This window comes from Anaerostipes sp. Marseille-Q3525 (assembly GCF_018223505.1).
Taxonomy (GTDB): Bacteria; Bacillota; Clostridia; order Lachnospirales; family Lachnospiraceae; genus Anaerostipes; species Anaerostipes amylophilus.
The window spans coordinates 1-57,671 of sequence record NZ_JAGTTT010000013.1 but is presented as its reverse complement, the minus strand read 5'-3'; the positions used below and the strand labels follow the sequence as shown (position 1 = coordinate 57,671).

Annotated in this window: 70 protein-coding genes, 1 tRNA gene and 2 pseudogenes (1 of these 73 running past the window's edge); 3 read left to right on the top strand and 70 right to left on the bottom strand. The window is 34.5% G+C overall.

Going from position 1 to position 57,671, the window contains the following annotated elements:
• Both KE503_RS07870 and KE503_RS07865 read left to right on the top strand, forming a co-directional pair.
• Positions 1-128: the end of a DUF6056 family protein gene (locus KE503_RS07870; RefSeq protein WP_212384935.1), read on the top strand. Its footprint begins 1,222 nt before the window's first position; only the last 128 of its 1,350 coding nucleotides appear in the window; its start codon lies off the left edge, out of view; it ends in the stop codon at positions 126-128.
• Positions 129-278: 150 nt separating this feature from the next.
• Positions 279-1,217, top strand: coding sequence for a helix-turn-helix transcriptional regulator (locus tag KE503_RS07865; RefSeq protein WP_022375752.1), 939 nt, complete (start codon positions 279-281; stop codon positions 1,215-1,217).
• Here KE503_RS07865 and KE503_RS07860 read toward each other — a convergent pair.
• From KE503_RS07860 to KE503_RS07785, 16 genes are all read right to left on the bottom strand, one after another.
• On the bottom strand, positions 1,186-1,575 hold the full coding sequence (locus KE503_RS07860; RefSeq protein ID WP_022375753.1) for a hypothetical protein: 390 nt from the start codon (positions 1,573-1,575) through the stop codon (positions 1,186-1,188). The genes KE503_RS07865 and KE503_RS07860 overlap by 32 nt on opposite strands.
• A gap of 25 nt (positions 1,576-1,600) precedes the next feature.
• Entirely contained in the window at positions 1,601-3,091 is a 1,491-nt protein-coding gene (locus KE503_RS07855) for a L,D-transpeptidase family protein (protein WP_055197042.1), read from the bottom strand.
• Positions 3,092-3,127: 36 nt separating this feature from the next.
• Positions 3,128-4,363: a serine hydroxymethyltransferase gene (gene glyA / locus KE503_RS07850; RefSeq protein WP_055197040.1), complete on the bottom strand. Its 1,236-nt coding sequence runs from the start codon at positions 4,361-4,363 to the stop codon at positions 3,128-3,130.
• 94 nt (positions 4,364-4,457) lie between these two features.
• A complete protein-coding gene (locus KE503_RS07845; RefSeq protein WP_055197038.1) occupies positions 4,458-4,928 on the bottom strand; it encodes an ACT domain-containing protein in 471 nt (156 codons plus the stop codon).
• Positions 4,929-4,932: 4 nt separating this feature from the next.
• Positions 4,933-6,726, bottom strand: coding sequence for an aspartate--tRNA ligase (gene aspS / locus KE503_RS07840; protein ID WP_055197036.1), 1,794 nt, complete (start codon positions 6,724-6,726; stop codon positions 4,933-4,935).
• A 78-nt stretch (positions 6,727-6,804) separates the two neighbouring features.
• A complete protein-coding gene (locus tag KE503_RS07835; protein WP_022375488.1) occupies positions 6,805-7,323 on the bottom strand; it encodes a flavin reductase family protein in 519 nt (172 codons plus the stop codon).
• A gap of 86 nt (positions 7,324-7,409) precedes the next feature.
• Entirely contained in the window at positions 7,410-8,654 is a 1,245-nt protein-coding gene (gene hisS, locus KE503_RS07830) for a histidine--tRNA ligase (protein ID WP_022375487.1), read from the bottom strand.
• Positions 8,651-9,274, bottom strand: a complete 624-nt coding sequence (locus tag KE503_RS07825; protein ID WP_022375486.1) for an HD-GYP domain-containing protein — start codon at positions 9,272-9,274, stop codon at positions 8,651-8,653. The genes hisS and KE503_RS07825 overlap by 4 nt, the downstream gene beginning before the upstream one ends.
• A gap of 14 nt (positions 9,275-9,288) precedes the next feature.
• On the bottom strand, positions 9,289-10,719 hold the full coding sequence (gene hemZ / locus KE503_RS07820; RefSeq protein WP_212384934.1) for a coproporphyrinogen dehydrogenase HemZ: 1,431 nt from the start codon (positions 10,717-10,719) through the stop codon (positions 9,289-9,291).
• Positions 10,720-10,722: 3 nt separating this feature from the next.
• Entirely contained in the window at positions 10,723-11,382 is a 660-nt protein-coding gene (locus tag KE503_RS07815) for an MBL fold metallo-hydrolase (RefSeq protein WP_055197032.1), read from the bottom strand.
• Between the two features lie 8 nt (positions 11,383-11,390).
• Positions 11,391-13,688, bottom strand: coding sequence for a RelA/SpoT family protein (locus tag KE503_RS07810; RefSeq protein ID WP_055197030.1), 2,298 nt, complete (start codon positions 13,686-13,688; stop codon positions 11,391-11,393).
• Positions 13,689-13,715: 27 nt separating this feature from the next.
• The gene (locus KE503_RS07805; protein WP_022375482.1) at positions 13,716-14,135 is read right to left on the bottom strand and encodes an aspartate carbamoyltransferase regulatory subunit; all 420 of its coding nucleotides are present in this window, start codon (positions 14,133-14,135) and stop codon (positions 13,716-13,718) included.
• The gene (gene pyrB / locus KE503_RS07800; protein WP_055197028.1) at positions 14,125-15,051 is read right to left on the bottom strand and encodes an aspartate carbamoyltransferase; all 927 of its coding nucleotides are present in this window, start codon (positions 15,049-15,051) and stop codon (positions 14,125-14,127) included. The genes KE503_RS07805 and pyrB overlap by 11 nt, the downstream gene beginning before the upstream one ends.
• Positions 15,052-15,110: 59 nt before the next feature.
• Entirely contained in the window at positions 15,111-16,025 is a 915-nt protein-coding gene (locus KE503_RS07795; protein WP_212384933.1) for a DUF2156 domain-containing protein, read from the bottom strand.
• A gap of 17 nt (positions 16,026-16,042) precedes the next feature.
• On the bottom strand, positions 16,043-16,453 hold the full coding sequence (locus KE503_RS07790) for a 23S rRNA (pseudouridine(1915)-N(3))-methyltransferase RlmH (protein WP_212384932.1): 411 nt from the start codon (positions 16,451-16,453) through the stop codon (positions 16,043-16,045).
• A 5-nt stretch (positions 16,454-16,458) separates the two neighbouring features.
• A complete protein-coding gene (locus tag KE503_RS07785; protein ID WP_117945268.1) occupies positions 16,459-17,133 on the bottom strand; it encodes a hypothetical protein in 675 nt (224 codons plus the stop codon).
• A gap of 122 nt (positions 17,134-17,255) precedes the next feature.
• On the opposite strand from KE503_RS07785, the gene KE503_RS07780 reads away from it, so the two are divergent.
• A tRNA-Arg gene (locus KE503_RS07780) sits at positions 17,256-17,328 on the top strand.
• A gap of 99 nt (positions 17,329-17,427) precedes the next feature.
• On the opposite strand, the gene KE503_RS07775 is transcribed toward KE503_RS07780, so the two are convergent.
• The 54 genes and pseudogenes from KE503_RS07775 to KE503_RS07515 all read right to left on the bottom strand — a co-directional run.
• Positions 17,428-18,636, bottom strand: coding sequence for a tyrosine-type recombinase/integrase (locus KE503_RS07775; RefSeq protein ID WP_212384931.1), 1,209 nt, complete (start codon positions 18,634-18,636; stop codon positions 17,428-17,430).
• A gap of 91 nt (positions 18,637-18,727) precedes the next feature.
• The gene (locus tag KE503_RS07770) at positions 18,728-19,489 is read right to left on the bottom strand and encodes a hypothetical protein (RefSeq protein WP_212384930.1); all 762 of its coding nucleotides are present in this window, start codon (positions 19,487-19,489) and stop codon (positions 18,728-18,730) included.
• Positions 19,490-19,501: 12 nt separating this feature from the next.
• Positions 19,502-19,909, bottom strand: a complete 408-nt coding sequence (locus tag KE503_RS07765; RefSeq protein WP_212384929.1) for a hypothetical protein — start codon at positions 19,907-19,909, stop codon at positions 19,502-19,504.
• A complete protein-coding gene (locus KE503_RS07760) occupies positions 19,910-20,431 on the bottom strand; it encodes a deoxyuridine 5'-triphosphate nucleotidohydrolase (protein ID WP_212384928.1) in 522 nt (173 codons plus the stop codon).
• 146 nt (positions 20,432-20,577) lie between these two features.
• Positions 20,578-20,985 carry a hypothetical protein gene (locus tag KE503_RS07755; protein WP_212384927.1) on the bottom strand — a complete coding sequence of 136 codons (408 nt, stop codon included), beginning with the start codon at positions 20,983-20,985 and terminating at the stop codon, positions 20,578-20,580.
• The gene (locus KE503_RS07750) at positions 20,982-21,614 is read right to left on the bottom strand and encodes a hypothetical protein (protein ID WP_212384926.1); all 633 of its coding nucleotides are present in this window, start codon (positions 21,612-21,614) and stop codon (positions 20,982-20,984) included. The genes KE503_RS07755 and KE503_RS07750 overlap by 4 nt, the downstream gene beginning before the upstream one ends.
• A gap of 76 nt (positions 21,615-21,690) precedes the next feature.
• Positions 21,691-21,849: a hypothetical protein gene (locus tag KE503_RS07745; RefSeq protein ID WP_212384925.1), complete on the bottom strand. Its 159-nt coding sequence runs from the start codon at positions 21,847-21,849 to the stop codon at positions 21,691-21,693.
• Complete coding sequence (locus KE503_RS07740; protein ID WP_212384924.1) at positions 21,849-22,145, bottom strand: hypothetical protein; 297 nt, start codon at positions 22,143-22,145, stop codon at positions 21,849-21,851. The genes KE503_RS07745 and KE503_RS07740 overlap by 1 nt, the downstream gene beginning before the upstream one ends.
• Positions 22,138-22,278: a hypothetical protein gene (locus tag KE503_RS07735; protein WP_212384923.1), complete on the bottom strand. Its 141-nt coding sequence runs from the start codon at positions 22,276-22,278 to the stop codon at positions 22,138-22,140. The genes KE503_RS07740 and KE503_RS07735 overlap by 8 nt, the downstream gene beginning before the upstream one ends.
• Positions 22,259-22,510 carry a hypothetical protein gene (locus tag KE503_RS07730; protein ID WP_212384922.1) on the bottom strand — a complete coding sequence of 84 codons (252 nt, stop codon included), beginning with the start codon at positions 22,508-22,510 and terminating at the stop codon, positions 22,259-22,261. Before KE503_RS07730 ends, KE503_RS07735 begins: the two co-directional genes overlap by 20 nt.
• A gap of 11 nt (positions 22,511-22,521) precedes the next feature.
• On the bottom strand, positions 22,522-22,986 hold the full coding sequence (locus tag KE503_RS07725; protein WP_212384921.1) for a hypothetical protein: 465 nt from the start codon (positions 22,984-22,986) through the stop codon (positions 22,522-22,524).
• A 146-nt stretch (positions 22,987-23,132) separates the two neighbouring features.
• Positions 23,133-23,462 (bottom strand): hypothetical protein, encoded by a 330-nt coding sequence (locus KE503_RS07720; protein WP_212384920.1) that lies wholly within the window; start codon positions 23,460-23,462, stop codon positions 23,133-23,135.
• The gene (locus KE503_RS07715; protein WP_212384919.1) at positions 23,463-23,828 is read right to left on the bottom strand and encodes a hypothetical protein; all 366 of its coding nucleotides are present in this window, start codon (positions 23,826-23,828) and stop codon (positions 23,463-23,465) included.
• Positions 23,829-23,831: 3 nt separating this feature from the next.
• A complete protein-coding gene (locus KE503_RS07710; RefSeq protein WP_212384918.1) occupies positions 23,832-24,278 on the bottom strand; it encodes a hypothetical protein in 447 nt (148 codons plus the stop codon).
• Positions 24,279-24,405: 127 nt separating this feature from the next.
• Complete coding sequence (locus KE503_RS07705; protein ID WP_212384917.1) at positions 24,406-24,741, bottom strand: hypothetical protein; 336 nt, start codon at positions 24,739-24,741, stop codon at positions 24,406-24,408.
• A complete protein-coding gene (locus KE503_RS07700; RefSeq protein WP_212384916.1) occupies positions 24,742-25,383 on the bottom strand; it encodes a hypothetical protein in 642 nt (213 codons plus the stop codon).
• Between the two features lie 12 nt (positions 25,384-25,395).
• Entirely contained in the window at positions 25,396-25,569 is a 174-nt protein-coding gene (locus KE503_RS07695; RefSeq protein ID WP_212384915.1) for a hypothetical protein, read from the bottom strand.
• The gene (locus tag KE503_RS07690) at positions 25,562-25,765 is read right to left on the bottom strand and encodes a hypothetical protein (RefSeq protein ID WP_212384914.1); all 204 of its coding nucleotides are present in this window, start codon (positions 25,763-25,765) and stop codon (positions 25,562-25,564) included. Before KE503_RS07690 ends, KE503_RS07695 begins: the two co-directional genes overlap by 8 nt.
• Positions 25,766-25,894: 129 nt before the next feature.
• Complete coding sequence (locus tag KE503_RS07685) at positions 25,895-26,629, bottom strand: DNA adenine methylase (protein ID WP_212384943.1); 735 nt, start codon at positions 26,627-26,629, stop codon at positions 25,895-25,897.
• A 296-nt stretch (positions 26,630-26,925) separates the two neighbouring features.
• The gene (locus KE503_RS07680) at positions 26,926-27,102 is read right to left on the bottom strand and encodes a hypothetical protein (RefSeq protein WP_212384913.1); all 177 of its coding nucleotides are present in this window, start codon (positions 27,100-27,102) and stop codon (positions 26,926-26,928) included.
• 12 nt (positions 27,103-27,114) lie between these two features.
• Positions 27,115-28,395, bottom strand: a complete 1,281-nt coding sequence (locus KE503_RS07675; RefSeq protein WP_212384912.1) for a phosphoadenosine phosphosulfate reductase domain-containing protein — start codon at positions 28,393-28,395, stop codon at positions 27,115-27,117.
• Between the two features lie 197 nt (positions 28,396-28,592).
• Positions 28,593-28,916: a hypothetical protein gene (locus KE503_RS07670; protein WP_212384911.1), complete on the bottom strand. Its 324-nt coding sequence runs from the start codon at positions 28,914-28,916 to the stop codon at positions 28,593-28,595.
• Positions 28,913-29,269: a hypothetical protein gene (locus KE503_RS07665; RefSeq protein ID WP_212384910.1), complete on the bottom strand. Its 357-nt coding sequence runs from the start codon at positions 29,267-29,269 to the stop codon at positions 28,913-28,915. The genes KE503_RS07670 and KE503_RS07665 overlap by 4 nt, the downstream gene beginning before the upstream one ends.
• A 13-nt stretch (positions 29,270-29,282) precedes the next feature.
• Complete coding sequence (locus tag KE503_RS07660; RefSeq protein WP_212384909.1) at positions 29,283-29,693, bottom strand: hypothetical protein; 411 nt, start codon at positions 29,691-29,693, stop codon at positions 29,283-29,285.
• A gap of 12 nt (positions 29,694-29,705) precedes the next feature.
• Entirely contained in the window at positions 29,706-29,906 is a 201-nt protein-coding gene (locus KE503_RS07655) for a hypothetical protein (RefSeq protein WP_212384908.1), read from the bottom strand.
• A complete protein-coding gene (locus KE503_RS07650; RefSeq protein ID WP_212384907.1) occupies positions 29,899-30,201 on the bottom strand; it encodes a hypothetical protein in 303 nt (100 codons plus the stop codon). The genes KE503_RS07655 and KE503_RS07650 overlap by 8 nt, the downstream gene beginning before the upstream one ends.
• 459 nt (positions 30,202-30,660) lie before the next feature.
• Positions 30,661-30,876, bottom strand: a complete 216-nt coding sequence (locus tag KE503_RS07645; protein ID WP_212384906.1) for a hypothetical protein — start codon at positions 30,874-30,876, stop codon at positions 30,661-30,663.
• Between the two features lie 11 nt (positions 30,877-30,887).
• Positions 30,888-31,118 (bottom strand): annotated as a pseudogene (locus KE503_RS07640) (DUF1653 domain-containing protein); the annotation flags it as partial.
• The gene (locus KE503_RS07635; RefSeq protein WP_212384904.1) at positions 31,111-31,506 is read right to left on the bottom strand and encodes a hypothetical protein; all 396 of its coding nucleotides are present in this window, start codon (positions 31,504-31,506) and stop codon (positions 31,111-31,113) included. The gene KE503_RS07635 and the pseudogene KE503_RS07640, both read right to left, overlap by 8 nt.
• Before the next feature lie 2 nt (positions 31,507-31,508).
• On the bottom strand, positions 31,509-31,838 hold the full coding sequence (locus KE503_RS07630; RefSeq protein ID WP_212384903.1) for a hypothetical protein: 330 nt from the start codon (positions 31,836-31,838) through the stop codon (positions 31,509-31,511).
• A gap of 13 nt (positions 31,839-31,851) precedes the next feature.
• The gene (locus KE503_RS07625) at positions 31,852-32,217 is read right to left on the bottom strand and encodes a hypothetical protein (protein WP_212384902.1); all 366 of its coding nucleotides are present in this window, start codon (positions 32,215-32,217) and stop codon (positions 31,852-31,854) included.
• Between the two features lie 41 nt (positions 32,218-32,258).
• Positions 32,259-32,840 carry an anaerobic ribonucleoside-triphosphate reductase activating protein gene (nrdG, locus tag KE503_RS07620; protein WP_212384901.1) on the bottom strand — a complete coding sequence of 194 codons (582 nt, stop codon included), beginning with the start codon at positions 32,838-32,840 and terminating at the stop codon, positions 32,259-32,261.
• Positions 32,837-35,074: an anaerobic ribonucleoside-triphosphate reductase gene (gene nrdD, locus KE503_RS07615; protein ID WP_212384900.1), complete on the bottom strand. Its 2,238-nt coding sequence runs from the start codon at positions 35,072-35,074 to the stop codon at positions 32,837-32,839. The genes nrdG and nrdD overlap by 4 nt, the downstream gene beginning before the upstream one ends.
• Positions 35,075-35,292: 218 nt before the next feature.
• Entirely contained in the window at positions 35,293-35,883 is a 591-nt protein-coding gene (locus tag KE503_RS07610; protein WP_212384899.1) for a hypothetical protein, read from the bottom strand.
• A gap of 2 nt (positions 35,884-35,885) precedes the next feature.
• On the bottom strand, positions 35,886-36,014 hold the full coding sequence (locus KE503_RS14700; protein WP_283093052.1) for a hypothetical protein: 129 nt from the start codon (positions 36,012-36,014) through the stop codon (positions 35,886-35,888).
• A gap of 27 nt (positions 36,015-36,041) precedes the next feature.
• The gene (locus KE503_RS07605; protein WP_212384898.1) at positions 36,042-36,602 is read right to left on the bottom strand and encodes a hypothetical protein; all 561 of its coding nucleotides are present in this window, start codon (positions 36,600-36,602) and stop codon (positions 36,042-36,044) included.
• Between the two features lie 241 nt (positions 36,603-36,843).
• Complete coding sequence (locus KE503_RS07600) at positions 36,844-37,668, bottom strand: ADP-ribosylglycohydrolase family protein (RefSeq protein ID WP_212384897.1); 825 nt, start codon at positions 37,666-37,668, stop codon at positions 36,844-36,846.
• 4 nt (positions 37,669-37,672) lie between these two features.
• The gene (locus KE503_RS07595; RefSeq protein ID WP_212384896.1) at positions 37,673-38,035 is read right to left on the bottom strand and encodes a hypothetical protein; all 363 of its coding nucleotides are present in this window, start codon (positions 38,033-38,035) and stop codon (positions 37,673-37,675) included.
• Between the two features lie 208 nt (positions 38,036-38,243).
• Positions 38,244-38,507, bottom strand: a complete 264-nt coding sequence (locus KE503_RS07590) for a DUF2829 domain-containing protein (protein WP_173774583.1) — start codon at positions 38,505-38,507, stop codon at positions 38,244-38,246.
• 11 nt (positions 38,508-38,518) lie between these two features.
• A complete protein-coding gene (locus tag KE503_RS07585) occupies positions 38,519-38,659 on the bottom strand; it encodes a hypothetical protein (RefSeq protein WP_212384895.1) in 141 nt (46 codons plus the stop codon).
• Positions 38,660-38,674: 15 nt separating this feature from the next.
• Positions 38,675-39,427, bottom strand: a complete 753-nt coding sequence (locus KE503_RS07580) for a hypothetical protein (RefSeq protein WP_212384894.1) — start codon at positions 39,425-39,427, stop codon at positions 38,675-38,677.
• 3 nt (positions 39,428-39,430) lie between these two features.
• Positions 39,431-39,991: a LemA family protein gene (locus KE503_RS07575; protein ID WP_212384893.1), complete on the bottom strand. Its 561-nt coding sequence runs from the start codon at positions 39,989-39,991 to the stop codon at positions 39,431-39,433.
• Positions 39,992-39,993: 2 nt separating this feature from the next.
• Positions 39,994-41,979: an NAD-dependent DNA ligase LigA gene (ligA, locus tag KE503_RS07570; protein ID WP_212384892.1), complete on the bottom strand. Its 1,986-nt coding sequence runs from the start codon at positions 41,977-41,979 to the stop codon at positions 39,994-39,996.
• Between the two features lie 84 nt (positions 41,980-42,063).
• On the bottom strand, positions 42,064-42,702 hold the full coding sequence (locus tag KE503_RS07565; RefSeq protein WP_212384891.1) for a 3D domain-containing protein: 639 nt from the start codon (positions 42,700-42,702) through the stop codon (positions 42,064-42,066).
• A 76-nt stretch (positions 42,703-42,778) separates the two neighbouring features.
• Positions 42,779-45,040, bottom strand: coding sequence for an AAA family ATPase (locus KE503_RS07560; RefSeq protein ID WP_212384890.1), 2,262 nt, complete (start codon positions 45,038-45,040; stop codon positions 42,779-42,781).
• Position 45,041: 1 nt separating this feature from the next.
• Entirely contained in the window at positions 45,042-48,275 is a 3,234-nt protein-coding gene (gene dnaE / locus KE503_RS07555) for a DNA polymerase III subunit alpha (RefSeq protein ID WP_212384889.1), read from the bottom strand.
• Positions 48,276-48,285: 10 nt separating this feature from the next.
• The gene (locus tag KE503_RS07550; RefSeq protein WP_212384888.1) at positions 48,286-49,986 is read right to left on the bottom strand and encodes a DHH family phosphoesterase; all 1,701 of its coding nucleotides are present in this window, start codon (positions 49,984-49,986) and stop codon (positions 48,286-48,288) included.
• A gap of 115 nt (positions 49,987-50,101) precedes the next feature.
• Entirely contained in the window at positions 50,102-51,130 is a 1,029-nt protein-coding gene (locus tag KE503_RS07545; RefSeq protein WP_212384887.1) for a toprim domain-containing protein, read from the bottom strand.
• A gap of 3 nt (positions 51,131-51,133) precedes the next feature.
• Complete coding sequence (locus tag KE503_RS07540) at positions 51,134-52,687, bottom strand: hypothetical protein (RefSeq protein ID WP_212384886.1); 1,554 nt, start codon at positions 52,685-52,687, stop codon at positions 51,134-51,136.
• Complete coding sequence (locus tag KE503_RS07535; RefSeq protein ID WP_212384885.1) at positions 52,684-53,379, bottom strand: hypothetical protein; 696 nt, start codon at positions 53,377-53,379, stop codon at positions 52,684-52,686. Before KE503_RS07535 ends, KE503_RS07540 begins: the two co-directional genes overlap by 4 nt.
• A 67-nt stretch (positions 53,380-53,446) precedes the next feature.
• Positions 53,447-54,634: a hypothetical protein gene (locus KE503_RS07530; RefSeq protein ID WP_212384884.1), complete on the bottom strand. Its 1,188-nt coding sequence runs from the start codon at positions 54,632-54,634 to the stop codon at positions 53,447-53,449.
• Between the two features lie 65 nt (positions 54,635-54,699).
• Complete coding sequence (locus KE503_RS07525) at positions 54,700-55,812, bottom strand: hypothetical protein (RefSeq protein WP_212384883.1); 1,113 nt, start codon at positions 55,810-55,812, stop codon at positions 54,700-54,702.
• Between the two features lie 207 nt (positions 55,813-56,019).
• Positions 56,020-56,553, bottom strand: coding sequence for a sigma-70 family RNA polymerase sigma factor (locus KE503_RS07520; RefSeq protein ID WP_212384882.1), 534 nt, complete (start codon positions 56,551-56,553; stop codon positions 56,020-56,022).
• A 197-nt stretch (positions 56,554-56,750) separates the two neighbouring features.
• Positions 56,751-57,542: pseudogene (locus KE503_RS07515) on the bottom strand (RNA-guided endonuclease InsQ/TnpB family protein); the annotation flags it as partial.
• Between the last annotated feature and the right edge of the window lie 129 nt (positions 57,543-57,671).

Below are 57,671 nucleotides of genomic sequence, written 5' to 3'. Positions count from 1 at the left end.
GGATCTTATCAAAATTATTTGAAAAAATAAAAAGTCAGCCACTTCGTATTTTATGCTATATCATATGCATTGCAGGAATCATAGTCAATCTTATTATGCTTTATATGTTACAGCGAAAATACGTCTGATGCTTTAGATTCTGAATAAAAAGTAAGCACTGATATGGTATATATTACCTGTCAGTGCTTGTTTTTTTATAACAATCATAGTAAAATCAAACTAGATTATGACATATTTCGACATTTATTATAACAATTTTGATTTTATGAGGTTTTTCTATGATTTATGATATTTATGATGCATCCATACATTCTTATCCTGCCGGCAGACTTAGTGATGGTGTTTCTTTTGATCGAAAGATTCTTGAAATCCGACAGATTCCTGGTGGATTTTTATTTCCGCGTATAAGTTGTCATTTTGAATTTATCTATCTTCTCTCTGGCACTATGGAATTTCGTATCCGCCAAAAGGCTTTCTTGGTATCTTCCGGTGAGGGATTTTTTATCAACATGAATGAGATTTATTCGGCTTGTACTTATCAATCTTATGACTGCCACTTTGTCATTTATCGTGTTTCACCATCCGTCTTATTTCAGACCGAAAACAATCCTTTGTATCAGAAATATATCCGACCCCTGATCGATCAGCCTTCTTTTGGATACCAGACACTTGTACCAAAAATTCCTTGGCAGAAATATATTCTTGAAATGATTCGTAAAATGAATGATATCTGTGACCGTCCTGTTGATGGTTATGAATTGAAGATCAACCATTTTGTAAACGAGATCTTTTATTATATCTTTCATAATGTGAATCTCTCCAAAGAACTGTCCTTAAAAGAATCCAGAGATTTGGAACGTATGAAAGATGTGATGATATATCTCAATAAAACGATCGACCAAAAGCATACACTCGCTGATATTGCTTCTTACTGCCATCTAAGCAATAGTGAATGCTGCCGACTCTTTCAAAGAAATGTTCATCTAAGTCCTGTGGATTATCTGAATCAGCTTCGTATTCATATGAGCTTGTCTGAGATCATCAAACATGAGAAAAAGATAACAGATATCGCTAAGATGTATGGTTTCTCTGGCAGCAGTTATTTCTCTGAAATGTTTAAAAAGACCCTCGGCATAACGCCAAGAGCCTTTTATAAATCTGTTCTTCAGCAACAAACTCTTTCTTCTAACGCTGATCCCATTCACGGAAGGCGATGAATTTCGTCTTCCAAAGAAGGCTCAATGCTGGTGTTAATGCCCAGATCATCTTTGTCTCTTCTTGCATGATCAGATCGATCTTTAATATCCCCGCATACTGAATTACCAGTAGTAACGTAAAGATCACTAGTAATCCATATGCAACAGAATAAGAATTATGCACTTTCTGCCCGATCTTCTCACTAAAGTAAAAGCGATCCAGCGTCAGAGAAATGATCGAGATCACTGATAAAATGATATTGATCGTATAAAATGTATGCATATCCATATGATTAAACCAAGTTGCCAAAACTCCTAGAAAGATTATGATCTGTGCATACCATAATACTTTTTCCTGTTTTTCATATTGATTTCTCATCGATTGAAACCTCTTTTTCTTTCTTTTAATAATGAATAAATACAGGATCTCCGATCTTCGTCAGGTTATATACAGATCTTGCATCTGATAATGTTAAGTTAACACATCCATGAGATCCATTCGTCTTATAATACGTTGGTGACCAGCTTCCCCAGTCTCCTCTGCTGCTGTAATGATATCCTGTTCCTGTCCACATGATCCTTGTCCAGTATCTTGTTGGAACACTGTAATCCGCACCTGTTAATGTCTTTGTAAGTTTCTTCTCTTTGATGTCATAAACACCAGTTCTTGTGATACGATCTGGTGTTGCTTTTCCAGTGATACAGGTTGTGCTGAATACAAGTTTTCCTTTCTTGTAGACGAAAACTTCCTGTGCTGACAGATCAACTTCACTGTAGTTTTGTGTATCCCAGTCATTTTGCTTGTTCGTATAATCCATACGATATCCTTTGTGGCTGTAGACTGGTTTTAAGCTTGTAAGTAAAGCCTGTTCATTCTCCTTGGAAGGGTCTTTCTCATAGGCTTTGATCGCAGATTCTTCTGGTGCTTTCTTTAACGCTTTCATTGTCTGTGCGATAACTTTATCATAATCAATACGCCATCCATAGTCTCCACCACTGACTTTGATTTTCTTACCTGAATGTGTCTTAAATGTTCTGGCAATTCCCTGTGTCTTATATTTTAAGCAAAAACTTTCCAGCCATTTTTCAACTTTTGCTTGGCTTAATTTTACTGTTCGTTTCTTTGTGTTCACTGTGATACAATCTTTTAATGCATCTGGTCCTAATGTTTCCTTTACACCATTTCCCATATCCCACTGGATAAAATGAAAAAGGTATTCGTTATAAGTTGTCTGCATTTGTTTTAACTGCTCATCATCATGATATAAACCTGGTTTCACATAGACATCTGGATTGTTTTTCTCATCTGTTAAATTCAATGTTTTACTTAAGGATTCTACAGATCTCTTTGTTGCATTATAGAATTCTTTTCGATTGAGATAGTTTCCTTTGTCTTCTTTCTGAATCACACCATACTTCTTATTGGTATCATATGTAATTGTTGCATCAACCGGTTTTGTAATCTTATAAGAATCATTGCCTTTTACTAATACAGACTGTTTTAATTTTTTATTTAATTTCTTCTCTGATAATGTTACTGCTGTAACATTTGTCTTTGATCCACCAAAGAATGCTGAGAATACACTTTTCTTGTGCTGCGCATCATATGCTTCTTTGACTTTTTCTTCAGAAGTAAAAGCAAGATCAATCTCTTTTCCTGAAATCATTTCCTGCCCTTTATTTCTTCCCTTGATCTTTAACTTGTAAGAATCAATGGATTTCTTTACTTTCTTCACTGATTCTTCGTATGTCATTCCTGACACATCAACCTTGTTAAATGTACTCCCCGGATACCAACGGTTCTGATAATGGGCATGGACACCGATAGCGGCTGCTATTAAAACAACCGCTACGACACCTCCTATGATTCCCCCTTGTTTCTTTGTAATCCTCATTTTAATTTTTGCCTCCAAATCCAACACTATGATGGATTATTCATAGATTGGATATTTTTTTGTTAATCCTAATACTAATTCGTTTGCTTCATCAAGCTTCTTATCTAATAATGTCAGACGGATAGCTTTTGCGATCACTTTCATATCGTCTTCTTTCAGTCCACGTGTTGTAACAGCTGGTGTTCCAAGACGTAATCCTGATGTTACAAATGGAGATTTTGGATCGTTTGGTACTGTGTTCTTGTTACATGTGATATGTACAGAATCAAGTACTTTTTCAGCTTCTTTTCCTGTCAGACCATATTTCTTAAGGTCTACTAACATTAAGTGGTTGTCTGTTCCTCCAGATACGATATCGAATCCTTCTTCGATCAGTGCATTTGCAAGAGTATCTGCATTCTTCACAACCTGTTTCATATAATCTTTAAATGATGGATCTAATGCTTCTTTAAATGCTACAGCTTTACCAGCAATTACGTGCATTAATGGTCCACCCTGGATTCCTGGGAAGATTGCTTTGTTGAAGTTATATTTTTCGTTCACTTCGTTGCTGCACATGATCATTCCACCACGAGGTCCTCTTAATGTCTTATGTGTAGTAGTTGTTGTTACATGAGCATAAGGGATTGGACTCTGGTGTAATCCTGTTGCAACTAATCCTGCGATATGAGCCATATCTACCATTAAAACAGCTCCAACTTTGTCAGCGATCTCACGGAAACGTTTGAAGTTGATCTCCCTTGCATATGCGCTTGCACCAGCGATGATCATCTTTGGTTTGCATTCTAATGCAATTCTTTCTACTTCATCATAATCGATGAATCCTTCTTCGTTTACTCCGTATGGTACGCAGTGATAGTTTTTACCAGACATGTTGACTGGGCTTCCGTGTGTTAAATGTCCACCATGGTCTAAGCTCATTCCCATGTATGTATCTCCGACATTTAATACTGCGAAAAATACTGCCATGTTAGCCTGTGCTCCAGAATGGGGCTGTACATTTACATATTCACATCCAAATAATTCTTTGGCACGTTCTCTTGCAAGATCTTCTACAACGTCTACATACTGGCATCCACCATAGTAACGTTTTCCTGGATATCCTTCTGCATATTTGTTTGTTAAATGACTTCCCATTGCAGCCATAACAGCTTTTGAAACAAGGTTTTCAGATGCAATCAACTCAAGATTTGTTCTCTGTCTTGTTAATTCGTTTTCCATTGCTTCTGCTAATTCTGGATCGTAGTTTTTTACTTCGCTAAAATCAAACATAGTTTTCTCCTTTATATGTTATGTAAAATAATATTATGTCTCGTATGTTATGTCTATCTGTCTGATCTTTTTATTGATCGTTTGATTTATCTGATTATTCCTGGAACTGTTCTTTTAACGCTTCCACTGCACGTTCTACGCGGCTTTGTTTGATCAAAACTGTGATCTTGATCTCTGATGTATAGATTAAGTGGATGTTGATTCCACGGTTATATAATGCTTCAAACATCTTAGATGCTGCTCCACTATTAGACATCATTCCTGCTCCGACGATGGATACGATTCCAACTTCTTTGTCACTAATGATCTCATCATAATCTGCTTCATCAAATGCTTTCTTTAATGTTTCAACGGCATGATCTGCTTCATCCTGTGCTACAACAAAAGAGATGTCTTTGTTCTCTCCTCGTCCGATAGACTGAAGAATCAGTTCCACGTTGATTTTTTCTTCTGCAATGGCACCAAAAACTTTGGCTGCGATTCCAGGCTGGTTTTTGATTCCTTTGATTGCGATCAGTGCAACTTCAGAGTTAGACTGAACACCGCTAAATAACATTTTCTCCATCTGATTATTCCTCCTCTGGTGTTGAAAGTTCAATTCCAAGTTCTTCTAACTGTAATGTATCAACCGGTCCTGGAGCCTGTGTCATCAGACAAGATGCATCTTTAACTTTCGGGAAGGCGATGACATCACGAATACTGTCTTCTCCTGTTAACCACATAACAAGACGGTCAAGACCATAAGCTAAACCAGCATGTGGTGGTACTCCATATTTAAATGCATCTAATAAGAATCCGAAGCGGTTGTGTGCATCTTCTTTTGTAAATCCAAGAGCTTCAAACATCTTCTCCTGAATATCATCCTGATGGATACGGATAGATCCACCACCAAGTTCTGTACCATTTAATACGATATCGTATGCTTTCGCACGGACATCTCCTGGTCTTTCATCGATGAATTCAAGATCTTCTTCAAATGGCATTGTAAATGGATGATGCATTGCTGTGTAACGGTTCTGTTCGTCGCTCCACTCAAGTAATGGGAATTCTGTTACCCATAAGAACTTGTACTGGGATTTATCGATCATATCGTACTGTTTTGCAATGTGAAGTCTTAAATTACCAAGAACATCAAAGACAACTTTATCTTTGTCTGCAGCAAATAATAATAAGTCTCCTGCTTCTCCATCCATTGCTTTGATCAGTGCATCCATCTCTTCTTCTTTCATGAATTTGGCGAAGGATGATTTCACTGTTCCATCACTCTTTAACTGAATGTATGCCAGACCTTTGGCTCCGAAGTCTTTTGCGTAATCAACGAATCCGTCGATCTTCTTACGTCCAAGATCTCCTAAACCTTTGGCATTTAATCCTCTGACTGATCCACCATTTTCTAATGCTCCTTTAAATACCATAAAGTCGCATCCAGCTACTGTCTCGGATACATTTGTAAGTTCCATTCCGAAACGCATATCTGGTTTGTCAGATCCAAAGCGGTCCATTGCTTCTTTGTATGTCATGCGAAGCATAGGAAGCTGTACATCAATATCTAATACTTCTTTAAAAATCTTCTTTAACAGACGTTCGTTTACATCGATGACATCATCAACGTCAACAAATGAAAGTTCCATATCGATCTGTGTAAACTCTGGCTGACGGTCTGCACGTAAATCTTCATCACGGAAACATTTCGCGATCTGGTAGTAACGATCAAATCCAGAGCACATTAACAGCTGTTTAAATAACTGTGGTGACTGTGGAAGTCCATAAAATTCTCCTGGATGTACACGACTTGGTACAAGGTAATCTCTTGCCCCTTCTGGTGTACTCTTTCCTAAGATTGGTGTCTCGATCTCTAAGAATCCTTCATCACCTAAGAAATTACGCACCATTCTTGTTACATCATTACGAATGCGTAAGTTTCTCTGAAGATTTGGTCTTCTAAGATCAAGATAACGATATTTTAAACGAAGTTCATCTTTGACTGTCTGATTCTCGTCAATTGGAAATGGAGGAGTTTCTGATTCTGATAAGATACGCAGTGTATGTACCTTGATCTCGATATCTCCTGTCTTTAAATTCTCGTTGATCGCTGCACTTCTCTTCTCTACAGTACCTACTGCTGCAACGACATACTCACTTCTTAGAGAGTTTGCCTTATTATAGTCTTCCTCGGATAATACTTCCTGATCAAAGACTAACTGTAAGATTCCTGAACGGTCTCTTAAGTCTACAAAAATAAGACTTCCTAAATTTCTTCGTTTCTGTACCCATCCCATGACAGTGACTTCTGTTCCGATAAGTTTGTTGCTTACCTCTGTACATCGGTGGGATCTGGCTAAACCTGACATTGATTCTGCCATGATATAATTTCCTCCTTCATCCTTTTCACTTTGTACGAAAGGCAGAGCCCAATCTCTGGTTCTGCCTTGTATATTCTTTTATGAATCTTTTCTTACAAGGATCTGTTCGATCTCTGCAGCGTAAAGTACATGATAATCCTCATTAGGATACCACTGTTCATCTAAAGATTTATCAACAAATCCTGCTGGATCCATTGGCTGAGAATATAATTTTTTACAGATCAGTACGATCTTTGCTTCCTCAAAAAATGGAATCCCATTCGCATCTGTTGGGGTCAGACGTGTCTTTGCGATCTTGTCTTCATCTCTTCCTGATACGCTTCCAAGATAGCTTAAATCCTTCTTGAATGTATCATCATAGAAAGATAATGTAAATGATTCTGACTGGTCAATGAATTCTTTTGTATATCTTTGTGGTCTTAGAACTGTCACAGCAACATTCTTTCCCCACATAACACCGAAACCACCCCATGAGGCAGTCATTGTGTTTACTTTTCCTTCTTGATTCTTTGCAGTAACAAGCATCCATTCCTTACCGATCAGACGAAATACGCTCTGGTCGAAGTCTTCTGGTGCCACGATTGCATATTCACTCATGCATTGTTACCTCCTTTCCTGTAATCATTACTCATTATATATGATTTTGTCAAAAATGTCACGAACTAGTACAAGAAAGCATAATTTTATTTTAAACAATCTGCAATCTTATCAAGAGAAACTGTTGTAATCTCTCTTGTTTCCATATTTTTAACATTTCCTTCATTCTTGGCAATCTCATCATCACCAATAATAATTGTATTCTTGGCATTCAGCTTATTTGCATATTTCATCTGAGCTTTTACGCTTCTTCCAAGATAATCTGTTTCTACAACAAATCCCTGATTGCGAAGATCTACAACGATCTGGTAAGCTTTCGCTTTTGCTTCCTGTCCAAGAATTCCTACATAAAGATCAATATCTCTTGTGCATGGGAGATCAACACCTTCTTCTTCTAAGAAATATAGAATTCTTTCTACACCCATACCAAATCCAACAGATGGCATAGATATTTTTCCATCAATCTCATGAACAAGATTATCGTAACGTCCACCACCACATAATGTAAATCCATCTTCATTTACAAATTCAAAGACTGTCTTTGTATAGTAGTCAAGTCCACGAACGATCTCTGTGTCAACTTCATATGGAATATTCAGTGCTTCTAACAAGCTCTTTAATTCTTCAAAGTGTGCCTTACATTCATCGTCTAAGTAGTCGATCGTTCTTGGCGCATCTTTAACAATTTCCTTACATTCTGGTACTTTACAGTCGATAACACGTAATGGATTCTTTTCCATACGTTCTCTACATGTAGGACATAAATGTTCTTCATGCTCTTTTAAATAAGATAATAAGGCTTTATTGTACTCCTTACGGCAGTGTTCGCAGCCAATGCTGTTGATGTGTAATTTTGCATCTTTTAATCCAATCTTTTTAATGAAAGTAGATACTAATGTGATCAGTTCTACTTCAGCTAATGGGCTTTCTGCTCCAACGAACTCAACTCCAAACTGATGGTGCTGTCTTAATCTCCCGCTCTGTGGTTTTTCATAACGGAAAGCTGGTGTGATATAAAACATCTTGATTGGCTGTGGTTCATTTGCAAGTCCATTCTGTAAATATGCACGGATCGCTCCTGCGGTTCCTTCTGGTTTTAAGGAAATACTTCTGTGTCCTTTATCTTCAAATGTATACATCTCTTTCTGAACCACATCCGTTGTTTCTCCAACACCTCTCTGGAAAAGTTCTGTATGTTCGAATACTGGTGTGATGATCTCGTGAATATTATAGGATGCGCATAATTCTTTAAACATATTCTCTAAATATGTGCGCTGGTCCATGTCTTTTCCAAACCAGTCTTTTGTTCCTCTTGGTGCCTGTGTAATCATTGTTGTTCCTCCTCAAATAAATCATCCAGATTGCCTTTTCCTATCACAGTTTCCATAACTCCATCAGAAAATGCAACTCTCTGGAATGCTAAAAATACTTTCATATCAAAATTCTTTACTTCATCGATCATGATATCGAGTGCAGTCTCAACATCAAATCCTTCCCTGTAATCACGATTTGAAATCAATGCGCCGAAAATATCGCATACATGCATGATCCTTCCAACCAATGGAATCTGCTTTCCGACCAGATTATGTGGATAACCAGTACCATCGTAGTGTTCATGATGATATAATACAGCATCTAAGACTGTCTGATCATAATCATAATCTGCAAGGATCGCATATCCGATCGATGGATGCATTCTCATATACCTTGTTTCATCAACGGCCAGAATCTCGTCTTCCACTTTCTCATTCATATAGAAATTAAGTCTTACTTTTCCAAGATCATGTACCATCCCTGCAACTGCAAGATCGTGGCATATCCCTTCTGAAAGTCCCAATTCCTTTCCAACAAGATAAGCTAAATTACTGACAATGATCCCATGACTTAATGTTTCTTTTATATCTGCATGGATCGGTGTCTCGATATCTGTTCGTCCATAACTGATTGCCATAATAAAACTCCTGTTTAGATCATCTTTAATTCTTTTCTATGAATGATCTCATCAATTCGTGTAATATACTGCTTAATATCCTTAAGATTCTCGATGCGGTCCACCTGATGATCTTCTTGATGTACGATCTTTGAAGATGTTCCTGCACCAACTGCTATGATATCATGTAATTCTTCCATAATCAAAATATTGTAAAGACATTCTTTTCCTTTTTTTGAAAAACCGACATTCTCAAGGTTCCCTGGAATATTCTTCTGTCGATATAAATAATATGGTTCCATCTGCATATCTCTTGCACACCTGGCTGCGTAAGATACCATCTCTTCGGTTGCTCCAAAATGATATGTATCTTTCATACGGTTTAATCTTGATGATCGTTTCACCGCAAGTGCATGAACCGTTAAACTTTCTGGATCAAGTTTCTTGATCTCTTCTAATGTATAGGAAAGTTCTTCCATTCCTTCCTCTGGAAGTCCGCAGATCATATCCATATTGATATTGTCAATTCCTGCCTGTCTTGCCATTCTAAACTTCTCTTTGATATCTTTGGATACATGATTCCTTCCGATCAGTTTTAATGTTTTATCATTCATTGACTGTGGATTGATGCTGATCCTCGTAACTCCGTATTTTTTTAAAATTTTTAATTTCTCAAGATTTAAACTATCCGGTCTTCCTGCTTCCACTGTGATTTCTTTTATCTTTGACAGCGGAAATCTTTTGTTGATCTCACATAACAAATATTCCAGATCCTGCTCATTTAATGATGTCGGTGTTCCACCTCCGATATACATTGTCTGGAGTTCTTTGTACGCATACGCCTGCTTTACAAAATCAAGTTCTTTAAATAATGCATCTAAGTAATCCTGTACAATATTCTCGTACTGATCGATCGAATACGATGTAAATGAACAGTACAGACATGTACTTGGGCAAAATGGTATTCCTACATATAAACTGTATCCTTCTTTGTATGGAAATGTTTTTAAAAGTTTTCTCTCTTTTTGTACAGTTTCTGTACAAAGACTTGCTTTCTCCTTGGAAGCCAGATAATCTTTCTGAAACTTATGAATGATTTCTTCGCTGCTTTCTCCTTTTTTATATCCATCAAAAGCAATCTTTGTCGGACGGATTCCAGTTAATGTCCCCCATGGTAGCTGTTTATTCAATGCTTTGGAAAATAACTGATAAATTCCTCGTTTCATCTGATTTTTGAAAAGCTTTTTATCTTCGTAATCGCCAAAGAGCTGATTCTCATCTTCTAATTCACCTTTCTTGTACAGTTTCATATCGATTTCTTGATCTTTATATTGAACTTCCAATATAAAATCGTAGATAGAATCGACGTGATCCGTCAATTCTATCTTCTCTCCGAGCATAAATGCCAATATTAAACTTCTGATATCATATTCATAAATTGTCTTGTTTTGAATTAATCCAATCATAATCTATTGCAGAAACGGATTACTTCTGCTTTCCTCCTCAATCGTTGTTGGTGGTGTATGACCGGATAATACTTTGGTCCATGGCGGCAAAACAAATAATTTCTCTCTGATCGCTGTTAAAAGATCATTCAGATTACCTGTTGGAAAATCAGTTCTTCCAATGCTCATCTGGAATAATGTATCTCCTGAGATCAACCATCCATAATCTGCAAAATAATAACAAACACCGCCTTTTGTATGTCCTGGAACATGAATACATTTTACCTTTGTTCCCAGTACATCAATGATCTCTCCATCTTTCACCAGATGATTTGCCTTTAAAGAAAGATTCATTCCCATCATAGATCCAAGATTCAGATCAGGACTTGCAAGTACTTCTGCCTCACTTTCGTAAAGATAGACATTAAGATCTGGTTTTTGCTCCATCAGATATGGGAGTGCCATCACATGGTCAAAATGTCCATGAGTCAGGCATACACCTGCAAGTTCCATGCCATCCTCTTTTAATGTATCCATAATGCGTTCTCCTTGATCACCTGGATCAAACACGAACGCCTGATTTGTTTTTGTATTCTCAACGATATAACAATTTGTCTGCATTTGTCCAAGACAGATCGTTACCATCTTAAGTGGTCTGTCTAGTCGTAATGTTGTTTCACTCATATTATCACCTATCCTGCTGTTCTTTCGATATCAATCACACCTTCCACATTCCTGATCTTGGTAATGATACGATTCAGCTGCTCTACGCCTGTGATATCAAATGACATACTAAGCGTTGCTCTTCCTTTCTTATTGTTTGATACATTGATCGTAATGATATCAATATCAAGTTCTAAGAAAATCTTAGAAACTTCTGCCAGAAGGCCTTTCCGATTATTCGCATAGATATTAATCTCTGTTGTATATGTCTGCGTTGTATCAGCTTCACTTACCTGCCATTCTGCTTCGATCAAACGTGCCCTGTCTGATTCTGGCATATTCAGCAGATTAATACAATCTGTTCTATGAATAGAAATTCCACGTCCTCTTGTAATAAATCCAACAATTTCATCTCCAGGTACTGGGTTACAGCATTTTGAGAAACGAACAGCAACATCGTTAGCACCTCGTACCACAATCCCACCTTTTGATTTCTTATCTTTCTTCTTCTCTGGATTTGCCGCTGCTGCCTGTGCTGCTTCTGTCGTTTTCTTTAAGACCTGTTCATCTGTGATCTTCTGTTTCTTGATCTTACGGTCTTCTTCCTGCATCTTATTGATGACCTGACCTTCTTTTAATCCACCATGTCCGACTGCTGCGCATACAGAATCCCAGTCTTTAAAGCCGTACTTTAATTCAACTTTCTTAATATATTCCGGCTTCATCAATTCAGAAAGTCTGATACTTTTACTTTTACAATATTTTTCAAGAAGTTCCTTACCCCTTACGATATTCTCTTCTTTAAACTGTCGTTTAAACCACTGATTGATCTTACTTCTTGCCTGTGCTGATTTTACAAGACCTAACCAATCTCGGCTCGGTCCTTTCGAGTTCTGGGATGTAATGATTTCTACACGGTCACCATTTTGCAAATGATAATCAAATGGAACCTGTCTTCCATTAACTCTCGCACCAACCATCTTATTACCAACCGCACTATGGATGGAATAAGCAAAATCGATTGGTGTGGAACCATTTGCAAGGTTTTTAACGTCACCATTTGGTGTAAAACAATATACCTGTTCTGCAAAAAGGTCTAAGTTTGTCTTAAGCAGACTTAAAAATTCCTTGTTATCATCCATGTCACGCTGCCATTCCAGCACTTCTCTTAACCAACTTAATTTCTCTTCTTCTTTGTTAAGTCCCTTGGTATTATTATTCTCTTTATACTTCCAATGAGCTGCAATACCATATTCAGCCACACGATGCATCTCAAAAGTACGGATCTGAATCTCAAATGGATGTCCTTCTGGTCCGATCAGTGTTGTATGCAGTGACTGATACATATTTGGTTTTGGCATTGCAATATAGTCTTTGAATCTTCCTGGAATTGGTTTATACATCTCATGAATGATTCCAAGAGCTGCATAGCAGTCCTTGACGGTATCAACTTTAATTCTTACTGCAAATAGATCATAAATCTGATCGATCGTCTTATGCTGGTTGACCATCTTCTTATAAATGCTGAACATGTGTTTTACACGTCCATCAATCTCTGCCTTTATTCCTGCACGATCAATATGACCTTTCACTTCTTCTACGATCTCCTGGATAAAAGCTTCTCTTTCTTCTTTTGCAGAATTTAACGATTTCTCTAAATCTTCATATACATCTGGCTTTAAATAACATAGTGCAAGATCATCTAATTCGACCTTAATCTTTGAAATACCAAGACGATGTGCGATTGGTGCATAGATATCCATCGTTTCTCTTGATTTCTCTTTTTGCTTCTCTGGGCGCATAAACTGCATCGTACGCATATTATGCAGACGATCCGCTAATTTGATCAGAATCACTCGGATATCTTTCGCCATTGCAAGAAACATCTTTCGTAAGTTCTCCGCCTGAACTTCAATCTTATCCTTGGAATAACTCAACTGTCCTAACTTCGTAACACCATCAACTAACTGGGCAACTTCTTCTCCAAAGTCTCTGACAATATCCTCATGGGTCGTTTCCGTATCTTCTACAACATCATGAAGCAGCCCTGCCATAATCGTTTCTTTGTCAAGTTCTAATTCTGCAAGTATGATCGCAACACAAATAGGATGAATGATATAAGGCTCTCCAGACTTTCGTTTCTGCTTCTCATGTGCCTTGTATGCAACTTTGTAGGCACGCTCTACAGCCTCAATATCTTCTTCATCATAAATGCTTTGCATGGTTGTGATCAGCTGTCGTTTCAGTTCTTCAGGCGGAGTGAAGCTTTCCGGACTGCTGATATCCTTTTTTACACGATTTATGTTTGTTCTGCTTTCTTGTTTCATGCACGGATACCTCTTTGTCTCTTTTGCTTATTTTTTTAGTTTAGATTCACAGTAAACACAACGATATACCTGATGTTCTCTATCTGTTAATTTAAACACATGATCGATCTCTTGTTCTACAGATGTGATACATCTTGGATTCTTGCATCTTGCAATATTTACGATCTTTTCAGGAAGTTCTACTTTATGCTTGGATTTTACACTGCCATTTTCAATAACACATACAGTAACTTCTGGATCGATGTATCCTAAAACATCAAAGTTCACTTCAAATGCGTCTGAAATCTTGATGATATCTTTCTTTCCCATCTTGTTGCTTTTTACATTCTTAATAATTGCAACGCTACAGTCTAACTGATCTAGTCCAAGACTGTTATAAATCTGCATTCCGCGGCCTGCACGAATATGATCTAATACGATTCCGTTCTTAATGCTATCAATGTTCATCTGCACTTACCCCCAGTAATTCCATGATCAATGCCATTCTTACATGTTTCCCATTCAATACCTGTTTAAAATAGCAGGCTCTTGGATCGTTATCGACTTTTACAGAAATCTCATTTACACGAGGCAATGGATGTAAAATCGAAAGATCTTCTTTGGCGATCTTTAATTTATCCATATCTAAAATATAGCTGTCTTTTAATCTGACATAATCGGCTTCGTTGAAGAAACGTTCTCTCTGTACTCTTGTCATATAAAGAATATCTAACTGAGGCATCACATCTTCCATCTTATCAACTTCTGTAAATGTGATCCCTTTCTTCTCAAAGACATCTTTCTTAATATATTCAGGAATCTGAAGTTCTTCTGGAGAAATTAAAATATAATTAATTCCTTCATATCTTGATAATGCTTTGATCAGGGAATGTACTGTTCTTCCAAACTTTAAGTCTCCGCAAAATCCAATCGTGAAATTGTTAAGACGTCCTTTTTCTCTTCTGATCGTTAAAAGGTCTGTTAATGTCTGTGTTGGATGATTGTGTCCCCCATCACCCGCGTTAATGACTGGAATGTTTACATACTGTGATGCTACAAATGGTGCACCTTCCTTTGGATGACGCATCGCAATGATATCTGCGTAACATTCAATAACTCTTGCTGTATCTGCCACACTTTCTCCTTTGGATGCAGATGAAGAATCTGCGGAAGAAAATCCAAGAACACTTCCTCCTAATTCAAGCATCGCTGCCTCGAAACTTAATCTTGTTCTTGTACTTGGTTCAAAGAACAAAGTTGCTAATTTCTTGTGTTTGCATACTTCCTGATATTTTTCAGGATTCTTTGCGATGTCATCAGCGCGGTCTAATAATCTGTCAATATCTTCCACACTTAAATCCATCGGATCAATCAAATGTTTCATTACATATTCCTCCTAATGGTTTGTCCTTTCTTCAATTCTACATTTTTAGACACCTAGTGTCAATTCTTTACTTCTGATTTTAGGCGAAGAACACCTTTATCTACCATGAATACTGGACGATAGGATAATTTCGATTTACGAAGTCCTTCTTCTCCGACATCATCCTCTCTGTTTACATATTTAAAATTCTCCATCTCGTGAATGACAAACTGCTGATTGATCATTGGATATGCTCCTTGGATATCTGCAAAAGCTTTTTCAATATGAACGATAAATGTATCTTCATTTGATGCGCGTTCTCCAATGGAAAATCCTACGATCTTACCTTCTGCACGCAAAACGCCTCCTACGAGCCCTAATTCTTTATAATTGATCACACTGTTTTTCGATACACAGATCTCATCATGTTTCTCAATATCTTCTGGATCACAGTTTTGTAACTTCCATTCCATCAACATTGCTAGTACTTCTAACTGATTTTCATCAGAAAGCGATTCATATGACCATTCATAATTTTCCTTAAAACGATTGATGTGATTTCTCTTTCCATGAAGTTTCTTGCCAGATAATGTTGCTAGTTTTTCTCTGTCATAAATATATTCTGAGATATCTCTGTCATATTCAATTTCATAAATATCTCCAAACATTTCCCGAAATTCATCTTCCATTTCATGAGTTACCCCATGCAATACAAATGGAATCTGTTTTTCTTTACAATCGTCCATCAGAGACTGTAATACCTTTTTCTTATCTCCCTTTCCGATCGGGTAGCAGAAAGAACCGCCTTCTTCATCTGTATGCGATACAAAGAGTCCTTCGATGATCGCATATTTTACCTGATAATATGCACTCCATAAAATAATATTGGCTGTTGCGTAATCACAGCTTCTTGTATCATCTGCCAGGATACATCGGTCAATTTCTTCTTTATCTTCAATTGTTGGTGCCTTAAACTCCATCTTTGCTAACTCCATTCTAGTGTTTTCTAGTATTACTTGTGATATGGCTGGTGATTTAAAATCCGGTAAGCACGATAAATCTGTTCTAGTATGATCGTACCTGTTAGTGATCCACTTTGTGTAAAGGAAGATACATGAAATGGTTTTGTCTCTTCAGATTCTAAATCTCCAATATAAAAATGAAACTTTGAAATTCCCTGCACAGAGCTTTCATTGATCAGTTGTGCAAGTTCCGGACTTGTCATACTGTCTTTTCCTGGTATGATATGATAATGCTCTCCCGCTTCTTTTAATATTTTCTCTACTTGTTTTACATTCTTTTTATACACTACAGAAACTTTCGCATATGCCCCGAGACGCTTTAGATATTCTCCCATTGCTTCTTGGTACGTCTTAGGATCTTGCGATTTCTTCTGTAGAATATAGATTTCAAATTTCATCATATATTTTAATTTCCTTCAAAAAATTGTTTTAATTTTTTATCTTGTTTTAAGGCCTGATCATATTTTTTATTGATCTGCTTTGTCAACTTTTTAATCTCTTTGCTGTTTTGGCTTTCTTTTTTTGCATCTGTGATCTCATCCGTATCATGTTTTTGATTATTGTAGATACAAAAAGTATCTCCCTTCTTCATTACATAATACGATGTCATTCCTGGTGCCAATGTTGCAATCTTCTTAATCTTCATCTTATATGTCACATAAACAATAAATGATTCATCATCTGCTCCTTTTTTTACAAGATATGTAAGATCATCGTATTTTTTCACATACTGATGGATGGCTTTTTGATTTTTCTCCAACTCATTCGTATCTTCTACCATAGATTTCAAATTTGTAAGATCATTTTTCTGAACCAGCTTATAATATGTTTTCATAAAATCCTCCACTGCTTTTTTCTCAGCATCAGGATCTTTCTTTTTTGCTTTCACTGCATCATTGGTTTCCTTGATCACGTTTTGTGCGGTATTCTTCTGTGTTGTTTGTTGAAAAATCTTTTCATTGGTAAGTCGTTCTTGCCTTATCTGATCTAATTTTACATAAGCTAAAAAAGCTGCTACAAAAAATAAAATCCAACTTGTAATGATAACAACAACTGTAGATTTTCTAAGCTTCACGAACATCCCTCCAATCCACCTACAGCAAATTTACAGTATATTATACCTTATCGAGCGGAGCGAGTCCAGTCCAACCCAAAATAACTCTTGCTATTTTTTTCAATATATTGTAATATAATAAAGCTTATGTACCAGTAACTCAGTGGATAGAGTGGCAGCCTCCGAAGCTGTTGGCCGCGGGTTCGACTCCCGCCTGGTGCGTATTTTATTTCTTTATAAAGCATGTATTTATGCGGGGTTCAGGACTTTACGTGAACAGATGTTCTGATACCCTGTGATACCTTTACTAATAGATTAAACTTACATTGCTTTGTATAAATTAGAAACTATTTCTTTCTTTTTGTCTATGGATGAAAGATCATATGTGTAGTTCTTTCGATTTACTTTTTCGGTATGTCCAAGCAATGAAGCTGCGACTACTGAAGAAACTCCAGAAGTTCTCATTTCTGAATTGACAGTTCTTCTAATGTCATGAATCGTTCTTCTTTTAATTCCGGATTTTTCACATCGATATCTTAAGCAATCAGCAATCGCTCCAAAATGAATTTTTCCGTTTTCTCCTGAGAATATAAACTCATTAAAATATCCGTACTTAAGTTCTTGCTTTTTTACTTCATTTAATATTCGTTTTATATCGTCCGTTAATGGAAATAGTCTTTCTTTTCCTGTTTTTGTTTTAGCGATATAATATCTTTTTTCTTTTCTATCGAGCTTTTCGGAATATTGAATCAGTATACACCCTAAGTCTTCTCTGATATTTGACCATTTTAATCCAGTAAGTTCTCCTATTCGCATTCCAGTATAAAACGCCAATTCTACTGCATACAATGGTATATAATTTGGAGTTTTCTTCTGATCTTCTTTAATGACATTTAAAAGTATTTCTACTTCGTGTTGTGGAATAACTCTATCATCGAGTAGTGGTATGGATTGATTACAAAACCTTAAAAATGCTTTAGGTTCAATATATTCACAAGGATTTTCAGTAATCTCTTTTTTTATGCGAGCATGTTTAAATACACCTCTAATATACCCAAACAAAGCTTTTGCTCCTTTTTCTTTAAGGTTGTACTTTTTTACACATTTTACCATAATTTCCGTGATATCTTCTTCAGTAATACTTCTTATGTCCATGGATTCAAAGGAACCATCTTCAAAAAATCTTGTGTAATCAGAATTATACTTTAGTAAAGTGTTATTAGATACGCCATATCGAACTTGTTTTTCTTCCCATTTTCTCCACCAATCTTTAAAACTATGACCAACTTGTTCTTTGTAATAATCGACTATTAAATTTTCAATCTCCTTTTTAGAATTTCTTTTTCTAGGAACTCTACCCTTTTCTTCATCAGGAAGATAAGTATGCCATTTGCCATCCTTACTTTCCCAAATACTATACGGATGCTGCTCTAAAATTTCTTTTCTTTTATTCATATTTACTGCATCCTGTATATGCGATAAATCAATTATACCTTGCTCAATGGCATAATTCAACATTTCGCTATTCATTGGTTCTTCTATATTAAAAATCTCCTTTCACACTGGGTAAGATTAATTACCCAGTGTATATACAAAATATCATCAATTATCAAATAAGGATTTAAGCTACTTTATTCTGTCTTTCGATATGTTCTACAAAGTCTTTGAAATATGGCACATTGTCTAACATCCACTGGCAGAAGATTCTCCAATCCTTTACTGGATGTGTTTTTCGTGAAAAATACATATTTAAAAGCACTTCATATGTAAGAGAAAGATTTGCTGTGATATTATATCCCATAGGCAACATTTCAAGAATTGCATTCCAAATACTCTTATCCTTTGTTACATTGTACTCATCTTTAAGTTCATTTAGTAACTGAATAGTATTTTCTGTATGTTGCTTAACTTTGTAACCAAGTGTGTTTTCAACGTCTGAAGTATTACTTTCATCATGGCTTGATAATGAGAATTTCTCAATTACAACATCAATACCTTCATGAGAAAAACTATCTAAGTCAAACTCTTTTTTGTGAATTGTGTGCATCTTAGAGCAACTACATCTTGTTGTTCCAACTTTATATGTATCTGCCTGCGCCCACCATGTGTGATGAGATGTAATTCTTAATCCAACTGGCAGTGACCGTAAGGCTTTTCTGTGATCCTTTCCTGCTCTTGCAAGTCTTTTAAATAAACCTAAATCCTTCTCTCCCATACAAAAACATGGATGCCAGATTTCTACGTTTCTTTCTTTATCATATTCTGTTGTGTGTCCAATGTAGCTATCACTTAAATGCCAACTATCGTATGCGTTTCTAGCTCCTTCAATAGCAAACATCCACTGTTCTGGACTTGGGAATACTGGGTGTTCAATCTTAATCATATATAAATCCTCCTATTTCAAATATGAAGAGAATACTAATTTCTCTTTGTCGTTATCATCAACTGTTACATATCCGTGGACATTAGGCGGATGCCCTGACCAACTGATGTAGATTTTATAGTAATATCTCGTACAATCAATATATTTACGTGTCACAATACAGACATATCCTTTATTCATGAAGTCTTCTAATACTGCAATACAAGAATCAAGTGACGTGTCAGTATCACAAGACATTAATTGTGTCTTACGATATGTTTCTGTTCTACCATTCATCTGTGCAGTTTCCCATATATCATTTACTAAGTCGTCATATAAGTCATCAAATATTTTACTTAATTGTGCCTCGGACTGTTGCTGTGAATACTCTTTCATATCCACAGCGTTGATCAATCCTTTTGTTTGTGCAAAATAATTCATTTATTTACCTGTACTTCCAATTCCGCCAGTTCTTTCTTCAGTAACTTCTTCTCTATCAGCAACCCCATAGAGAGTAAATACACCTTGGCAAAACGCTTCTCCTTTTTTAATTTTTAATGTATTTGGACTACAATTCTTAATTTTTACAAAGATATGACCTTCGTTATCTGCAAAATAATAATCTTCATCAATAACGCCCGTTCCATTGCCAATCCATGCATCAGCTTTAATACCAAGACTACTTCTGATAAAAATAAACAATGTCCATCCTCTGAGGATCTTACATCTCATTCCTGTTGGAATGATGATTGCATCTCCTGATCTTACAACAAAATCCGCTGGTGCAATAAAGTCGTGTCCTGCTGATCCCTTTGTTGCTCTAGCAGGATATTTTAAACTACCATAAATTGATTCTTCTGGATATTTGTGAAATTTCTCTTCCCAGTCCTGTACGAACTGGTCAAACGATACTTTCTCAAACTCTGCAACTTTCATTAATCCGCTTCCTGTTAATAATCCCATATATGTATTTCCTTTCCATTTTCTTCGTGCAACTTTCACAAAATTTCGTGTTTTATAATTAAGTCTATTTATTTTGACTTCTATATAATCTTTCAACTGATTTAATCTACTTTGCTTTCCATAAGCCACATATATTTTAGTTCTCATTACTGTTCACTAAGCATCAGAGGTAATCCAACTTCGTTATAATAAGAATCCTCAAAAGTCATTTCTGGTTTGTCGTTGTACTGTTCTTTTAATTTTTCAACTAACAGATCCTGTTGTTTTTTCACTTCATCTTCAGTACCATGCACAATTAAAGTCACATTGCCGTCATATACACCGTCATTAAATGTTTCAACTTCGATCATGTATAACTGACGATCTGTATTAAGGCTTGACTTTTTAGCCGCCAGATACAGATAATCTTTTGGCAATTTATATTTCTTGAGCAGCTTGTCCACATCTTTAATAAAATCAAGTTTGTGTTTTTCTTCTTTAATCTGCTTCTGTAAGTCTGCGTTCCATACGTTTCTTTTATCGTTTTCGGTCATCATTACATTATTTGTATTCATAGTAAATTCTCCTTGCGTAGTTCATTTTCTGTGTATCGGCAATATTCATCCCATAATCCTTTAGCATGAATATAATTTTTGCCTTTCAATCCCATTTTCTTCTGTTCAGCTTTCAAGTCTTGGAATGTAAACTTGCGTGAGCATATCTTTTCTTTTAAAAATCTAGTTGCAATCTGCCCTACCTTATACATCTCCTCACGCTTCAAATTTGCAGTTAATTTCTTGTAGGTACTTAATTCATCATCTGGAATTTTATAAGGTGTTTTTGGCAAGTTTTTCAGTGAAAAAGGTGAGATATATTTGTAAGTTCCATCATCACGGATTCTACTCTTCTGCGCCTTCAGCAACTCGGCAACAGTATCCAGATGTTTCACATCAAATTTAAACAACACTTCTTTATCAGTTTCTTCTATACAATAGGGAATATCTTCGTCTATCTCTCGAATCGCCTTTATAATGTTATGTCCTCTAATCAGTGAAGGGATATAAGCTACAAGGGTATATTCGCCTCTATGCTTGCCTTTGCCATAGTAATATATCTGATTACCAAATGAGCATTTTATGTACAAATCATCAAAGTTAGGATCTATTAATCCTGCATCAGTTCTAGGAAAATCATTAGTATCCATGTTATATGCTGCTACAACACGATACTTTCCAAAATATTCTTTACGCTGTAAGAAATTAGCCGTAGTAATTCACTCCTTATTTATTTGATTTTGATTTAGTTGTCTTAGGTGTAATACCTGTTGGCGGTGCATCATTTGTATTTTTGTATACATCACGCACCATCTTCTGAATTGTTCGCAGACTCAAGCCATATGAGAACTGCAACTCAATAACCGCTTTGGAAAGTTCTTCCATTACTCTTCGTCCTCCTCGCCTGTAATAATGTCATCATTATATAATTCATCAGAAATTTCATCTTCTTCAGAATCAATTTCTTCATCATCTAATTCGTCGATCTCGGAATCAATTTCTTCTCTTTCTTTTTCGAGAAGTTCAATCTTTTCTTCATTGTCATCAATCAATTCCTGAAGTCTAGCAATGTCAAGCTTGCGAATAAGGAATCCGCCTGCTACCATAGCGCCAAGAAATGTGCCAATAGCAACAGTTCCAAAATTGCAAAGCATAAACTGCCATAAATGTAATTTAATCATCTATATTCTCCTCTTCATCTGGATAATTTTGTAATTCAAACTCTTCCTCTAACTCAAATTGCTCAGAATCGTAATAACACGGATTGTTTAACTGAACGTCTGGGTGAGGTGGGTTATAGATACTCTTCAACATATACATTCATCCCTACATAAGAATCATTGTCACGCCTTGTAGAAATTGTATAGTCATAAAATTTATACCAATCATTATCAATCTCAAGCAATTTAACCTGTTTGATCAATTTGGGAAATTCTGCTACATTCTTAATCTTTTTGCATGTAATAAATTTTGCCTTGCTATAGTCGTATTCTCCGATTTTCTCATCATATGTATCTACGTCTAATTCTAAGAATCTTACTTTCATTTAATCTCCTTTTAATTATGGATATCAATTATTGTAATAAATCCATTCATGTTGTCTTCTAATGCTTTCGCATATTTATCATCAAAATTTTTATCTTCTATAAATGTATTACCATTCCAACTGCTTCTTGCTACCGCAGAACCATCTGGTAGAATATAGATATAACATCCAAGATCATCTAAATTTAAAACATCTTTCAGCTTTGCTCCATCAACTCTAATGTATCCGTCAGAAATTCCTAAACTTGAAAACCAATCTTCTTCACTATACATAAAGCTTGGTGTTATATGTTTCTGCAAAGTAGACAATAAGCTACACCAGAATAATCTGCCATTTCTTGGATTGTGTCCGCACAACATCCAATTATATGTATTGTCATTTTCATCAACTTTTAATTTTAGTTGGGCTTTATATCTGCCACCAATCTGGTACCAATCCCATGTAAACGGAAGATGTTCTACTTCCTCATATGGCATATCTTCTGGTATATTCTCCCAAAATTCAACGCTATTATATGGCTGCAAAATTTCTGCAATTTGGTTTTCGGTTGGTAGTTCTTTTGTCAATAAATGTACGCAATAATGAAATCTTGTATCTCCTTTTCTTATTTCAAAGTCAAATTTTATTCCTCTTGTTTCTTTTTGCTATAGTCACAGTCAATCGTAAATTTAATCCGCTTGATTATAGGTGAATTCTCGTATTCAGTAACGTCTCTTGTTATTGAACCGTTATACTTTTCAGAATCCTGTGTGTATGTTGACAACATATCTAACGTAACAGCTGCCATCTCCGCACATCTATGACAAACATCTACATCAATAGGTTCAATCATTGACTGATCAGGGCTATTGGCTCCAAGACATTCAACTTTTGGTATTGTTAATTTATGATGTTTATCGGTACACTCTTTATGGCAGAAATCACAGTAATATTTTGTTTCTGTTTTCTTCATTTACTGTACCTCTTTATAATTAAGTATCATTGTATTATCTATATCTGGTCGAGTGACACAACGTATCAACGGATCTTTCTTAAAAGCAGGATCAGACAAATCAATTTCTACGGTCTGCCTAACATCTACTCTACGCCTACATGCATTTGACAAAAATGTACATGTTTGAGCATTGATACTAACACACTTAGCACATAGATTTAATTTATGAATTGCTATCAAATTATCATCTGAATTTTCTGGAACAAATCTGCTTGTATATCCATCTGTTTGTTTAAATGGTAAAGTAACGTCATAGTGTTCATTAGTACATTCATTGCCACAAAAATCACAATAATATTCTTCAATTGTTTTTTCTTTCTTCATTCTTTAAACCCTCCAATCATATACACCTATTTGATCAATAATTTCATTTAAAAATTCAACAAGGTCGCTTGCATCACCAACAAACATATTGCCCTGTGTCTTGATTTCGTATTTATAAGATGACTCATTTTCAGCAAGCTCAACTAAATATCCATTTCGTGGATATCCACCTGTTGAATATTCAAAAACTGAACCTTTGTTAACTGTTTCATATTTAGGGTTCAATGCAAATCCATCATTGACTCTTACGTCTTCATTGGCAATCCTTAAAGTACAATATCTATGATCGCCTTTTCTTGCATAACATTTTAATTTTGGTTTATCTTCAAAATAAATTTGCTTAGAACATCCGTTTTCGTCATAAACTCTACGGTATTTCTTAACGTGAAACATTACGCCATCTTTAACTTTATAAACATCCTCATAGTCTGATGCAAAAACCTGTTCCATATTTCTCCCTTCTGTGCTATAATTAATTTGCACATAAATCAACTTAGTTTGAAAACAGTGTAATTTTGTATACGTGATACCACTTCTTAATTGAGGTGGTATCTTTTTTGTACACAAAACATTTATTTTATGAATCCTGTTTTACTGGAATCCGCTCAGTAACTGTAATCGTATGTTCTTTAACTTCATACGGTTGTTTATAATACCAATTACTTCTATCATTACAATCCCAATATTCGATTGCATAATACTTATATCTTAGACACACAATCGTTCTGATTTTTGAATAAAAATCATGAGAATAGACAGTCTCCTGATCTACAGTTAATTTCCCAGTATTTACTAACTTCGCAAGATCACCATTAGTGAGAGGTTTGTGAGAGGATAATTTATCAAACATAATGTCTTCAAAATTTTCTTCATAATAATCAGCATCATTCCATTTTGTTTCATCTGTAATCATTTAATCACTCACTTTCTCTACTAGTACATCTGATCTAAATGTACATACTGGGCGAATGTTAAAAGACTTCGCACAATAACATTGTTTGACAGCCCCACATGCATCAACAGCACAAATAGCTGAACGATTTTCTTCTGATACGGCAGTTAATAATACCCATTCAATATTACCTGGAAATTTTGTTGGATACTCTAAGTATTTTCTGTATAGTCTATATTCGTCTAAAGTTAGTAAAGAAACTTTGTCACTGCTTGTTTCATTCGCCATCGTTCCATCAAGTGCCAGTAAACCACGCTCCATATACTGCAACACATCATGACGATTACCTTCAATTTTATATCTGATAGACTGTAAATGTTGGCGGAGGCTACTAGATTTCCAGATATTGCAATGTTCATCAAATGGCTTTGTATCATCCAAAAAATCTTTCATAATACAAAAACAAGTTTGAGACCATATACGCTGATTTAGCACAATCCATTCATATCCTGCTGCTTTAAATACATCTCCTGTTTTTAATGATCTAAGTTCTACCTTCTTTGAAGCGTGATCATTCTCTTCCGATTTAATCATATCTTTGTCTTCAATTACTTTTACGACTGCCTTGGCAATGTCATAAATATCATCTTTATCTAATGTCAAGTTTTCTCTCCTTTACACTATAATTTTATGACCACACTGAGGGCAGAGAATGAATTCCACAAACCCTCCGCAATAGCTGTATCCGACAAGTTCAGATTTAATATCTGATTCATCAAATCTCAATACTGCACCACATCCGTTACATCTCACTTTGCGTTTAGTTCCATCTTTTAAAATCTTAATCATCTTTCTCTACCTCGACTTCGATTGGATGTTTGCACTGTGGGCAAATAATATAGTTTAGTGGTGTAATACCTAAAAGTCTTAAATTAAATGATCTCACTCCTCCGCTTCTTATATCACCTTTCTCGTAACTCAACTCCGCACCACAATTTTCACAAGTGCATTGTTTTCGTGTTCCTTTTTCTAAAATTTCAATCATCTTGACCTCATTTCCTTGATTTTCTTCATTTTTCTCAAATTTCCTAAAATCGCATCGATCAAAACCTTTGTAAAATAAGGGTTTTTTGATGGTCAATTTTGCAATAAAATATTTCTTTTATGTAACTAATCATAAATTTGGAATGAATAGTTTTTCAGTTGCCTTTTGCCCGTTTGTACGATTAGCATCTTGACACACTGTGCGTTCTTTTTTCCAAATGCATTTAAATTCTTCACTTGGCATATCGTATTCGCTAATAATAACAAAGTTATTTTGTGCAATATCATGACAAAAATCATAAAAATGATCATAATCCATACAACTTTTAGCGTAATTGCTTGTGCCTTTGTATGGCGGATCAAGATATAATAAGCAATTTTTTACATCCTTGAAATAGTTATAGTCACATGACATAAAAGAAATATTCTTTAATGAAATCGCTTGTTTTCGTAAATTAATCACTCTCTCATAATAAATATTTCTTTTCCCAGTTCTATCTTGTCCAAATCCACCATTGTAATATTTACCCCCGAAACTTGCACAGTATCCAATCAAAGCAGTGTATTCTTTAGAATATTTATCTCCTCCTGCTTTGCGATTTTCTCTAACTTCAACATAATGTTCCTTCGAACAAATTTCTGGAGCAATTGGAATCGTTGGATTTTCTTGCACGTATTTCAGCAATGCAATCAATTCATCATTAATATCTGCACCAATTCTGTTTTTGCATTGAATCTTATCAATAATATTGGCTCCGCCAACAAATGGCTCTATGTATGTTTCAATATTTTTGTCATCAATATATTTCTGGATAATTGGTACAATATATTTTGCAATCCTATTTTTACTTCCTTGATATACTATTTTTCTTTACCAGAAAGCCCATATGGTTTACAGTAGCTACACTCTCATTTTCCTTTCTGGTTTATTATTTGTTTATTTAATCATCAATACTGATCCAGAAATATTTTCTGCCCAGTAAATAATATCTTCTAATTTAATAGAAGAAACCGATTCATCAAATGAACTTAATCCATTGACAACAACTAGATTATCGTCATATTTTTCAAGCTCTTTCTTCAAATCTTTGATTGTAATAGGATTTGATCCAAAGACCCCCAATAGTCTTCTTTTGTTAATTTTTTAGACATAAATCCTCCTTAACAAATTCTCACAACGCCATATGCATGACATCCTGCACCATCCTCAATTTCGATAGTGTCTTCTTCTGTTGTGGTGATAAATTCACCATCTGCACAAATAACTGGCATATAATCTGGATATTTTGCTAACTCATCCTTAAGTTCTTGTACTGTCATATGTTTTGGTTCTTCCAATTTAATCTCCTTTCAAAATAACTCACATCCTGCTTGCCTAAACATATCAATCTGATGATTCCATGCTTTAGAATCCCAACCATATTCTTTCATGAGACATTTCTTGCAATAGAATTTCTCAATGTTTCTGCCATGTAATTTGAGATTCATGCTTAGAACTTCTTTGTGTTTAATTCGTTTACCACAGCAATCACATGCTTTGTTAAAATATTTAATTGCCACACTTTTATCAATGCCAGAATATTCAGAGAACTCATTTACAACTTCTTCTATTGACTCATTCCTAAATGTTCCACCATTCCAAGCCTGAGTTAAATACTCATCTAATGTACAATTCATAACGATCCATTTCTTATTGTTCACAAAATCTTCTCTAAGAATCTCTCTCCATCTTTTGTACGATTTTGGATACCAATATTTGTCAAGAATCCATGTAGATTTCGTATAAAATGGGCAAGCACAATGGCAACCAACTCTGGAATATCCTTTCTTATATTTAGGATTAACAGGAATATTTCTCCATATTGTATATAACCAAACATCAAACTCTGTCCATTTTCTAATAGGAAGAATCCCTTGCCAACAAGCCTTACCCCATTCGGATTTGTTAACCCATTCATCCTCATAAGAGCTTCTTGTATTTGATTCTTCATTTCTCATTCCCATCCATAATAAATACGGATGATTATGGTCAAGTTGTGATACCATTACGCCTGTTTTGAAAATCCTGCAACAGAATCTTGAAAATCTAGTTGGAATCATATGATCAGATGCTACATATTGATAAAATCCTTTATCTGGATTCATGATTTCACAATTAGCAAACCCTTTCACCATTTGGTATGTGTCCGCACAATCTAAGGATGTGTTGTTAAATATTGCTTTTGTATCAGGATATAAGCTTCTTACAAGATGGCATGTAATCATAGAATCTTTTCCCATCGACACAGGAATAATCGAAGTATAGTTCTCGTATTTCTGCATCTTTTCTTTGATTAGATTCAATGACTCAGATTCAATTTGAATTAAATGTTCTTTATTTAAGTCGATTAGCTCCTGCCAACTTGCTAAGTCTATATCATGTATGTCGTCATATGACTTTAGTTTCTTGATTTCGATATGTTCTAAATCATTAGAAACAACAACTTTGTAAAATTTATGTATATTTCCTTGCTTATCAAACCCTTTAATGATCTGTCTGTTAAGCCAAAAATATCCTTCTTTTAAATCTGGTAGTTCCTCACCAGACATATCTCTTAAAAATTTAATATATCCATCATAGATTGGATTCAATTGTAATCTTCCTTTAACTTTTGGATTTTACCCATCCGTTAAAGGTGTTTATCTTATACTTAGAAACCAATTATTTTAGGTCATGGCGTAAGATTTTACGTTTTAGCCATCATTGTCGCTATGTTTCATGGGTAATACATGACATCTCACTATACAACCCTGTTTGCAGGGGATTGATCACAATTGATTTTTTAAATTTAGTCAAGTAGGATATATACTTTCCCAATAAATGTGCTATCAAGAATTTCTACGTTTGATAGTTTTCTTTCTGGATGTTTTTCATTGAACTCAGTAATATAATTTTTGAATTCGCTTGCAATCAAATCCCACGAATATTCTTCTAAAATCATATACTTTACTGCTTTCTTATCGTTGCCACGAGCAGTTTTATAGCAATATAGAATTTCCCAAATTGGAACTGGGATACGTTCGCTTATAATCTGCTTTGGATGGCAGTTTACGAACTCCTCCATATCGCTGTTATCGTATTCGCATTCTGCTTGTAGTCTTGAAATTTTCACACTCTCACCACTCTCTTATCTGCAAATTCTTTTACTCTATCAGTCAAAGTTACTGCTGCTACGTGTGTTCCTAAATAAGAATCAAGAGCTTCGCCAATCAGGTCGTATCCCTCGTCAATAAGAACACAATCATGATGCATTCCGCAACCACGACTATTCTTGAATTCTTCTACTGTCATAGGCACTGGAATGATTAAATTAAGACCTCTTGCTTTCTCTATCAACAAGTTGATCTGCAATTTATTCTGCACAATAATCGGATACTGTGTTGTAGCACTCGTATAAAGAAGCTGTGTAGTTTTACCTCTGCCTCTATCTTTGATAATCAGTGTTGTTGGTTTATTATTTGTCATAGCCAATCTCCTTTTATATGAAATATCTTTGAAGCTCATCTTTGAATCTTAGTGGACTATCAACAATGAGCTGTGAATACTGAAACTGTCTTAAAAAATTCATAACAGTTCTAGCATCCGCACCGCTTAAAGGAATAAATTTTACATATTCAAGTCTACCAGCGATACATACGACTGCCCATGAACGATTTTCATCATGAAAGCCAACATCAACTGCTACGTCAGTAATTTCGTTGTACATCTTCTTCATTTCTTCATTCTGCTTTGTTGAAATCTGACACTGACGAGCCGCCTCATTGCAGTTGTTTGTGGCAAATCTTAATGTAGTGTTACTTTCATTAATTTCATTTTTTAAGGCATCAATATCTGGTTGCAGGATTTCTAACAACCATATTCTAATTTTCTCTTTTAATTTCTGAAACAATTAACTCTCCTTTTATATTTCACATGATCCATTTAATCCATATGGTTCATAACACAAGCCGCTTACCCAAACCCAGTTATCGTCTTTGTATACGAGGAATTCAACTGTCTCAAAATCACAACAACTGTCACTATCTTTATCTTCACGAACTGCATATACAGTGATTGGTTTCTTAGGTGTTGGAGGCCTGCCAATTTCTTGTATTTTAAACATCTGAATCCTCCCATACTACGTTGACTTTGAACCCTAATTCCTTTAAAACATCTGTAAAATCATCAACATCTAATTTATGGTTTTCTATTTTAGTCCCATTGACTTCAATAGATTGCCAGTCGTCAGATTTAATGATCGTAATTGTATTTGGTTCTTTTACTTCTTTGTCTTCTTTATATTCCTCTTTATACATGTCAAAGTCTTCGCATAAAGCACACTCAAAAGAAGTATACTTATTCGCACAACCTTGGCACTGTAAATATAAATTGTCTAAATCGTTATTCTTTTCGCCCATATTCCTCCTCGCAAATATCTACTATATGTTCACAAAGTTCTTTCGGATACATTGATCTCAAATCTTATGTATTTGTTTTACCTACAGAAATTAAAACGTAGATAAAAACAAAATTTTAAAGTCATCATATGGAAGAAATAAGACATGTCTAATCTATAGATATTTCTCCTCGAATAGTCATCAGAAATGTAACTAGAAATGTTACATTATATATAAGTTGCGATGCCAACACTAATCACACAAATATAACTTGTGATCATCGCCCATTGAATATAGAGCTTCAATAATCCTGAAGCCTTAAAACCTTTTATTGGATCAATACTTCTCTCAATTATGGAAAAGAATAGTGTGACAACAAGTCCTATTAACATAATTATCGTAATCATTAGACTTGTTATTAACATTGACTGTCCAATAAAAAAGAATATATTTTTTAAGATTTCTTTACACCGACCTTTCTTAATATTTAATCAAAAACAGAGATGCAATTGAAATATACATAAAACTCAAATACCAAGGCTGCTGCGGAAATATCTGGTGCAATGGCTCGATAGATTTGGTTTTTACACTCAGTTTAATTGCAATGATCAGACACACTACAAACCCTACAAGTCCAATTGTTCCAAGCGCCAATGCTAACTTTTCACAAGTATTTAAGATCAATGTCATCTGCATGATTTCTCACCTACTCTCTTAAATCTGTATTTCTGTTCTACATCAGGATATTTCTCGTGATCGACTTCACTCAGAAACATCTCAACTGGTCTGGCATAAATGTTAAAATCTCCATACATTGCCTGATAAATTACCAGTTTTTCATTTGTTTCTGTATGTGTTGCAAGGTCAATCACTTTATAGAAATGTCCTTTAAAGTGTTTGTAAATATCATCTTTCTTTGGTAAATCTCTGTTATTCATGAATATCTCCTATCTTTGTTGGCAAATGCCCTAGTACAGCTTCAACAAGTGCAATATTGGCTTCCATGTTAAAAGACTTTAATCGGATATATCCATCAAGTGTACAAGTATTACCATTACTAAGTTCTTTTTGATAATTTTTATAGTGACTTACAAGATCATCTCTGCTAACACCAATTGCTGATGTTACAAATTCAAGTAATTCGCTGTCTTCAAAATCTTCGCCACGACAGTAATTGCAACTAGATCCAAAATTTTCTTTCTCATATCCATCTAATTCTGCACAGGTTTCACTACACCATTTAGCTCCACAGTCACACCAATTGCTACCGTGATAATCGAAAAATACCTTACCGCAATGGTCACACACTAATGGAATATTGCTCATATCTACTTACTCTCCTGTTCTTTATCCTCTTTCACAAGAATTGCTTTCCAAGTTTTACTGTTACATGAAGATGCTGAAATTTTGTAACCATCATTTAGATAATCATTTACAAAATCTTCAAATGTTTCAGAATTTGTTTCTTCTACAACTACGCAACGACTTCCATCAACTGCATGTCCAATATTCTTTTGTACAATTTTTTTCAGTGTAGTAACTTGATGCAGCAAATCATATGTTGGAATTTGAGTTATATTATTAGTGCTTTTATAATTCATACACACTGTCAATGTTTCAATAACATCTCTTAAATCATCTAATGTTTCTTTTGTCATACCTATCTCCTTTCTAAAATGTCTCCCACCATAGATCGTGCACTTTCTTATAACCACCTCTGCTTGGTACATCCAACACTCTGCGAACCATTTTATTAGATAACCTTTTGTGAAACCTATAATTCCTACTGTAATCACTGATATAAAATCTTTTATAGTAAGGTTTCTTACATGGTATTTCATAAAATCTACAATAATACTTGTCCACATATTGCACAGGCGCAGGATACCAACCGATATTTTTAAATCTCGCCAACCGTTGTTGATATTTCTTCCTACGATTTCTCTTATGTAACATTGTCTTACGATTTTGTTGAAATTTTGTAGGAACATATTGCAGAAAGTCCGTATCCTGTGGACAATCTTTTGATTTTGGCATAATTAGTACACTCCTTTCTATGGTGGGATAAAAGTGGAATTTTACTCTGCTGTATTATGGTATAGTGACAAAGGTTGATCTTTATCGGTTTCGTTCCATAAAACTACTTTGTTGGCACATATAGATATTTTTACGTCAATCACTCTTTGATTTGTTGATCCTGCCCACGGATATGACATATCTTTCAATTCGTCTACATACTGTCCATCCACAAGAACATCTATATATGGAAGAATTTCTTTTCTACAATAATTTGCTAGAGGATCACTATTCAAATAATGCAAGTCTAAACCGATGTCTTCTGCTTTATTCCCTGTGTATAGCCAGATTTTTTTACTTGGCATAAACTCTTGCACAAATTTACATATTGCGGAAACACCTGAAAGATTTTCTGGAGCTAACGGTTCTCCTCCAAGAATACTTAATCTTGTATATTGCGGATTAGTTAATGGACGTAACAATTCCAATACATCCCACGTTGTTAATTCTTTACCGCCATTAAAGTCCCATGTTTCTTTGTTAAAACAATTCTTACAATGGAAATGACATCCTTGAACGAAGAGGGCTACGCCAAGCCCTTCTCCGTTGCTAATGTCCATTTTTCTTATTGAAGCGTATCTCATCTATTCAGCTCCTTATCATCTAAGTGGTAAACTCGATCATGGATATCTCCATATCTTCCCTGATTGCCTCCATTCTTAGAAGTCCCAATGTAACCACAGCATCTGAATGCAATATCCATAGTAGAACCATCTTCATTTCCGCACTGAGGACATCTCCATTTCAAAATACCATCTTCGTCAACTAATGGAATATCTCCAGAGTATCCACATTTTTCACAATAACAACTCTTTGTATTGATTTCTGCATACATAATATGATCATACATATATTTAATTACTTCCAATAAAGCACTTACATTATGTTCCATATTAGGAGTTTCAATATAACTTATTGCCCCTCCTGGACTAAGTTTCTGGAATTTTGCTTCAATACGAAGCTTGTCAAAGGCATCAATTTCTTCAAACACAGGAATATGGTAGCTGTTTGTAATGTAATTTCTATCTTTGCCATCAATTTTTTCAAACACATCATTGCCAAATCGTTTCTTTAAACACTTGGCAAATTTATACGTTGTAGACTCTAAAGGTGTACCATAAATACTGTAATCAATATTTTCTTCACTCTTCCACTGCTCACATTTGTCATTCATTCGTTTCATGATTTCTAATCCAAATTTTTCACCAACTCCACCATCTGAATGAGAATGTCCAGTCATATATTTGACGCATTCATATAATCCTGCATAGCCTAATGAAATAGTTGAGTATCCATCAAATAATAATGGATCAATTACCTCATGCTTTTTCAGTCTGCTATATGCCCCATACTGCCAAAGAACAGGTGCTACATCTGACTTTGTTCCAAGGAGACGTTTATGTCTTTCTTTAAGTGCTTTATGACATAATTCTGTTCGTTCATCAAACAATGCCCAAAATTCATCCATATTCTTTTTAGAAGACAATGCGATATCTGGAAGAGATAATGTAACGACTCCTTGGTTAAATCTGCCATAATATTTATGCTGCTTTGGATCATAATTTTTTGCGTGTGCGATATTGCCAATTCCTTTATCTGTAAAACGATCAGGTGTTAAGAACGACCTGCATCCCATGCAAGTATAAACATCTCCTTTTAGCTCTTTCATAACCTTTTCAGATATATAGTCTGGAACCAATCTTTTCGCAGAACATTTTGCTGCTAATTTTGTCAGATACCAATATTCTGTAGATTCGTCACAATTATCATCTTCCAGGACATAAATTAATTTTGGAAATGCTGGTGCAACAAATACACCATCTTCATTTTTAACTCCTTCATCTCTTTGTCTAATCATCTCTTCAATCAATAAAGCCAAATCTTTTTTCTCCTGTGGCGTTTTGGCTTCATTTAGATACATAAAAATGGAAATAAATGGTGATTGTCCGTTGGTCGTCATAAGCGTGATCAGCTGATACTGTATGATTTGTATACCTTTTTTGACTTCTTTATACAATCTATTGGCTACAATTTTTTCAATATGCTGTTCTTTATATGGAATATCAATATGCGCCCATTCTAATTCAACTTCAGATCTAATTTTCTTTCTACTCACATCTACAAATGGTGCTAAATGTGCTAAAGAAATACTCTGTCCGCCATACTGAGAACTAGCCACTTGTGCAATGCCTTGAGTCGTAATATTGCAAGCAGTTGAAAATGAATGTGGCTTTTCAATTAATACTTCGCTAATTACTGTGCCATTCTGAAGCATGTCTTCAATATTTAATAATCCACAATTATGCATTTTCTGTAAAAAATAATCTCTGTCATGAAAATGAATGATACCTTCCTTATGTGCTTGAACAATTTCTGGTGGAAGTAAATAGCGTTCTGTTGCATCTTCGCTAACGATACCAGCAATATAATCTCTTTTTGTTGGATTTAATACAGAGTTTTTATTTGCATTTTCATCTTTAATTTCTTCGTTGGCATCCTCAATAAGCCCAAGAACTTCGCTGTCAATAGAGTCATAATTCTCTCTCTGGAACTCACGAACACTACGATAACCTTCATAAGCTTTAGCAGTTAATTCCTGCCCTTTCTCAACAAGTTTTTTGAATACCATTGCTTCAATTGCAGAAATATCAATCTCTTCAGATAATTGTTTACAATCGTTCTCAATCTCTTCTGCGACCTGTCTAGCCACATCCTCTTTGATTAAACCAGATCCATTTTTCATTGCTTTCATAATCGCTGTGTAAATTTTGGTCTTGTCGAAATCTACAACAGTACAATCTCTTTTAATTACTTTCAATAAAAGACCTCCAATAAATTATGTAATAATATCATCATCTATATGTAACGCACCCGTCTCCTGCTTTCTTGCAGTTCAACGTATATCGTGCATCATTACCATCGCCATCAATCTTTTCGGTTGATACGCTCTCAATCATCATTGTCTTACCTGTTTCTACATCCTTAACAAGTACCTCTTTTTCTATGTGTAGTTTAGAAACTAAATTCCTAAGCTGATTAATTGTTCTGATCAACTTCCTTTGTTGTCGCTCCTTCCGTGTCTCTAATCTGTCTTTTGAATCTCTCTAGCTCAGCCATAATATTCAGACAAGTCATAGACAAACTTCCTTCATTATTAATAACGGCATCGCATAAATCATAAGCTTCTTCAAAAGCAGATTCGTCTTTTTTCATTCTTTCATCAATTGCATCATTTGTATCTCCACGATCTTTCATTCTCTGAATACGTGTAGAACTTGGTGTATCAATACATAATGCCAAGATATGTTTCTTATGATAATTTTCTTTTAACTGTTTTAATCCTGGAACATCAACTACATATACATCTGCATCATCACACTGACTTTCTGTAGCACAATACCAATTGCCAGTATAATGATTCTCTGCAACCTTGCCTGTAATTCTGGAATACTGGGCTAGATTTACATATGTATGATCATCAAGTTTGTCTGCTCTCTTCTCTCTGGTTGTATATGATCGTAGATATTTCAGACCGTAAATGTCTTCCAGATACTTCGCTGAGACACTTTTTCCTGCTCCAGATCGCCCGACCAGAGCAATTAAAACATTACTTTTATCTCCTGTCATCTCTATAAGTCCTTTTCTAATTTCTTGATTCTTCTATTGATTTTTGTTACGATTTTGCCATTATCTTTGCTTCTAGCAATTAAGACGGCTTTTCTATCCTTTAATAAATTTAACTGCTCTAATTTTGTCATATACTCATTTTCTCCTTAGGCTATATTTTAGTTTTCAGTTGCTGTTTCTGACGATTCCTCTACAACCTCATCAGAATCATCATCTACATATTCAATATCTTCTTCTTTTACTTTTGTTGCAGGATCAAGTTCTTCGTACTCTTCCTCTGTGGCTGGCTCTGTTTTAACAGTTCCACATTTTTCGCAATAAGTTGTCCAATGATATCCATTCTCTTCATCATATGCAATTGTTTTTTCTGCCCACACATGACTACATGTTTTATCTGCATCATCTGGATATTCTGGTTCTGTATAATCTGCATCGTCTGTATCGTCTGCGGTAGAATTTTCAGTATTTTTTTCTTCTTCTGTTGTTGCCGATACATCATTTGTTGTATCTTTAGAATCTTCTTTGACGGCATTTTTCTTATTATTTTTCTGCTCTGTTGTGTTCTTTGTAATTTCTGTAGTTGACTTACCTTCTGTTGTTGCAGAAACCTGTTTATCAGTGTTATTATTTAGTGTATCTGCATAAATAGTATATGCTGAAACGCATCCTACTGCTGTTAACATTAATGCTCCAGCGATTAATAATTTTTTAATTCTCATAACATATTCTCCTTTTAATCTATCAATCCATAAACGATGCCATTATATAGATGGCGATTGCCATTAATACAATTGCAACAATTACTACTACACCGATTGGTATTACAATACTTGTTATCATCCAAAGTACAAATGCAAATACTCCGACAGATATGAATATTGCAAGAAACCAGATAATAATTAATGCAATCGACGCCAAGAAAAATTTTAAGATTTTCTTTATGATATTGAATCACCTACCTTATGGCATTTCGTCATAAATTTTACTTACATCATCTAATAATTCTTTTGGAAGATATCTTTCTAAGATCTCATTTGAATTATCAAGTGTTTTCTTGTAGAAATCTTCTGCAATACCACCGCCAATAGCAGCAATCGTGTCTGTGTCACATGGTAAAGATAATACATTTCTTAAGAATGATTCATAATCTTCGCTTTCCAAGAAACATCTAATTGCCACAGGCACACTATCTTGAACTGTCGCAGACCAAACATAATTCTTTCTATAATCTTCAAGTGGTCGATCAACACCATATGTATACTGGCTAGATGGATAAAATCTTAAGGCATATTTGTAAATTTCTTCTTTTGATCTGTCCCAACGAGCCATAAAAGAACAACTTGTCACAACCGATGCTCCTTTGTAAGATTCTGAGTGGCTGTGGGTTTTCTCACATGTATATCGTGCAATATCAATATAAAATTTAAATGCATCTGGATTGTCTGAAAATCCCTTAAAATACATCATAATTGGTGAAACTCTCATTGCGCATCCATTGCCAAAACTCTCGTTTACATGGTTTCCATCATCGTACAACCAGTCTTCAAACATTTCACCATATCCTACGCCAGAATATTTCTTACCATATTCTAAGTAGAACTCCCAAGGTTCTTTATTGGTTTCATCTAACAACCACATACCTGTTGCAATACTGAGAACTGTATCGTCCGTATATTTGCATTTATCTGTAAACAATTCACAGTTCTTCCAATCTAAATTGTGAGGTCTGCGGAACTCATATTGAGAACCGCAAATATCTCCTAAAATTGCTCCAATTAAAGCCATTTAATCACCTACCTTCTGTATCGAATAATGACTCAAAATCATCTTTTTTCATTGTCATAAATCTTCCATTTTTACAACGAATAATATAATCGCCTTCTTCTAATAACATGTGAGACTGTTGTCCAATACTTACGAAAGCATTATAAAATCCACTTAAATTCTGGTCTTTATGAGAAGAATAATATGTCTTCTGTTTCGCTTCATAATAAAAGTGAGGAGACTCTTCAGACAACCAGTCTGGCATTTGCCCTCTGATCTCGATCATCACATGTAATTCCACTATTGTCGGATTATATTCGCATGGAATAATCTCTTCTTGACGATTAGAATAAAATTGCCATGCCTGCATATTTACTTCATGTTTCATAATTCACCTAACGTATTTCATCAAAGATTAATTTTATCTAACATCAATTCTTCCCACTTGGCACGAATTTCCTTTGGTGTCTCTTTTGAGTGCATCAATTCACTTTCATTAATAAAGCGTGAATAATCGTTGTTAAATTCTAAGTTTTCTTTTTGTATTCGCATTGAACAATAATTAGTTATAATACTAGGTTTCTGTCGCATTTTATCTATTCTACGATCATCCAATCTTCAGCTAACATATCTGTCTGACTTGCAAGCCAAGGAACCACGTTACCCTGTGCTGTTTTCATTGCAATATAAGCACCATATTCGACTAATCCGTCTTTGTTTACAATGCTTTTAGCAATATCTGTGCATGGCGCATAAGCTCCTGCTGGAACATAATATAAAAACATACCTTTCCCATTCCAACCTTTTCTTGCTACTTTTCTTTTATCTTTCATTGCATCAATTGCTGTTCCAAAATCCATAATAAATTCTCCTATTTTCTAAACTGTCGCACTAAACATTTTGCCGCATCCATAATCCATGCATCTCTTTTGACTATTGCAGCCGAAATTTGTTCAGCTTCCCTTTTCTTTTTCTGCTGTATTCGCTCCCAATGTTTCTGTGCTTTGTCCATTCAGCTCTCCTTTACTTACTCCAACCAATCATTGTCAATATAATAGAAACCATACGTTAGACCACCAGTTAAGATAATCCAAAACATCCAGAATATCCATTTCCAAACTTCGCCACTCGACTTATATGACTCGACTGTTTCATGTAAATTTGTTGCACTTAAGTCACAAGTTGTCATAGTGTTATTTTTTAGTTTTGTGTAAACAGTTCCCTTAACTGTTTTTGCTTCCATACCATAGTATTCATACCTGACACGAGAAGAATGATAAATTCTTTTTAGGTAATGACTTCCTATGAAATCAATCTTATCTTCATTGAATTTCTTACCTGCAAATTTAATCTTTTTGCAAGTCTTACTTTCTCTCCACATATCATCCCACGAATACCAAACTCTCTTTCTGTAATGGACTTTTCCTTTACTGTCTTTACTTTTTTCAATTTTTTCATGTCTGCGATACTCTTGTCTGACTTTTCTGACATAATAATACTTACCGCCAATTTCTTTGTATGTAACTGTGTCTACAGGTTCTAACTTCCCATAAACAAAAGCATTACCAACATTGGTTTCCATACCATATTGAAAAACATCATCACTTTTTATCTTAAGGGCATGATTGTATTCTTCATTCTTATCAAGGATGAAATTATCAATATTACTACTGATAACGATTCCAAACACAAGCATGACTGCGATCAATGTTATACTCGCTAAGATTTCCCTTGGCGTTATCTCATAATTACCAAAATTCAATCCTTTGTGTTGCCTCATATGTTACTCTCCAAATAAATGCTGAGGTGCAGTTTCAGAAGCATCCTTATATTCTAAATAAGTATAATTTTTTGTTTCATACCCAAGATTACTTAAGAAAATTCGTGTTGGAAATTTCTTTACATATCTGTTATATTCTTTGATCTGCTGATTGTAGTTACTGCGATATTCAGCAATCAAATTCTCTGTGACAGATAATTCATTCATCAGCCTTTTATAGTTCTTATCTGCCTTGAGTTCTGGATAAGATTCTGTAACTGCTGCAATTGCTGTACTTGCATTTTCAACAGTTCCTTTAGAACTACGTCCTTTAACGATTTCTTTAAGTGTACTTGCCTCATGTTTATCATAAGATTTTACACAATCCGCCAAGTTATAAATCAGATCAACCCTACGTTTCTCCTGTACGTTAATGTCGGATTTTGCTTTGTCAACCTGTTCTTCTAATGAAATTGCATGATTCTGCGAACTCTGAACTCCAAATGTACAAGCTAGAAATACCGCCACAACTCCTACTAGAATGATTACTGGAATCTTCCATACAGTGTTTTTCTCTTTACTCATATTTAATTTTCTCCCTTCAGAATCTTAATTAATCCATCTTCATCAATGATCGGAATGCCTAACTGTTGTGCCTTTTTATTCTTACTGCTTGTAGAATTCACATCGTTGTTCACAAGATAATTCGTATTTTTGGATACAGATCCTGCGACTTTGCCACCTCTGGACTCAATTTCATCTTTGATCACATTACGATTGGCAAACTTATTTACCTTACCAGTTACAACAAAAGTCATTCCTGTGAGGTTAACAGTAGATTCTTTCTTGCTTTCTGACATTTCAAATTCAAGTTCTTTGGCTAATGTCTCAACCATTTCAAGGTTTTCTTTGAAATAATCATCCATTGACAATGAAGTATTGATACCAATACCATCAATATGTCCAAAATATTTTCTCTGTTTGATTCTTTTAATAAATACATCGTATGGATTTTCATTGTTCGATAGAGAAATCTTATCAATAAGCTTGCAAATATCTTTTGCCGTTGACTTCCCGACAAGTTCAATACCAAGTGCTGTTACGAAATTAACCAGTTTACACCTACGACTTTCCTCGATACTATTTAATAAGGAAGAAACACTTTTTACACCAAATCCATCAAGGTTCTTCATCTCAGATTTATGCTCTGCTAAATTATAAATATCTGCATAATCTTTCAGCCATCCAAGATCAATAAATCTTTTCAGTGTTGCCTCAGATAAACCTTGAATATTCATTGCATCTCTGGAAACAAAGTTTACAAATTTGCTGAGCAATTTAGCTTTACAATCAGGATTCATGCATTTCAGAACTTTACTATCATTTTCATTGATGATTTTTGCTTCGCCACCGCAGGTTGGACAAGTATCTGGAATCTTGAATGTATTACTTCTTGTCAGATTATCGTGTACTTTTGGAATTACCATATTACTACGATAAACTTGAATCGTATCACCTACACCAAGTTCCAATCCTTCAATGTAACTTACATTATGTAATGTAGCTCTTGTAGTTTCTGCACCATCAAGATCAACTGGATCAAATACAGCAACTGGATTAATTAATCCTGTACGAGATGTGTTCCATTCAATATCTCTGATCGTTGTTTCATAGAGGTCATCTTTATATTTGTAGGCGATCAACGATAATGGGTGATGGCTAGTCATTCCTAACGATTTACCATATTGATAATCGTTGTAGGAAATAATTAAACCATCAACAGGATATTTGTATGTCTCTGGATCAAATTTCTCCATATATTCTTCAACATTATCTCGATTAACAATCTGATGTTCTACAACGTCAAATCCCTGCTCTGCAAGATATTTAAAACTATCCACAATACTTGGCATTTCTTCTTCAGATACGCCATCAATTTTGACTAACTCAAATGCTTTGTATGCAAGTTTTCTTTCCTTTGCTACATTCGCATCTAACTGTCTGACGGTACCTGCTGCCAGATTTCTTGCGTTCTTGTATTTACCATGCAACGCTTCATTGATTTTCTGGAAGTTTTCATAACTGATAACTGATTCGCCACGTACCTCAATACTACGCTTATCAGGAATCTCAAGAGGTAAATTGAAAATCATACGTGCCGTATGAGTCACATCTTCTCCAATTTCGCCATTTCCCCTTGTAATTGCTTGTTTTAAGCGTCCTTTTTCATACCTTAGTACCACCGTCAAACCGTCTTCCTTCCACGATAAAACACCAATTTTATCCGCAAGAAATTTTTTGACTTCATTGACATCCTTCGTCTTCTGAGCTGATAACATGGGGCGTGTATGCTTTACTTTAGCCAGAGAATCAATTACAAATCCTTGAACGTGGTGGATGGGCGAATTATTTAAAACAACGCCAGAATCTCTCTCAAGTCGTTCTAAAGCAGTGCATAAATCGTCAAATTCTTTATCTGAAATGATCGGATTATCCTCTGCGTAGTACGCATATGAAGCATCATTGATTCTGTCGATCAAGACATTCATTTCTTTCACATATTCAGTTTTCATAATTTTTTGGATTTTCCTTTTCTTGTTTATATTGTTTAGTTGATTATTTTAATTTGTGTTTCTATGTCTTTCAGTAACTGCCAATTACTTCACTACATATATTTTTCTGTGCTGTTGCACATTCACTGTTTCGGAATGTGTTGACTTGAACACGTCTACATGCATTCCTTTTACTTTGCCTCCACAATCTTCTGCCACAAAGATTGTATCACCGTATCCCTCAATCTTAACTCTTGTTCCATAAGGGATAATGTTTTTATCAACCGCAATCGTATGATATGGTCGAGCAAATTTATGCCCTGCATGATTCCAAGCAATCTTAGATCCATATCCTTCTGAACACTCATAACATGGACAATATGCTGTGATCAAAAATGTTCCAAGCGAACTCTTTTCTAGTTCTTGCTTTCGCTTCAGCCGTTGTCGTTTAATTCGCAATCGTTTCTTTCGAAGTGTTTCTAATCGAATCTGTTTTGCTTTTTCTTTATCAGCTTTCTTACATTTCTGATAATGCTCATGAACGTCTTTTAATTCAACGCTTTGACTGATTGGATTATTTGAAATCACATTGTCTTGCTTATTTTCTACAGCAGTTGTCTCTGTTGATAGTGTTGAAGCCTCTACAGAGGGTCGCTCCTCTGCTTTGACTGTGTGAGTCATAAACCCCGAACACATTGCTAAAAAACTAAACGAAATAACTTTCATTAAAAATCTTTTTCTCATTTCCACATCTCCTTTCTTTAACATGTTCTTATCTTATCATACCTTTATGTGCTTGTCAATAGCATTTAAAGATATTTTATGACTGTAAACTTAACCATGTACGTCGCTTATTATGATTTGTCATAATACATCTTTTGAACGCTTCTGGCTCTGCAAAGAGCGCAAATCTTTTCTTAGCTCGTGTTAACATCGTATATAACATACAGTTATCAAGCAATTTGTAATGCGTATTGTCAATAATACCGATCATGGTCTGTGCTGCCGATCCTTGAAGCTTATGCGTGGTTAATGCGTATGCTAATTGCAGTTGTCCAAGTTGAGCGAAAGAATATTCAATCATCTTCTCTTCGATATTTGCATTCATAGACACCAAACATATTTCTTTTTCTTTATCAATTGCTGTAATGTATCCAATATCACCATTAAATACGTCTCGCTCGTAATCATTTGAGGTCTGTAATACCTTATCTCCTAAATAGTATTTACGATCTTTGAATTCAACAAATGGTTTATTACTACTAGCAAATAATTCTTTCTGTACTGCTTTGTTCAATTCATCTGTACTGTTCGTACAATTACTTCTTCGTGGAGAAACAATCACAACATTGTCAATTCCTTCCTCTTTAACAGATTTGATATACTGTTTTACTGCCATATTAAACAATGATTCTCTATTCTTCCTAAACAAATAAAACATATCATTTAGTTCACCATGGACAATTTTTAACTGTGGACTATCCAATGGATTAATCCCTCTTCGAATCTTTCTTGCATCCGTTAAAATACCAGATTTTTCTGCTTGTCTCATCGGTTTGGTAAGCTGCACACTATTTAAACCTTTCTTTTTTAACAGATCCGAGAAAATATTACCAAATCCAATTGGTGGCAACTGCATATAGTCACCACAAAAAATTAATCGTGTTCCTGGTCGAATTGCTAATAAAAAATTATAGAAAAGGCTCGCATTTGTCATACTACTTTCGTCCATAATTACTACATCAGCAGGTAATGGGTTATCTTGATTATAACAAAAACTATCAATACCTTCTGCCATAAGCAATCTATGAATAGTCCGTGAGTCTAAGCCTGTTGCTTCTTTAATTCTTTGGGCTGCTTTTGCAGATAAGGCACACGCAACAATGCTATTATTTCTTTTTTGGTAGCATTTAATAATTGGTTTCAGAATTGTTGTTTTACCAGTTCCAGCTTCTCCAGAAATAAACACAACTTGGCAATTTAATGCTTTATTAACTCCTGTAATTTGCTCTTCTGAAAACATAAACCCTTCTTCATCTTCAACTTCGGAAATCGTCTGACTAATCTCACTATCTGTTATTGGTTCGTAATCTGTTGTATTCCCAAATGAATATTTCTCCATATCTTTAATCAATTCGTAAATATTCATTTCTATTTTATAGTACGATTTCAGACCAATTTTATCTCCAGATGTATATAAATAATTTGGTAAATTTTTATCTGATTCTTCATCAAACCATTCGTCAAATATAGGTAAGCATTCAGATACTGCATTACTAATATTGCTTCTTAAATTTTTGATATACACATATGTATGTCCATCATTATCACCAACTTGATGCAAGTCGTAGGAAATAAATGCATTTAACCGTTGATTTGAGCATCGCAATTCTGGTTTCAATTTGAGTGCAATATCATCAACTCGTTTAAATCCCATACCCTTTACTCTAGTTAGTATATATGGATTTTGTTCAATCTGCTTTTTTAAGACACTTGGATTAGGTTCGGATTTCAATAATCTTTCAATCGTTGGTAACGTAACCCCATATGGTTGCAACATTACAACAATATCAGAAATCACATAGTTTTTAATAATTTTATCTCTAAGCTTCTTCCAAGTTTTATCTCCTAGTCCTTTGATTTCTGAATGGTCAATCATCTCTAACTGACCATTCATTACATCTTCAACAACATTAGGATATTTCGCAATTAACTGATCTGCGATTGCTGTGTTCGTCTGTGTTTTTAAAAATACCTTTTGTGCTTCAAAAGTTTTAGGAACTTCAGCAACTATAGAAAGTGGTTTATATTGGTATTCATTGTATTTCTTAGAATATGTCATATTGGCTTTAACCTTATATTTCGTTCCTAAATACAACTCCTGCATATTACCAACCAATTTGCCACATTTATTCATTTTTTTATCGGATAAGCCATCAAAATCATTATTATTATATGGTTTACATTCTGGTAAATCTTCTGCTGTACAGAATGTGTAAATCCCAAATAAAGATTCTTCATTATAATAAATCTGATATAATGGGACAATCTCAAACTCATATTCTTTTGTACTATCCACCACTTTAGGCGACAACCCCCTTCACTTTCTTAATATCTTCTAACCATTGTTTATATGGTTTAATTTTCTTTGCGATAACCTTCTCATCTGAATCTTTTCTGCATAACATCGCAATCTGATTTCCTTTGGCAATCATATCTTCATATTCTTTTAATTGCGAATGCCAGACGATTGCCTCAGTCAATCCAAAACTAGAATATAAATTCACATACGCAAATGTCTTTTTATTTTTGTCTTTCTTTTTATCAACTTTAGCGATCACTGCAACCACAGTACAATCATCTCCATCTTCAACATCTTGAAATTGTTTTGACATATACTTGTATGCCTGATCAAATGGGTTATCGTTGATAAAGATTTGCAATGCTTCAAATTCCCAAAAATCTTCATTCTCAAGATATTTTTGATTCTGTGCGATAAATTTCTGAAATCGTTCTTTTTCCTTATCTTTATACAGTTCATACTTTTTATCGTTGTAAGCTTTTAATATTGCATCTTTGTCGTAATCATATTTCTTCTCACCTATACGGTAATCTTCAGCGTCAATATCCCATTTGATAAGTAATTGTTTGTAACTCGGTGCTTTCGCAACTGGTTTAAATGTTGTTGGCTGATACATAGATTTCAAATATTGAATTAAAGTTTTACGTTTATTCTTTGTTGGAATTGCACCTGCTTTGATCAACTGAATAACCTGTGATTTACTTGGGTTAATACGTTCGCAAAAGTTTTCAAATCCTATGAATTTACCATTTTTATCACGGTCTTCAAGAATCACCTTTGCAATTTTTTCTCCAATACCACTGATAGCCGATAATCCAAACAATATATACACATCGTCAATACTGAAATTCATCATTGATTTATTTAAGTTTGGTGGTAACACTTGAATCTTAAACGCCTTGGCATCAAGAATATATTTATTTACCATTCCTGCCTTATCTTTATTGCGATTCAATAATGCCTTAAAAAAACACAACGCATAATGTTTCTTTAAAAACGCTGTTTGTAAGCATAATACAGCGTAGGAGTACGCATGACTTTTGTTGAATAAGTATCCCCCTTTTTGGGATAATGTCTCGCTAATCTGTTTTGCAATTTCTTCGGGGTATCCATTCTCAATAATCTCGTAATAAAGCTTTTTAGATTCAGATTTTACAAGTTCAATATTCTTCTTACCAATCGCCTTACGGAATAAGTCAGCTCCTCCATAACTTCGACCACCAAATTTACGAACAATATCAAGTAATTGCTCCTGATAAATCATACATCCATACGTTTCCTTTAAGATTGGCTCCATATCTGGATGGATATATGTAATTTTCTCTGGATGATGTTTATACTCAATGAATTCTTCTAAGACATCCATTGCATCTGGTCTATACAGTGCTAATACAGCTGCCAACTCTTCCATGTTTGAGACTTGTAACCTAACCAGCAAATCCTTCATACCAGCACTTTCGACCTGGAAAACACCATTCGTCATTGCACTACGCAATAATTCATATGATCCTTTATCCATTTCAAACTTTGGATTGTTAATATTTACATCAAACTCAGTTAACCCTGCGTCAATTTCGGCTTCTTTTACAGTGTTCAATGTAGCAACACCCAAAATATCAAATTTAATAATCCCAATCTCTTCAACGATACGTTTATCTACTTGGATGACGTGTTCTCCATCAGTTCCAAGTTTCATTGCCATATAATCGCTAATATCTGTATCTACAATTCCAACACCACCTGCATGAGAAGATACTGTTTTTACTCTACCTGCAAGATGAGATGCAACGTCAAAAAGCTCTTCATATCTTGGATTCTCTGCTAAATCTCTGTTATTCCATAAAGATTCTTCAATCGTGTCATATACAAATTTTTTACTTAGTTTGTCCATCTCGTGATAATTGAACCCTAAAACCTTGCCAACATCTTTGATTGCCACAATTGGAGTAATAAAACTGAAATTGATAATCTGGCATACTCTGTTTTCGCCATACTTATCGATCAAATATTGGATAATCTCATCTCGTGTACCAACATCTGTATCTGTATCTGGCATCGAAATTCTTTCTGGATTCAAGAATCTTTCAAAAATTAATCCATACTTGATAGGGTCTAAGTCTGTAATCGTGATCGTATAACATACCAAACTACCTGCACAACTACCTCGACCAGCACCAATTGGAATACCATTTTCTCTTGCAAAATTGATAAAATCCCAAACAATTAAGAAGTATCCATCGAATCCCATGGAATGAATAATATCTAACTCATAATCAATTCTTTCTTTTCTAAGTTTCTGCTCATCTTCTGGTAATTTATCGAATCCTCGTTTTACCCACCCTGTATCAATCAGGTACTTCAAATAAGAATAATTATCTTCAAATCCTTCTGGTAATGGGAAAGATGGTAACTGAGGTGCTTGAAATGGCATGTGAATTTCATCAATTAAATCTGCAATCCTATCAGTTTCTTCAAGCCCTTTAGTTACTGCATCTTCTCCAATTTGACTATCCATAATTGCATGAATTTCATCATCAGATTGCAAATAACATCCTTCGTAAATTTCTGCTGCGGTTTCAGTATCGTGAGCAAGTTTTACATGCCAGTTCTGATAATATAAATCTTCTTTTCTAGCAGCGTGACTATCAGTTGTAATAATGTATGGTGTATTAGTGTCTACTGAAAGCTGTAAGATTTTCTGATTATATACCATTTGATCCTGATGTGAATGTGACTGCATTTCTAAATAAAAATGTGGAAAAATCTCTTTGTATTCACGAACATATTTAACACATTTCTGATAATCTGGCTCTCTGGCAAGTTTAGATGCCAAACAAGCACTACTCACAACCAGATCCTTAGCATATGGTTTCAACGCATTCAGATCAATTCGTGGCTTGTAGTAAAATCCATGAAAATTTGAATCAGTTACCAATTGATTAATTGCTTTTCGACCATTCTCGTTCTTTGCCAATACAATTAAATGGAAATATTTGCTATCCTTGTTCTGTTCTGTCATATCAAAGCATTCATAAAATTCAACTCCAAAAATCAATTTAATACTTGGATATTTCTCATGAAGCTTATCATAATAGCACCAACTATACTCATTGCCATGTTCAGTGATAGCCAGGGCTTTTAGTCCTATCTCTTCTGCTCTTTGTAAGTTTTCTTCAGGTAATGCATATCCATCTAACAATGAATAATGCGAATGTGTATGTAATGAACTACTCACTAACTTCACCTCAATCCCAAATATCTTCGTCTAATTCTTCATCTGTTGTGATGCTCAGAACATTAATATCATCAACCGCAATTTGATATTGTCTAATTCCGTTAAAGATATTAGTCTGTGCAGTTCCTACTAATTCAAATGTAACTGTGCCTTCGTCAGAAAAATCATTCATAATCCAATCATAAATCTTATTTTTTTCATCACATCTAAACATCACGCATGGAATATCATTAATCTTGAATTGCATTGTATCCATTTTCTTACCAACAACATTAATTTCTTCCTTATTTAATGTGATATTCTCGACAGCAATCATCGGATCATCAATGCCCTGCCCACGAATATCATCCAATTTAGACATTTCCTGTAGTAGTTCAAAATCTAATCTGCAAGCATCTACAATGAAATCAACTCTATAAGTTGCATCATATTTAATATTTTTCAGCTTGTCGTTTAATTCTGTGATTGCTCCAGAGATATTATCTGTCGAACATCCAAATGCATTAGCGTGACCTTTTGCCCATAAAAATGAATTTGTTTCGGATATCACGTCTTTCAAACTATCAATCGGGCTATGGTCTACATTCCTTGCACTACCACTCATTTCTACTAATCCTGTTTCTGGATTAATATGTTTTCGTAATAACAAACATGGTCTGTTCATATCTTCAGCAATCTTAATAGCAACCAATCCTGTCAAACTGCTATCTAATGTTTCTGTAACATCAAGAATAGTAATCTTACTATCTTTATCTTTTTCTGCCTCTTTCATAATAATCGGAACCATCTTCTTCTTTTGACGATCCTGTTTACCTTTAGCATTTTTGCATAATCGAGCAGCACGATCGTAAATATTCTCTTTGATTACTTCCGCAGGGTTGTTTTTTGTTGCTCTTTTCTTATAGTCAAATACCTCATAGTCTTCAATAAATGCTCTAAAAACCAATTCTTTATCTTTCAAAGAACCAAATCGCACCATACCATTGATAATTGGAACTATATACCACTGAATATTATGAATATTAACAATACTGTGCATTGAATAATCTTGTGCATTGATCAGCGCTTTGAAGCATTCATTCTGAATATTCTGTATTCCTTTATTGACTAAACGACGTGTTTCAAAGGATCTCATATCCATCACATCACCAATATTGGCTAATGCACACAAATCTAAATAATCATCTGCATAATTAATCCATAATTCATCATCCATTGCCTGTAAAAATCTATAGACAATCCCAGCCCCACATAAGTCTTTATTTCTATATCGTGGACTACACTGATTATTTACAATTACAACTTCCTCTGACATTATTTCTTCAGATTCTTCTTTTTCATGGTGATCAAGAATTACAATCTGTACGCCACGGTCTACAAGTTCTGTACATTGTGCTACATCATTGGTGCCTGCATCTGGAATTATTAGAAGTTTCACATCTTCAGGTATAGTAATATCTTCACTTAATCCATGAGCTTTTGCTTTTTTATGTAATAAGTAACAAATGTTACTCTTACCATCATAAAGTTCATTATTAATGCGATTTAAGTACATATATGCCATCGAAGCCGAGCAAAATCCGTCTACGTCCTCGTCAATTAAAATACCGATTTTATGTCCATTTTCAAGTGCAAAAATCGTTGTATTTACTGCGTTTTTGATACCCTCTAAATCGGCATAATCTTGAATTACGCTATCATCGAGGTTCAAATACATTTCATAATCATCAATCCCTCTATTTCTTAAAATTTCTGGCACAACATTAGAGGTATCATTTGTGCCTCCTTCATATAATTTGTATTTTATATGTATAACCTGCCTGTTCTTATTTAAGTGTATACAAATAGTTATTTAACAATAGTTCCCATTTTTTAGGATCATCAGTAGGTGATTCTTTTTCGTCAAGGATTCCTTCTTTTGAATTGTCCATAATGTATGAAATCGGAACTCCATCAATAAAACGATCTCCAAGCTTCTGAATCTCTTCTAATTCAACATCTTTGTCAAAAATAAATACTACTTCAACTCCGAGTCTTGTTAACATGTCAATTTGTTGTCTTGAAACTTGCTTGCCGCCAGTCGCCACAACATTTTGATATCCATATGACCATAGCTGCATGACCGCCTTTTCTGCTTCAGCAACATATACTCTTCCAGCCCTTTCTATATAAGGTAGAGTTTTATTCAGTCCGTATAAGATTCTTTGTTTGGCACATGGTTCAATATATAAATATTTCAGGTCATATTTATCTAACTCTTTCTTGAACAATCGTCCTTTAACACCTACTAAATCACCAATTTCAGAGAAAATAGGTATTGTAATTCTGTTTGTATCTTCGTCATAGCCAATATTAAATTCTTTCTGCGTTAAATAACTAATATGATCTTCATAAAACAGATCATTAACATAGTCTTTATAATAAGAAAGAATTTGTTTTGAAATTGGCTTGACTGGCTTATCTTCTTCAGTTTCTATATTTTCTTTCATATCATGTATTAATTGAGTGATCTGCAAACTTTCTGGCAGTTGCTCATCAAAATCATGATAATAATCTATACCAATCAAATTGGCTAGATATTTTAAACCGTCTGGGAAAGACAGACTTTTTGTAAAACATACCAAGTCAATTAAATCTGTCTGTCTTTCTTTTGCTGTCATTTTTCTTGTATAATTTGTGCAATTTAGGTTTTCGTTGTTATATGTAATAACTGCGGATTCATTATCCCCATCTTTATTTGCACAGCTCCAATATCCAGACGAATGATATTTAATATGATGACAGCCTATATCTTTCAGAATATTTTCTACATAATTGTTGTCGTATATATATTCTTTTAGCTGTGCTACGTCCATAACCTACGCTCCGTTTTTCTCTCGTTTTATGACATATCCTATTTCATCCCAAGTGTTTAAATCCAAATTGATCTCAAAAATTGGAATAACATTCTTATTACCGCCTCGGTTTTTATCAACCTTAATGCAGAAATATGTCTTGTCCTTTTTTAGATCGTGTGCCTGTGGCTCTCCCCAATCACTAATTGACATATACTGATACTTGTAATATTCGTCAGGATGTAACCTTTTACCAAGCATTAAGATATCAGCAACGTGCTTAATCTGTTTTGCGTTGGCAATATTATTACTACTTAACTGGAATATATCTGTATACACTGTGTCATCTGTTAACTGGAATACAGAGAAACAAAACATATGGATTTCTTTCATAAGCTCTTTAATTTTTGTGGCTGTCTGTTTCACCGTTTGCCAATCATCAATACGATAACCTTTTAACGTGTCATAACCACAATATTTCACATCATATAACATACGATGCTTTCTAAATTCAAACTCTAATGCCGAATCTGAGTAATCAGAGCCAACATCTTTGAAATATAATTTTCCTTGACGTTTCTGATCAACCCATTTTGCAACTTGCATAACTTTCTGAAATTCATCTGATGTAGTCGCTACTCTATGCTTATACTCCTCTTCGGTTTCAATAAAGTCTCCATTTTCATTTGTTTTTCTTTCAATCACATTGCCATTATTATCTCTGTAAATACCAAGAACTATTTCCTCTTCTGGCTTTTCAATATCAATCCCATGAAGCTCTTTGAAGCATTTGTTGTTGATTACCGTAACGACTAAGCAATTTCGTAAATCGTCTTCGTCCATTTCGTTACTGAGTAATAAAAATTTCTCATCCATTGCCAATACGATATATGCAATTAACAACATCATATTTCTTGACTTTCCTTCATTACTTAAGAATCCATTGAAAATTACCTTTCCAAGTCGACACCCTCTGAACATCTTATTGAGAATCGCCCAAGGTAACGGAATTCCCAAATCTGGCTTTGATAAAAATGATTCAACCTGTGATTCAACACCACTATTCAACAAGACAGAATCTTCACCTGCACTAATAACAGTATTAATTTTATCTGCCTGAGATCGAATCACTCTATAAATATCTTTTGCTTCCCATTTTTCGAATAATCTATGATTTAAAATTCTTTGAACAGGATATCCATTTCTGTCATACTCTCTTACAAGTGAGTATTTTTTAACGAGATTATAATATTTCTTAAAATCATCACAATCTGCAACCTGCATCCATGATGAAATTGTCTTCCATCCTTTGTATCTTTTATATGTTCTAAGTCTTTCGTCTGATTGACTCATGAACATATTTACCTTATCTTCCTCAATTGTCTGAGTAAATGTTTTGTACATAATCTCAAACATATCATAGAAGAATTTACATGCCTCATCACTGAAATCATACTGGCTTCTCATATATCCACCATAAGAAACATATAAATCTGGTTGTTTATACAAAGCACCAACAAACATCATTTCACTCTGAATGTTAGTTACACTTTTACGTTCTACTGTTTCTTCTGTCAATCAAGTCCCTCACCAAAAATATCACTTAAAATGTCATCCATGTTATCGTCTTGTGTGGCTGTTACTACAGTTTTCTGAGTTGCAATATTATTTGTTTCAACAAAAGATTTTGCAAATTTTTCATTATTCTTTTTGTCTACTTCATTTAATTTCTGTTTCTCTTTCCATCGTAAATAACTATCATACTTTCCCACTAAAACTGCTAAGTCATAATTAACCTGGTGTGTCGGATTATCTTCATCCATCGTTCCTTTTTGTATTAAAAATGTTCGATTTTTCTTAAGATATTTCATCTGACGCTTCCACATATCTAAAAGATCACTTGGCGGAATTGGTTTTGCCAGCCCACGATATGTACCTTTATAAATACTTTTCAATTTTGTGAAAACATATGCTGGTACAGAACCAATGTAATTATAATTATCAAGAATAAACCGATATACTTTATCTTCTAATAATCTTGGTTCAAGTAACACTCGTGCTTTCTGGTTATATTCATCAATCTTAGATAATGCAGATAACCATTTATCATGCTTAGTATTTTTGGATAATAATTTTGCTTCACACATTTTTCGGAAACATTCTTTGTGATAATAACCATTGTCATATTTAACAATCTCTTGTACTTTATCTAAATCAAGTTCAATTACTTCTTTACAATAAGCACATTTTACTGTTAAAACATCTGCCATACTACAGTTACTCCTCGTCCAATATCAAAGGATTAGGTAGCCAAAAATGGCTACCATATAAACCCTTTTATGATAAAACTTCTTCAATCTTCTTAAGTTTTTCAATGTCTTTAATTCGTGTAATCGCAGTAGGTAATCCTTCTTTGGCAAGCTTGTCTTTCATCTCCTGTTTTTCTGGAGGTGTCATCTGCTTGATCATACCAATAATACGTTTTCTAACATCTTCGATAGAATCTTCTTTACTAGAGCTTCCTACAGATACAGCACCAGATTCTTCTTTTTCTGCTTCCTCTTCGGAAACTGGCTTACCTGCTTCTCCAAGAATTTCTCTCTTGTAGATTTTCTGTTCAACATCTACTGCTTTTGTAAGAGCATTACCAAGCGTAAACTCTTTGTTTCCAACAGAATTATCAATAACTTTCTGCCAAGCTAACATCTGTGGATCTTCTACAATCTCGTTCTTTTTATATGTATGTGTTCTATCTTTCACAATCTGAGCACAAACCATATCAGTTTCATTATCAACGAACGTACGAATTACTGTTTTTGCGTTATAATCCATGCCTTTAAATCCGTCAATAATCTTACGACCTGTTGTAACAGTTTCTCTTTTACCGTCAATCATCTTAGATTCTGTCTCATCTTTTTCTCTTGCTGTTACAACACAATGCGCTCCAGAAGCTAATAAATCAAGAATTAAATCCTGACCTTTGAAGTTTACAGTCTGGTAATCTTTTAATTCCATACCTGCACCTTCAATCTTGACAAGTCTGGCTTCACCTGTCATATTTGCAGCATCCGCTTTTACACGATTTCTTTTTTTAGAGAACTCAATCAATCCCTGTTTTGTAGTCAGATTTAAGATTGTTGATCCATCTACAACAATAGCATCAGCTCTAAATGGAAGACCATCTGCGTCTAAAACTACATCATCAGTTTCTTCTCCATCGTCATCAAGCTCGTAGAAGTCACCGTTTGTTTTAACTGTATCAATATAATGTCTTACTTCTCCTAAGCTCTGAGTGTAAACAATGTAAATGTTTTCGAGATTTACACCATTTTCCTCTAATTCTGGTAAATAATCATCAATACTTCCTGATTCAGAGTCTAAATATAAGACTCTGAAAGGTTTCCCATCTGGGCGTTTAAAATACGCTAACTGCATTGCCAGTGTACTTTTACCAGTAAAAGGTTCTCCATAAATAATAGTCATCAATTTACTCTGTGTTTTTGCTGCTTTTCTTGCTTTTGCCAAATGTAAAACTCCTTTATGTATATATTGTTTTTGTTATTTATTTGTGAAATGATTTAGAATTGCTCTTACCAAACATCGCCTTCAGTATCATCTGAAGAATCATCAAAACCAGATCCCCATTCATCATCTGTAGAAGAACTACTTGTCTGTTTATCATCAGACTCACCGAAATCACTTCTTGCTGCTTCTGCCTTTTTAATAGCTTCAATCGCTGCATCAATTGCTTCTCTGGTGTATGTTTCTGAATCAATACTGTCTTTGCTTGCTCCAGTGATAATAAGTTCTTTTCTTGCAGAATTTACGACTCTCTTTGTAGGATCTGCTTCTCCCCATCCATCATCTTCTACTTCAACTTCTTCTGTCTGAATTTCTGTCTTAATATGTCCCCAAACTTCAATAGATGAATATGGCTTCACATTTTTCTTAAAAGTTTTTGCTAATTTCTTATTTGTCATATAGAATTCAGCGTCATCAACAGATGAATAACCAATAATCTTTCCATAAACGATAAAACGTCCTGTTGGCACATCATTTTCTTTTTCCTGTTCGATATTTGTGAATACCATTGTCTGTTTGAAATCAGATCTTACTTTACGTTCTTCATCATCAAGATCAATTTCTTTACTTGTTAAACTAATCTGTGTTGGAGACATTCTTGACCACTGACGTTTAGTACCGTCTTCCCCAGTAAAACTTCCATATTCAATATCTCCTTTGATGAATACACTCTGGTTGTCTGCCATATGTTCTGAAGTATATTTTGTTAAATCAAATGGATCTAAGACAACTTTCTTATTAACAACCTGTCCTTTATCATTGGTCTCTTTTTCAAGACCTGCTCTTGAACCAATAATTGCCCAACCTTCGCCAAGTCCTAATTCTTCAGCCGATTTAAAACGATCCGCCCAAGGAATTTTTTTAGTTTTGTATGTACCATCTTTCTCTCGTTTGATAAAACATACTGTAGGTTTTTCAAATGCCTGAATTTTACATCCAACTTTTACGTCAGGTTCTACTTTAACTCCGAAAGATAATGTTCGTTTATCTTTGCCTTTCTGCGTTTTACCTTCCTTATAAAAGTCGTCTTTCGCACAATCAGTGATTAATCCTTCTAACTGAAATGTACCTTTAGTTTCTGGTAAGTTGAAAAGTCTTTTAGATTTTGTGTTTTCTGCCAAATAAATTTACCTCTTTCTGTTATTAAATTTGTTTAGTTAGTTTTTAGTTTGTAAATAAGTCATCAATTTATATCCACTGTCAACTCTGCCAAAGCCAACAGGAACAAAAAATAATTTTATCTGATCGTCTTACATTGCTATAATCGTTCTAGTACGTTTATAACAAATGCGTCAAAAAAATAATAAAAGCAAAAAGCTTTTTTGAAATTATAAGGATGTGATTAATTTATTTTTAATTTTTTTCAATTGATATTGAATTGCTTGATATGTAACACCAAGGGTATTTCCTATTTCTTCGTTCGTATACCCTTTTGCCTTTAAATTAATAATTAACCTGTCCTTATTATTTAGTATTCGCATTTGCTTATCAAAACACAAAAAGAAAATTAATTTTTTTTCATTATTTTTTTTATCAGCTAACAAAAAAGAATATTCTTTTTCGTCTTCATCTAAATCATTCATTAACTGATTGTACGATAAGGTAAGTCGTTCATCTCTTTTATCTGCAAATCTCCATCGAGTATATGCTATAATTTCTTTTTGCATACATTTATATGCATATGTAGAGAATGATTTAGCTTTGGATTCATCATAATCAATTGCTGCCTTACACAACCCAATAGCAGCGAATCCATAATAGTCATCAAAATCTTGTCTGCGGATACCGCATTTTGTCATAGCAGAGTAAATCAAATTATGATTTTGTTCTACTAATCTTCTCTGTTCGTCATTTAATTTCAACGACATTTTTGCCACTCAAAATATATTTAAATATACTCAAATACATCGAGAAACTGAAATCCTCACGGATAATTCTTACTGTTTCAAAGTACATGCTTTTGTAATGAATTAATTCATATACTACTCACAAGTTCGTGTGTACTCCACAGTCGTAAATTCCCGAAATAGCCTTCGGTACATACTTACATTTGCTTGAATTATGCAACCTTGTAAGCCTTCGCATCTCTAAGATTAAGACTTGCATTAAAATCTCTATCTTCAACATAACCACATGTACAGCAATATATCCTATCTGAAAGTTTTAAGTCTTTCTTAATTTTACCGCAGCAATGACACAATTTAGAAGACGGATACCATCTATCTACGATTCTTAATTCAATACCATTGTCATCACATTTATTTTTTAATCTCGTTCGAAATTCATAGAATTTTTGTGATGCAATTGCTTTTGAAAGATGTCTATTCTTCATCATTCCTGACACGTTCAAATCTTCGATAGCTATGTAAGACGGTTTGGTTTTCACTATCTCAGCTATAGTTTTATTGATATAATCAGTACGGATGTTGTCTATTTTATGATAAAGTTTCTGTACTTTAAGCTTTTGTTTTCGTATATTCTTTTGAGCGGACTCTCCTTTCTTTAAATTTTCATATTTACGAGAGAGACATCTCTGTTCCCTGCGTAGTTGTTTTTCTAATTTCTTTAATCTTTCTGATTTATTAATATTCTTATAGATTTTGCCGTTTGAAATAATCGCCAAATCTTTTAATCCTAAATCTATTCCGATACCGTCATGATTATTATTAATAATCTTCACATCAGGAATTTCAACAAGAACTGACACGTAATATCTATCTGCCTTAATAGACACTGTACCACTTTTAATTTTCCAACCATCTTTAGTAATTGGAATGTACCCTTTTTCTTTGATTCTTACCCATCCAAGAGTCGGTATTTTAATCCTATGTCTTTCGCAAAAACAATCCTTCGTATAAATGTCAACATTAAAATGTACATTTTTGATCATTTAAGAATGTACATTTTTGCTATTCTTCCTCTTGATCGGTATATTTTTTTAAGCGATAAGATTTTCCTGTGATATTTACCACATGTGCAT

Bases quoted from the DNA above. Each gene is read 5' to 3' on its own strand.
- KE503_RS07585 (WP_212384895.1), bottom strand. From the start codon at position 38,659: ATGGACAAAGCACAGAAACATTGGGAGCGAATACAGCAGAAAAAGAAA.
- KE503_RS07635 (WP_212384904.1), bottom strand. From the start codon at position 31,506: ATGAGCAATATTCCATTAGTGTGTGACCATTGCGGTAAGGTATTTTTC.
- KE503_RS07810 (WP_055197030.1), bottom strand. From the start codon at position 13,688: ATGAAACAAGAAAGCAGAACAAACATAAATCGTGTAAAAAAGGATATC.
- KE503_RS07760 (WP_212384928.1), bottom strand. From the start codon at position 20,431: ATGGGATTATTAACAGGAAGCGGATTAATGAAAGTTGCAGAGTTTGAG.
- KE503_RS07775 (WP_212384931.1), bottom strand. From the start codon at position 18,636: ATGAATAGCGAAATGTTGAATTATGCCATTGAGCAAGGTATAATTGAT.
- pyrB (WP_055197028.1), bottom strand. From the start codon at position 15,051: ATGAAACATTTGATTGATCCGATGGATTTAAGTGTGGAAGATATTGAC.
- KE503_RS07755 (WP_212384927.1), bottom strand. From the start codon at position 20,985: ATGAATACAAATAATGTAATGATGACCGAAAACGATAAAAGAAACGTA.
- KE503_RS07580 (WP_212384894.1), bottom strand. From the start codon at position 39,427: ATGAGGCAACACAAAGGATTGAATTTTGGTAATTATGAGATAACGCCA.
- hemZ (WP_212384934.1), bottom strand. From the start codon at position 10,719: ATGATTGGATTAATTCAAAACAAGACAATTTATGAATATGATATCAGA.
- KE503_RS07655 (WP_212384908.1), bottom strand. From the start codon at position 29,906: ATGTTTAAAATACAAGAAATTGGCAGGCCTCCAACACCTAAGAAACCA.
- KE503_RS07545 (WP_212384887.1), bottom strand. From the start codon at position 51,130: ATGGACGTAGCACAGCTAAAAGAATATATATACGACAACAATTATGTA.
- KE503_RS07845 (WP_055197038.1), bottom strand. From the start codon at position 4,928: ATGGAGAAAATGTTATTTAGCGGTGTTCAGTCTAACTCTGAAGTTGCA.
- KE503_RS07790 (WP_212384932.1), bottom strand. From the start codon at position 16,453: ATGATGAAATTTGAAATCTATATTCTACAGAAGAAATCGCAAGATCCT.
- KE503_RS07610 (WP_212384899.1), bottom strand. From the start codon at position 35,883: ATGACAGGAGATAAAAGTAATGTTTTAATTGCTCTGGTCGGGCGATCT.
- KE503_RS07805 (WP_022375482.1), bottom strand. From the start codon at position 14,135: ATGAACATTGATAGCATTAAGAACGGAATCGTATTAGATCATATTCGT.
- KE503_RS07835 (WP_022375488.1), bottom strand. From the start codon at position 7,323: ATGAGTGAATATGCAATCGTGGCACCAGAAGACTTCGACCAGAGCGTA.
- KE503_RS07770 (WP_212384930.1), bottom strand. From the start codon at position 19,489: ATGATTAAGATTGAACACCCAGTATTCCCAAGTCCAGAACAGTGGATG.
- nrdG (WP_212384901.1), bottom strand. From the start codon at position 32,840: ATGAGATACGCTTCAATAAGAAAAATGGACATTAGCAACGGAGAAGGG.
- KE503_RS07665 (WP_212384910.1), bottom strand. From the start codon at position 29,269: ATGACAAATAATAAACCAACAACACTGATTATCAAAGATAGAGGCAGA.
- KE503_RS07855 (WP_055197042.1), bottom strand. From the start codon at position 3,091: ATGAGGATTACAAAGAAACAAGGGGGAATCATAGGAGGTGTCGTAGCG.
- KE503_RS07815 (WP_055197032.1), bottom strand. From the start codon at position 11,382: ATGAGTGAAACAACATTACGACTAGACAGACCACTTAAGATGGTAACG.
- KE503_RS07690 (WP_212384914.1), bottom strand. From the start codon at position 25,765: ATGATTGAAATTTTAGAAAAAGGAACACGAAAACAATGCACTTGTGAA.
- KE503_RS07730 (WP_212384922.1), bottom strand. From the start codon at position 22,510: ATGAAAGTAAGATTCTTAGAATTAGACGTAGATACATATGATGAGAAA.
- KE503_RS07625 (WP_212384902.1), bottom strand. From the start codon at position 32,217: ATGCCAAAATCAAAAGATTGTCCACAGGATACGGACTTTCTGCAATAT.
- glyA (WP_055197040.1), bottom strand. From the start codon at position 4,363: ATGTTTGATTTTAGCGAAGTAAAAAACTACGATCCAGAATTAGCAGAA.
- KE503_RS07600 (WP_212384897.1), bottom strand. From the start codon at position 37,668: ATGGCTTTAATTGGAGCAATTTTAGGAGATATTTGCGGTTCTCAATAT.
- KE503_RS07865 (WP_022375752.1), top strand. From the start codon at position 279: ATGATTTATGATATTTATGATGCATCCATACATTCTTATCCTGCCGGC.
- KE503_RS07715 (WP_212384919.1), bottom strand. From the start codon at position 23,828: ATGAAGAAAGAAAAAACAATTGAAGAATATTATTGTGATTTTTGTGGC.
- KE503_RS07650 (WP_212384907.1), bottom strand. From the start codon at position 30,201: ATGGGCGAAAAGAATAACGATTTAGACAATTTATATTTACAGTGCCAA.
- KE503_RS14700 (WP_283093052.1), bottom strand. From the start codon at position 36,014: ATGACAAAATTAGAGCAGTTAAATTTATTAAAGGATAGAAAAGCCGTC.
- KE503_RS07720 (WP_212384920.1), bottom strand. From the start codon at position 23,462: ATGAAGAAAACAGAAACAAAATATTACTGTGATTTCTGCCATAAAGAG.
- KE503_RS07740 (WP_212384924.1), bottom strand. From the start codon at position 22,145: ATGATTAAATTACATTTATGGCAGTTTATGCTTTGCAATTTTGGAACT.
- KE503_RS07785 (WP_117945268.1), bottom strand. From the start codon at position 17,133: ATGTTCGTGAAGCTTAGAAAATCTACAGTTGTTGTTATCATTACAAGT.
- KE503_RS07725 (WP_212384921.1), bottom strand. From the start codon at position 22,986: ATGCCATATGAGGAAGTAGAACATCTTCCGTTTACATGGGATTGGTAC.
- KE503_RS07595 (WP_212384896.1), bottom strand. From the start codon at position 38,035: ATGAAACATGAAGTAAATATGCAGGCATGGCAATTTTATTCTAATCGT.
- KE503_RS07765 (WP_212384929.1), bottom strand. From the start codon at position 19,909: ATGAATTATTTTGCACAAACAAAAGGATTGATCAACGCTGTGGATATG.
- KE503_RS07535 (WP_212384885.1), bottom strand. From the start codon at position 53,379: ATGGCAGATGTTTTAACAGTAAAATGTGCTTATTGTAAAGAAGTAATT.
- hisS (WP_022375487.1), bottom strand. From the start codon at position 8,654: ATGATTACACAGGCACCAAGAGGAACAAAAGACTGGTTTGGAAAAGAC.
- KE503_RS07695 (WP_212384915.1), bottom strand. From the start codon at position 25,569: ATGATTAAGATTTTAAAAGATGGAACTAAACGCAAAGTGAGATGTAAC.
- KE503_RS07710 (WP_212384918.1), bottom strand. From the start codon at position 24,278: ATGGAACAGGTTTTTGCATCAGACTATGAGGATGTTTATAAAGTTAAA.
- KE503_RS07750 (WP_212384926.1), bottom strand. From the start codon at position 21,614: ATGGATACTAATGATTTTCCTAGAACTGATGCAGGATTAATAGATCCT.
- aspS (WP_055197036.1), bottom strand. From the start codon at position 6,726: ATGGCAGAATCAATGTCAGGTTTAGCCAGATCCCACCGATGTACAGAG.
- KE503_RS07605 (WP_212384898.1), bottom strand. From the start codon at position 36,602: ATGAGAATTAAAAAATTATTAATCGCTGGAGCATTAATGTTAACAGCA.
- KE503_RS07590 (WP_173774583.1), bottom strand. From the start codon at position 38,507: ATGGATTTTGGAACAGCAATTGATGCAATGAAAGATAAAAGAAAAGTA.
- KE503_RS07825 (WP_022375486.1), bottom strand. From the start codon at position 9,274: ATGGCAATCAGTTATGGACGAACAGATATCGAGACACCGATCCATGCA.
- KE503_RS07575 (WP_212384893.1), bottom strand. From the start codon at position 39,991: ATGAGTAAAGAGAAAAACACTGTATGGAAGATTCCAGTAATCATTCTA.
- KE503_RS07565 (WP_212384891.1), bottom strand. From the start codon at position 42,702: ATGAGAAAAAGATTTTTAATGAAAGTTATTTCGTTTAGTTTTTTAGCA.
- KE503_RS07860 (WP_022375753.1), bottom strand. From the start codon at position 1,575: ATGAGAAATCAATATGAAAAACAGGAAAAAGTATTATGGTATGCACAG.
- ligA (WP_212384892.1), bottom strand. From the start codon at position 41,979: ATGAAAACTGAATATGTGAAAGAAATGAATGTCTTGATCGACAGAATC.
- KE503_RS07745 (WP_212384925.1), bottom strand. From the start codon at position 21,849: ATGGAAGAACTTTCCAAAGCGGTTATTGAGTTGCAGTTCTCATATGGC.
- KE503_RS07630 (WP_212384903.1), bottom strand. From the start codon at position 31,838: ATGACAAAAGAAACATTAGATGATTTAAGAGATGTTATTGAAACATTG.
- KE503_RS07795 (WP_212384933.1), bottom strand. From the start codon at position 16,025: ATGGAGTTAGCAAAGATGGAGTTTAAGGCACCAACAATTGAAGATAAA.
- KE503_RS07705 (WP_212384917.1), bottom strand. From the start codon at position 24,741: ATGATTACAGATGAAACAAAATGGAATGATGCTGATTATTATGAAGAA.
- KE503_RS07735 (WP_212384923.1), bottom strand. From the start codon at position 22,278: ATGTTGAAGAGTATCTATAACCCACCTCACCCAGACGTTCAGTTAAAC.
- KE503_RS07645 (WP_212384906.1), bottom strand. From the start codon at position 30,876: ATGCAGATGACATTGATCTTAAATACTTGTGAAAAGTTAGCATTGGCG.